Here is a 54,747-nt window from a genome sequence, read left to right on the forward strand (position 1 = left end):
GCGTGTCTCGACTTCGCTCGACACGAACGGGGAGGTTCGAATCCTGAATGCCGGGTGGCCTTTATGGCTTGTTGCGCGGTTCCCATTTGCGCTCGCGATACCAGCGGGTGACGATATATTTCGTGCCCTTGGTCACCGGCAGCGCGGCATGCAGCGTGGCGCCGTTGGGGCTGCCATCCGCATTGAGGTTGTTCCAGACCAGCAGCGTGCCCATGCGCGGCGGAATGGTGACGCCCAGATGCGGGAACTGGGTCTCGCCGCCTTCCTCGACATCGCAGAGATAGACCATCGCCGTCCAGCAGCGCTGGCCACCGCTCACCCGCATCGCCGGCCAGTAGAGCTTGTTGTACGGGAAATAATCGTGGTGGAGATCGTAGCGCTGGGTCTCGTGATAGCGCTGCCCCTGCAGCAGCTCGCCCGTGTCGCCCTCCAGCCCGACCAGCGCGTCGATGCGCTTGGTCACGGCGATGACGAGGGGGTCGTAGATGTCGAGGTTGCAGCTGTTGCTGGTGCGGTAGCTGGCCTTGATGTCCGAGAAGAGCTTGGAGGGTTTGCAGCCGGCGTCGATCTTCGCGACCAGCTCGGCGCATTCCCTGGGCGTCACCAGGCCGTGGCGCAGGAACATCTCGGCGCGCCCGGTCGGAATGCGGCTGATCATCGGGTTGCGCGTCAGGCGGGTGCGGACGCGCTCGCCAATCTCCGCGCGCGCCGGCGAGGGATGTTCCGCATCGTCGAGCCAGGTATCTCTCATGAGCCGCGTCCTGCCATCGGTGCGTGCGGGGAGCAAGGGGGCAGCGGTCCCCACGAACGGGGGATGGGTTTCTCATTTTAGAAAAAGAACCGACCCCTGCCGAAGCGGGAGCCGGCCCAGTTCTTCCTGAAGGCCGATCAGGAATGCGGATCCGGGGAGGCGGCTAGCGCCTCACCAGAAAAAGTCGTGGATCACGTCGACGACATAACCGTCGCGAATGTCGACCAGCAGCGCGTCGTCATAATAGCGGACCCAGCGCAGCGGGCCGTAGGCCGGCGGCAGGCGATAGTCGTAGGGATCGTCGATCCAGTAATCCGAGGCGAACAACACGTTGCTCAGATAGAAGCCGATCGAGAAGCGCGTGTAGCCGCGGTTCCATCCATAGGGCGCATAATAGGCGGGCAGATGGTAGAAGCTGCGGTTCAGCGACCGATAGCGCTGCCAGTCGTAGCGGCTGTTGCCGCGCCAGCTATTGTCCCAGCGGCGGGTATCGGCCCAGCGGTCGCGGTCCTGCAGGCGGCGCTGATAGTTATAACCCTGCTGCTGGCGGCGTTGCCAGTCGCGATCCCGCGCGGCGTCGCGCTCGCGATTGTCCTGCTGCCAGTTGTTGTTGCCGCGATTCCACGTGCCATTGTCGCGTCCGTCGCGTCCGTCGCGTCCGTCGCGTCCGTCGCGTCCGTCCGGGCGATCGCGGCGATCATCGCGGTTCCAGTCGCGCTGGCCCGGCGTGCCATTGGTGCGCGACCAGTTGCGCTGCTCCTGCTGGGGCGGCGGCGGGGCCGGTGTGTTGACGGCCGGCGGTGTGCGGTCGCGATTCCAGTCACGGCCACCCTGCCAGTTCCCGGCGCCGGGGCGCGGCGTGTTGCCGTCGCGCTGCTGGCGCCACTGGGCGGCAGCGGGCGCGGACGATGCCGGAACCGGTGCGTTCTGGACCACGGGGGCACGCTGTTCGCGCGCCGGCGCGGCCTGCTGCGGGGCGGGGGCAGGGGGTGACCAGCTGCGCTGACGTTCGCCGCCACCGCCGGGCTGACCGCCGCGGCCGCCGCCGCCGCGCCATTCGCGCCCGTCCTCGCCCCGGTCGCGACCGGGCTCGGCCAGCGCCGGGGCGGCCAGCGCCAGCATCGTCGAGGCCAGAAGGCCTATCTTCACAAAGCGGGTCATCGTCGAAACATCCTCAAAGACACAGGCGAGTCTTCGCCATTGAGGAATTGTTTACCGGAGGGCGGCTGTCGCGGCGCTGAACATAGCTGACAGCCAGATGACAGAATTGTGTCAGGCCGTGATCAGGTGCCTAGTCCTTGGTCGCCGGGGTCAGGCCGGGAACGTGCCTGGCCGCATCGGCGGGCGCGATACCCGGTGCCGGGGCGGCCGCGACGCGCTCCTCGCCGCGCATGATGCGGCCGGCCTGCTTGATCGCCTCGCGGATGCGCGGATAGGTGCCGCAGCGGCAGATGTTGGTCATCGCCGCGTCGATTTGCTCGTCGGTCGGGTTGCTGGTGCGGCGGAGCAGCACCGCGGCGGTCATGATCATCCCGCTCTGGCAATAGCCGCACTGCGGCACGTTCTGCGCGGCCCAGGCCTGCTGCACCGGATGGCTGCGATCGGGCGAGAGGCCCTCGATCGTGGTGACGAAGCGGCCTTCGATCGCGGCGATCGTCACCTGGCAGGAGCGGATCGCCTTGCCGTCTATGTCGACCGTGCAGGCCCCGCAATCGCCGGTGCCGCAGCCATATTTGGTGCCGGTGAGATTGGAGGCGTCGCGCAGCGCCCAGAGCAGAGGCGTCTGCGGGTCCATCCGATACTGGATCGGGCGATCATTGACGGTGAATTTGGTCATGGCGGCCGGTTATAATCATTTTGCCGTTCGGTTCGAGCGGCCATCGAGCTTGTCGAGATGGCTGTCGAGAATTTCGCGCCTGGCTGTCCTTCTCGACTCCGGTTCTCGACAAGCTCGAACCTCAGCTCGAAGCGAACGGCGAGAGGGCTAATCCCGCCAGCTCTTGTCCTTGCGGTCGATCAGGCGCGTCATCGCGGCGAACTCGGCGAGGCCGCGCATGCCCTCGGGCGCGGCGGTGAGCACGTCGCGCTGGTGCGCCGCCACCACCGCGTCGGGCACGCGCAGCGGCGTGCCGGCCTGCCGCGTCGCGATCTGGATCGCGCAGGCGCGCTCGAGGAAGAAATAGGTCTGGAAGGCTTCGGGCAAGGTCTTGCCCATCACCAGCAGACCGTGATTGCGCAGGATCATGATGCGCTTGTCGCCCAGGTCGGCGATGAGCCGCGCGCCTTCCTCGGGATGGATCGTGACGCCCTCGAAGTCGTGATAGGCGATCTGGCCGGCGAACATGCTCGAATAGAAATCGGTCGCCTGGAAGCCTTCCTCGATCGAGGCGATGGCCATGCCGGCGGTCGTGTGGGTGTGAATAATGCAGTGAACATCCGGAAGAAGCCGGTGGAACAGGCTGTGCTGGACGAAGCCGGCGCGATTGACCGGATAGGGGCTCTCGGCCAGCTTGTTGCCGTCGATGTCGATCTTGACGAGATTGGAGGCCGTCACTTCCTCGTACATCAGCGTGAAGGGATTGATCAGGAAGGCATTGTCCTCCCCCGGCACGCGCAGCGAGATGTGATTGTAGATGAGCTCGTCCCAGCCCAGATGGGCGAAGATGCGATAGCAGGCGGCGAGCTGCTCGCGGGCCTGTCGCTCCGCGGTGGTGATGGCGGCGGGCTTCAGGGCGGTGGCCATGATCCTCTCTCCTTGCGACTTATGGTTGCCCGTTACGGGCTTGCGGCGGATGATGCGCGCGGCTCGCCGAAAAGTCGAGGGTAAGCACCGCGCGGCCTTCTAGAATCGCGCCCGTCTGCTATGGCGGCGGCCGAACCGGACCGGAGGAACGATGATGAGGATGATCGCACTGGCGCCGCTCGGCGCGCTGCTGCTGGCCGGTTGCGCGGCGACGCGCGGACCCGTCACCGGCACCGCGCCCGGCCCGGTCGCCGCCCTGCAGATCATCGCCTTCAACGATTTCCACGGCCATATCGATGCGGACGACCAGACCGTCATCCCGCCGGGCTCGCCCAAGGGCACGGAGAAGGTGAAGGCGGGCGGTGCCGCCAATTTCGCCGCGGCCGTCGCGGCGCTGCGCGCGGAGAATCCAGCGAGCGCGGTGGTGACGGCGGGCGACATGATCGGCGCCTCGCCGCTCAGCTCCGGCCTGTTCCTCGATGAGCCGACGATCCGCATCATGAACCGGATCGGCATCGACTACAGCGCGCTCGGCAATCATGAGTTCGATCGCGGATCGAAGGAGATCCTGCGCATGCAGGCGGGCGGCTGCGCCAAATATACGCTGCGCGAGCCCTGCCAGATCCTTCCGGCCTTTCCGGGCGCCAGCTTCAAGTTCCTTGCCGCCAACACGGTGCGGGAGGACGGCACGACGCTTTTCCCCGCCTATGGCATCAAGACGCTGACTGTGAGCGGAAGGAGCGTGCGCATCGGCTTCGTCGGCATGACACTGAAGGGCACCGGCGACCTCGCCAGCCCGAGCGGCGTTGCCGGGCTGCATTTCGCCGACGAGGCGGAGACGGCCAACAAGCTGGTCCCGGCCCTCCGCGCCGCGGGGGCCGACATCCTCGCCGTGCTCATCCACGAGGGTGGCTCGGTGAAGTTCGACGTGCCCGATCCGGGCGACTGCAAATATCTGACCGGCGACATCAACCCGATCCTGCAGAAGCTCGATCCGGCCTTCGCGCTCGTCATCTCCGGCCACACGCACCAGTCCTATGTCTGCGACTATGGCAAGGTCGACCCGAGCCGGCCCTTCCTGGTGAGCAGCGCCGGCCAATATGGCACGCTGCTGACGCGCATCACGCTCGATTATGATTTCGGCACGAAGCGACTGGTCGGCAAGCATGCCGAAAATCTGGTGGTGACGCAGAGCGCCGACTCGGCGGCGAAGCAGCCGGAGGTGGCCGATCTGGTGAGCCGCTACGATGCCGGCGCGCTCGCCGTGCGGCGGCGCCCGGTGGGCAAGGTCGGCGGCCCGCTGACCAAGACCGAGGAGAAGAGCGGCGAGAGCGTGCTGGGCGATTTCATCGCCGATGCGCAGCTCGCGGCGATGAGCGCGCCGGACAAGGGCGGCGCGCAGTTCGGCATCATGAACCCGGGCGGCGTCCGCGCCGCGATCACGCCCGCTGCGGACGGCACCGTCACATTCGGGGATCTGTACGCCGCCCAGCCGTTCGGCAATATCGTGGTCACGAAGGCATTGACCGGCGCTCAGATCCGCGCCGCGCTGGAGAAGCAGTTCGATCAGGTCGACGACCTGCGGCTGCTCAGCGTCTCGCAGAGCCTCCGTTACAGCTACGACACGACGAAGCCGGCGGGCCAGCGGGTCTTCGACATCACGCTCAACGGCCAGCCGATGACCGACGGGGCGACCTATCATGTCGCGATGAGCAACTTTCTCGCCAATGGCGGCGATGGCTATCCCATGTTCGCGCCCGGCGCGCAGCTGGCGGACGGCCCGTCCGACCTGGAGGCGCTGGAAGCCTATGTCGCCGGCGCGGCCGTCCGGCAGCCGCCGGTGCCGACTCGCATCCGCAATCTGACGCCGGAATGAGCCTCGCCGCGGGACGAAGCGGGCCCTGGCGGCCGTTTTTCCGGCCTTTCCGGTCTTGATCCGGTAACCTCTCGCTGCTATGGGCCTGCCGGTTACGCCGTGACACCTCGTCGCGGCGCATATTGTTTTTGGGTATTTCGCGTTTCGGGCCGGGGATCGGCGGGGCGCATGCCAGCTTAGAATTGGAGACTGACGGGCTTATGCAAATCATCGTGCGCGACAACAACGTCGACCAGGCGCTGCGGGCGCTCAAGAAGAAGCTGCAGCGGGAAGGCGTGTATCGCGAGATGAAGCTTCGTCGTCATTACGAGAAGCCCTCCGAGAAGCGTGCGCGCGAGAAGGCCGCGGCGATCCGCCGTGCGCGCAAGCTGGAGCGCAAGCGCGTCGAGCGCGACAGCGCACGGTAAAAGCATGTCGGTCCGGCGCGTGGCGCCGGCCGGGTCTTTGGTTTTCTGACAGTTTGAGGAAAGCGGCCATGTCCGTGACGGCGGTTCCATTGCGGCCCATCAAGCCCGGATCGGTCCGCCGTTTCTGGCTGGTGATGGTCCTGCTGTTCGCCGTCGCGATCGTGCTGGCCTGGGCCGGCAGCCGCCAGTTTGGTCAGATGCCGAGCGGCCTGCGCTACCAGATGCTCGAAAAAGGCACCGGCGCGAGTCCGACCAAGGAAGATTTCGCGCTCGTTGCCTATAAGGGCATGCTGCCCGACGGTACCGTCTTCGACGAGAATCCCGGCGCGCCGATGGAGCTGGCCTCGATGGTCCCGGGCTTCACCGAAGCTGTGACCAAGCTGCGCAAGGGCGGCAAGATGCGCGCCTGGATCCCCGCCGCGCTCGGCTATGGCGATCATCCGCCCCAGGGCAGCCCGATCCCGCCGAACAGCCCGCTGGTCTTCGAGATCAAGCTGCTCGAGTTCAAGACCCGTGCCGAGGTCATGGAGCAGCAGCGCGCGATGCAGCTCCAGCAGATGATGCAACAGCAACAGCAACAGCAGGGCGGTGGCGCCGCACCGGGCGGACCGGAAGGCGCTCTGCCGCCGGGCATGGAAGGCCCGCCACCGGGCGTGCAATAAGGCCGACGGCCGGGCGCGCTCGCGCCTTCGCTTTCCCTGAAGATCAATTCCGTTGCCCGAGCCTGCTCGGGCCGCCCTGATTCAGTCCGTCATCCCGAGGAGCGAACCAATGGCGACCGACGACGCGATGTCTCCGCTTTTCTATCATGGCACACGGGCCGACCTGAAGCCGGGCGATCTGATCGCCGCCGGCTACGGCTCCAATTACGGGACGCGCAAGGCGGCGAGCTTCGTCTATCTGACCGCGACGCTGGATGCGGCGACCTGGGGCGCCGAGCTGGCGCAGGGCGATGGGCCGGGCAGGATCTATATCGTGGAGCCCACCGGCCCGATCGTCGACGATCCCAATCTGACTGACAAGAAATTCCCCGGCAATCCGACCCGATCCTATCGCTCGCGCGACCCGCTGCGGGTCACCGGCGAGGTCGTGGACTGGCAGGGGCATTCGCCCGAGCAGCTCAAGGCCATGAAGGACCATGTCGAGGCGCTTCGGCTGCAAGGCATCGAGGCCATCGACGAGGAGTGACCAGAGCCTGTCCTGATTCCGCTCCGATCAGGTTGAAACATCGCGGCAGGTTTTTCTCAAACGAGGCAAACTCCGGGAACCGGCAGGCCGCTTACGCCTGCTCCGCCACCCTGCGCTTGGCGCGCTCTTCCAGGATCACCTTGCTCATCGCCAGGATCGGGTCGGCGAGGGCCAGACCCAGGATGCCGAATAGCGCACCGAACATGATCTGCGCGCCGAGCACGAGGGCGGGCGGCATGTCGACCGCGCGTCGCGCGACGGTCGGCGTGATGAAATAGCTCTCCACCGTCTGTACCGTGAAATAGACGCCGATGGCGAAGAAGCCGTGCTGCACGTCCACCGAGAAGCCGACCAGGGTGATCAGCACACCCGACATGATCGCGCCGATATTGGGCAGGAAAGCGAGCAGGAAGGAGAGGACGCCGAGCAGCATCGCCATCGGCACGCCGGTGATCATCAGCAACATGCCGGTGAGGAAGCCCGTTGCCATCATGCCAACGAGGCGCCCGGCCATCAGCCGGCGCAGCGTCCAGCCGACCTTGTCGATCAGGTCGTGCGCCTCGTCGCGCCGCGCGATCGGGACGAGCCAGGCAAGCCCGCGTGAGTAGAGCTGGGCCTCCGTGGCGAGAAAGACCGCCAGCACGAGCATCATGACGAGGCTGGAGACGACGCCCGCGGCCGAACTCAGGATCGCGGTGACGCGGCCAACCGAGCCGAGCAGCTGCTCGCCGGCCTGCCGTAGTTCGGCGATCCCCAGATTGATGCCGTGCGCCTGCGCGAACGCGCTGATGCGTGCGACCTGGCTTTCGATCAGCGGCGGCAGCTGGGCCGCCTGCTGAATGACCTGGGTGCCGGTCAGATAGAAGGTCCAGCCCACGAAAGCGACGACGAACGCGACGATGATCCCGAGGCGATAGCCGCGCGGGATGGGCAGGAAGCGGCCCAGCAGGCGCGTGCCGCCATCCAGCATGACGGCGATGACCACCGAGGCGAGGATGAACAGGATCGGCTCGATGAGAATGACGACCAGCGCCCCGGCGGCCACGACGCTGAGCCAGATGACCGCCCGGCGCAGTTCCTTCCAGAATTCCGAGGTGTGCGCGTCGGCCGGGCCGGGGCGGTCGAGCCGGTCGGTGACCGGGCCCGGCTCCGCTTCCGGCTTGCGCGCAGCGGCCCTGGGCTTTGTGACGGGGGTCGTGCGGCCCGCCGCGATCTTGGCCGTCGCGGCGGCGGAGCGACGTGCGGGCGACTTGGCGCTGCCGGCCGCGCGCTCCGTCACTTGACTGCGGGCTCCGCGACCTTGGTCGGGTGGAGTGACGTGCCGGCGCGACCGGGGCGGAAGCTGGAGAACCAGCTCGCGGGATTGAAGAGCTGGGTCGTGCCGTCGAGCGAGAAGGTGATGAACTCGGCGCGGCCGCCGATCGTCTCCCACGGGATCGGCCCGCCGAGGCCTGCCTGCTCCAGCGGCACGCGGCTGTCGGCGCTGTTGTCGCGATTGTCGCCCATCAGGAAGACGTGGCCCGCTGGAATGCGGACCGGGCCGTACCAGTCGATCTCGCGCGCGCCCATGTCGATGATCGTGTAGGTGCGGCCGTTGGGCAGGGTCTCCTGCTTGACCGGCAGCACGCAGATTTCCCTGCCGTCCGGATCATATTGGATGCCGCCGGGGAACTGGCGCGGATCGCACGGCGAATTGGCATCGACCGGCAGGCGCAGGGGCTTGAGCCACACCTGCTTGACCGGCACGCCGTTCAGGATGACGACGCCGTCGCGCACTTCGAGCAGGTCGCCCGGCAGGCCGATGACGCGCTTGATATAATCCTCGTTGCTGTGGCGAGGGGTCGCGATGACGACGTCGCCGCGCTCGGGCATCTTGCCCCAGACGCGTCCTTCCATGAACGGCAGGGTGATGCCCCAGGCCTCCGGCGGCGTGCGCAGCACGACATTGCGGAAGATCGCGGCGGGATTGGGAATGGTCGGCGAGACGTAGGACCAGCCATAGGCATATTTGGTCACGACCAGCCGGTCACCGACGAGCAGGCCGGGCATCATCGATTCGGAGGGGATGTAGAAGGGCTTGGCGATGAAGCTGTGGAAGCCGAGCACGGCGAGCAGCAGCAGCACGATGCTCTTGATCTCGGACCACAAGTCGCTGCCCTTCGATTTCCTGGCTTTTTCTCGCAGGCTCTCGCCTGGCCTGACCGGTGTCTGATCCGTCACGGAAAACGCGCCTCCAGAATGACGAATGCCTGCGCCCAGGGATGATCGTCGGTCAATGTCACGTGCACAAATAGGCTGGCGCCCGGTGGGGTCAAGGCGTCGAGACGTGCCCTGGCTCCGCCGGCGAGTGCCAAAGTGGGAGCGCCCGACGGCAGATTGACCACGCCGATGTCCTTCATGAACACCCCGGCCTTGAAACCGGTGCCGACCGCCTTGGAGAAAGCCTCCTTGGCGGCGAAGCGCTTGGCCAGCGTCGCGGCCTTGGTGAAGGGGCGGCGATTGGCCTTGGCGCGCTCGATGTCGGTGAACACCCGCCGCTCGAACTTCTCGCCGAAGCGATCCAGGCTGTTCTGGATCCGCTCGATATTGCAGAGATCCGAGCCGAGGCCGATGATCATGACAGAAGAAGACCCTCACCCAACCCTCTCCCGCGAAGGCGGGAGAGGGCTATCATGGCCTTCTCCCGCCTTCGCGGGAGAAGGAGGGCCCCGCCGCGTAGCGGTGGGAGGATGAGGGTCTTCTTCTTTCTCATCCCCGTGCCGCGTCCATCAGCCGGCGTATCTCCGCCACGCTCTCGTGCAGGCCGAGGAAGATCGCCTCGCCGATCAGGAAATGGCCGATGTTGAGCTCGGCGATCTGCGGAATCGCCGCGATCGGGCCGACATTGTCGAAGGTGAGGCCATGGCCGGCATGCGGCTCGATCCCGTTCTTGGCGGCGAGCGCGGCCATGTCCGCGATGCGGCGCAGCTCGCTCGCGCGTTCCTCGCCCTCGACCTCGCAATATTTGCCGGTGTGCAGCTCGACGACCGGCACCTTCAGGCGCAGCGCCGCCTCGATCTGGCGCGGGTCGGCCTCGATGAAGAGCGAGACGCGGCAGCCGGCCTCGCCGAGCTTGTCGACCATCGGCGCGAGATGATTGTGCAGGCCGGCGGCATCCAGGCCGCCCTCGGTGGTGCGCTCCTCGCGCCGCTCGGGGACGAGACAGACCGCGTGCGGCCGGTGGCGCAGCGCGATCGCCAGCATCTCCTGCGTCGCCGCCATCTCGAAATTGAAGGGGATGGTCAGCTCTTCGGAGAGGCGCGCGACATCCGCGTCGCTGATGTGGCGCCGGTCCTCGCGCAGATGGGCGGTGATGCCGTCGGCGCCGGCTTCCTGCGCGATCAGCGCGGCGCGGAACGGGTCGGGATAGGTCGTGCCGCGCGCATTGCGGATGGTCGCGACATGATCGATGTTCACGCCCAGCCGAAGGTGGCGCAGCGACAGGCTCACGCCCGGCTGCCCGGCTTCACGGCCGGGATCGCCGCGAGCTCGGGCGGCAGGGCATCGGCATCATAGACCGGGAAATTGAGGCTCACGAGCGGGAAGAAGGGCACGCCCAGATTGGCTTCGCCCGCCGAGCGATCGACCAGGGCCGCCTCGGCGATCACCTCGCCGCCGGCCTCGCGCACCGCTTCCATCGCCTGGCGCGACGAAAGCCCGGTGGTGACCACGTCCTCGACCATCAGCACTTTCTGGCCCGGCGTCAGGCCGAAGCCGCGGCGGAAGACGAAGGTGCCCTGCGGCCGCTCCAGGAAAATCGCGTCGCAATTGAGCGCGCGGCCCATCTCGTGGCCGATGATGATGCCGCCCATCGCCGGCGAGACGACGACCTCGATCGCCGCGCGAATGTCGCGGGGCAGGGACTGGGCGAGCGCGATGGCGAGTTTCGCCGCCCGCTCGGGGTTCATGAGAACGCGCGCGCACTGCAGATAATTGGCGCTGTGTTTGCCCGACGAGAGCAGAAAATGCCCCGTGAGGAGCGCTTCCGCCGCCCGGAATTCGGCAAGCACGTCTGATTCGGTCATTGGTCCCATGGCCCTTCTCTGTCGACCGGGCGGGATAGCGGCGGATCGGCGGACAATCAACGGCCGCAATTGGTGCAACAGAGTGCTTGAGGCATCGGATATGCCTGCGTATAGGGGCCGGTGATTGAAGAGGGGGGCCGCGTTTTCCGCCTGGGAATCACGTGGCCTGATAGTGAAAGCAGGTCGGACCGCATGAATAGAAGAATCAATGCCTTCATGATGGCGATGGCTTTGGGACTGAGCGCGCTCGCGCCGTCCTCGGCCATGGCGCAGGCCGAAGCGGTCAATGCGGCGGCGCAGGCTGCCCCGGCGGCGCCCGCGGCCGCAAATGAGGCAGGCAATGCGGCCACCGCGGCCAAGCCGGCATGGGATTATGCCAAGCCCGTCGCCACGGTCGGCCAGCCGCAGCCCGGCGAGATGACCTTCCAGGAGCAGTTCACGCCCAACGGCCATTATGCGCTGTGGATGCACGACAATATCCTGCTGTGGGTGTGCATCATCATCTCGGTCTTCGTGCTGGCCCTGCTGCTCTATGTGATGGTGCGTTTCCGGCGGAGCGCCAATCCGGTGCCCTCGCGCACCTCGCACAACACGCTCATCGAGATTCTCTGGACCGTCATCCCGGTCTTCATCCTGATCGGCATCGCGATCCCCTCGATCGATCTGCTCGCCCGCCAGTTCAAGCCCGCCCCCAAGGATGCGCTGACCGTCAAGGTCACCGGTTACCAGTGGTATTGGGGCTATGAATATCCGGACAACGGCATTCCCGAGTTCGTCTCCAACATGCTGCCGCCCGAAAAGGCGCTGGAGCGTGGCGAGCCGCGGCTGCTGGCCGCGGACAATCGCATGGTCCTGCCGGTCGGCGTGCCGATCAAGCTGATCATCACCGGTTCGGACGTCATTCACAGCTTCTCCATCCCCGCTTTCTGGGTGAAGGAAGACGCGGTGCCTGGCCGTCTCAACGAGCGGACCTTCACCATCGAGAAGCCGGGCGTCTATTATGGCGTCTGCTCGGAACTGTGCGGCGCGCGTCACGGCTTCATGCCGATCGCGGTCGAGGCGGTGAGCCCCGACAAGTTCGCGCAGTGGGTCAAGGCCCAGGGCGGCAAGATGCCGGGTGACAAGTCGGCCGAGGCCGCGCCTGCCGCTGCTTCCGTGCCCGCCGCAGCCGAGCCCGCTGCCGCCACCAATGCCGCGACGCCTGCCGCCGCCAATGCCGCCGCGCCGGCAACCAAGTCCTGAGGGTAACGACCATGAGCACAACCACCGCAGATGATTTCCACGGCGCTCACGCCCATGACGATCATCACGACAGCGATCACAAGCCGGGCTTCTTCGCCCGCTGGTTCATGTCGACCAATCACAAGGACATCGGCACCCTCTATCTGATCTTCGCGATCATGGCGGGCGTCATCGGCGGGGCGATCTCCGGCCTGATGCGCGCCGAGCTGGCGAATCCCGGTATCCAGTATCTCCATGGCTGGGCCCAGATGATGGACGGCCCGGACGCGACGATGGACCAGGCCTATCACCTATGGAACGTGCTGATCACCGCGCACGGCCTGATCATGGTGTTCTTCATGGTCATGCCGGCGATCATCGGCGGCTTCGGCAACTGGTTCGTGCCGATCATGATCGGCGCGCCGGACATGGCCTTCCCGCGCATGAACAACATCTCGTTCTGGCTGCTGATCCCCGCCTTCGCGCTCCTGCTCGGCTCGACCTTCGTGCCCGGCGGCAGCGGCAATGGCGCGGGCACCGGCTGGACGGTCTATGCGCCGCTCTCGACGAGCGGCTCGCCAGGTCCGGCGGTCGACATGGCGATCCTCTCGCTCCACCTTGCGGGCGCCAGCTCGATCCTGGGCGCGGTCAACTTCATCACCACCATCTTCAACATGCGCGCGCCGGGCATGACCCTGCACAAGATGCCGCTGTTCGTCTGGTCGGTGCTGGTCACCGCCTTCCTGCTGCTGCTCGCGCTGCCCGTGCTCGCCGCGGCGATCACCATGCTGCTCACCGACCGCAACTTCCACACCGTCTTCTATGATGCGGCCGGCGGCGGCGATCCCGAGCTCTACCAGCACCTCTTCTGGTTCTTCGGTCACCCCGAAGTCTACATCATGATCCTGCCGGGCTTCGGCATCATCAGCCAGATCATCTCGACGTTCAGCCGCAAGCCGGTGTTCGGCTATCTCGGCATGGCCTACGCGATGGTGGCGATCGGCGTGGTCGGCTTCATCGTCTGGGCGCACCACATGTTCACGACCGGGATGACCGTGAACGTGAAGATGTATTTCACCGCCGCGACGATGGTCATCGCCGTGCCCACCGGCGTCAAGATCTTCTCCTGGATCGCGACGATGTGGGGCGGTTCGCTCAGCTTCAAGACGCCGATGGTCTGGGCGCTCGGCTTCATCTTCCTGTTCACCGTCGGCGGCGTGACCGGCGTCGTTCTCGCCAATGGCGGCATCGACGATAATCTTCACGACACTTATTATGTCGTGGCGCACTTCCACTACGTCCTCTCGCTGGGTGCCGTCTTCGCGCTCTTCGCCGGTTTCTATTACTGGTTCCCGAAGATGAGCGGCCGCATGTACAGCGAGTTCCTCGGCCAACTGCATTTCTGGGTGTTCTTCGTCGGCGTGAACATGCTGTTCTTCCCGATGCACTTCCTGGGCATGAGCGGCATGCAGCGCCGCGTTCCGGATTATACGGACGCGCTGGCCTACTGGAACGGCATCGCCTCGTACGGCTATCAGATCATGGGCGTGGGTGTGGTGATCTTCTTCGTGAACATCATCTACGCTTTCGTGGCCGGCAAGAAGGCCGAGGGCAATTACTGGGGCGAAGGCGCGACCACGCTCGAGTGGACGCTGTCGAGCCCGCCGCCCTACCACCAGTTCGAGACCCTGCCGGTCATCGACGACAGCGGTCATCATTGATCGGCGTCGGTCCCTGGTGGACCGGTTGCTCCGCCGGGGCTGAAATGAGAGGGGGCGAGGGCGCGGAAAGCGTTCTCGCCGCCCTGCTGGAAAAAGCGAATTGAACCCAAGGTCTGGTATTTTGGCGACGAATGCATCGATCCTGACGAATGAAACGGCTTCCTCGGTTCCCATGCCGGCGGACTGGCGTGATTTCGTCGCGCTGACCAAGCCGCGGGTGATGACGCTCGTCGTCTTCACGGGCCTGTGCGGTCTGCTCGTCGCGCCGGGTCACCTCTCGCCGATCCTCGCCTTCACCGCGATCCTGTGCATCGCGCTCGGCGCGGGCGCGGCCGGCGCGCTCAACCAATGGTATGAGGCGGATCGCGACGCGCGCATGAAGCGCACCGCCGGCCGTCCGCTGCCCGCCGGCCGCATGGACCGGCAGAGCGCGCTGCATTTCGGCGTTGGGCTTTCCTTCTTCTCGGTGCTGTTGATGGGCTTCGCGACCAACTGGTTCGCGGCCTTCATTCTCGCGGTGTCGATCCTCTTCTATGTGTTCGTCTACACGATCTGGCTCAAGCCGCGCACGGCGCAGAACATCGTCATCGGCGGCGCGGCCGGCGCCTTCCCGCCGTTGATCGGCTGGGCGGCGGTGACGGGCGATGTCGCGGCCTTGCCGGTCGCACTCTTCATGCTGATCTTCTTCTGGACGCCGCCGCATTTCTGGGCGCTGGCCCTGTTCGTGCGCATGGATTATGCCAATGCCGGCATCCCGATGCTGCCGGTGGTGGCCGGGGAGCGCACGACGCGCCGCCAGATCCTCTTCTATACGGTCATCATGGCGGCCGCGGCGCTGGCGCCTGTCCTCCTCCGCCTCACCGGCCTCGTCTATGGCCTCACGGCGCTGATCGCGACCGGCATCTTCGCTGTGCTGGCCGTCCAGGTGTCGCTGAGCCACGAGACAGATCCGGCGCAGATGCGTGCGGAGCGGCGGCTGTTCAAATATTCGGTGCTCTATCTCTTCCTCATTTTCGGCGCGGTGGTCGTCGACCATTGGGTCAAGCTCGCATGACGCCCGAGGAGCAGAAGCTGATCCAGGCCCGCCAGCGCTCGCGCTCGATCGTGATGGCGGTCGTGCTGTTTGCCCTCGTGATGCTGTTCTTCGGCATCACCATCGCCAAGATGTCGCACTGAGATGGCCGCGACGACCCTCTCTCCGCAGCGCGCCAAGCGCCGCACCGCCTTCTTCGCGGCTCTCGCCGCGCTTGCGATGCTCGGCCTCGGCTTCGCCTCGGTGCCGCTCTACCGCCTCTTCTGCCAGGCAACCGGTTACGGCGGCACGACCCAGCGGGTGACCGAGGCGGAGGCCGCCGCCATCGCCAGGGCATCGCAGGGGGAGGGGCGCCAACTCTCGATCCGCTTCGACTCCAATGTCAACGGCGTGCCCTGGGCCTTCTACCCTGAGAAGAAGAGCATGACGGTCGGCGTCGGCGGCAAGTCCATGGCGATCTTCATTGCCAAGAACAACTCGGACAAGCCGATCACGGGCCGGGCGGTGTTCAACGTGACGCCCGACGTCGCAGGCCCCTATTTCACCAAGATCCAGTGCTTCTGTTTCACCGAGCAGACGCTCCAGCCCGGCCAGGAAGTGCGCATGCCCGTGCTCTTCTACGTCGACAAGAAATTCCTGGACGATCCGGACGACAAGGACGTGCAGGAAATCACCTTGAGTTACACCTTCTATCCGGTTGAGAAGCCGGCAGACCAAAGCTAAACAGACGCGCACATCCCAAGCGCACATATACGGGGAAAGACATGTCCGGCGCCAAGAACCACGATTATCATATTCTGCCACCCGCCATCACGCCGTTCATCGGCGCGATGTCCGCGTTGATCATGGCGGTGGGCGCGGTGAGTTGGATGCATCCCGATTCCATGCCCTCGCATGGCGGGGCGATCTTCATCCTCGGTCTGCTCGGTGTGCTCGGCACCATGTTCATGTGGTGGTCGGACGTGATCCGCGAGGCGCATGCCGGTGATCATACCCCGGTCGTGCAGCTTCACCTGCGCTACGGCATGATCCTGTTCATCGCGTCGGAAGTCATGTTCTTCGTCGGCTGGTTCTGGGCCTTCTTCGATTTCTCGCTGTTCCCCAGCGCGCTGCCGCCGATCGATGGGCTGTTCCCGTCGAAGGGCATCGAGGTCATGAATGCGTTCGAGCTGCCTTTGCTCAACACGCTGATCCTGCTCTGCTCGGGCACGACCGTCACCTGGGCGCATCATGCGCTGATCCACGGGGACCGTCAGGGTCTCAAGACCGGCCTGTGGCTGACCATCCTGCTCGGCATCACCTTCACCAGCATCCAGGCCTATGAATATGCCCATGCGCCCTTCGCGTTCGGCACCACGCCTTATGGTTCGTCCTTCTACATGGCGACCGGCTTCCACGGTTTCCACGTGCTGGTCGGCACGATCTTCCTGATCGTCAACCTGATCCGCGCCTACAAGGGCGACTTCACGCCCCGCCAGCATTTCGGCTTCGAGGCCGCGGCCTGGTACTGGCACTTCGTCGACGTCGTCTGGCTGTTCCTGTTCGTTGCCGTCTATGTCTGGGGCGGCTGGGGCGCGCCGGTCCACGGCGGCTGAGCCGCGACGAAAGCCATGACGCAAGATAAAGCCGCGCCGACGACACCCCTCTTCCGCGCGGCTTTGTCGTCGCGATGCCCGCGCTGCGAGAACGCGCCTCTCTATGATGGCTGGGTGCGGCTGGCGCCGCGCTGTCGGGCCTGCGGGCTCGACTATGGCGCGTTCAATGTCGGCGACGGGCCTGCCGCGTTCCTGATCCTCATCGTCGGCGGGCTGGTGACGGCGCTGGCGCTCATCGTCCAGGTGAAGGCAAGTCCGCCCTTCTGGGTGCATATCCTGCTCTGGGGGCCGCTCACCGTCGCTCTGGTCATCGGATGTCTGCGCGTCTCCAAGGCTGCGCTGCTGATCCTCGAATATCGCAACAAGGCGCGCGAAGGGAAGATTGCCGACGGGCCGAAGCCGTGATCCGCAAGCTTCCGATCGTTCCCACGATCGTCGTCGCGCTGGCGATTGCCGCCATGATCGGCCTGGGCATCTGGCAACTCGGCCGCGCGCATCAGAAGGAAGCCGCGCTCGCCATCTGGCGCGCCAACATGACGCGACCGGCGACCGCCTATCCGGCGCAGCGACCGACGGACGAAACCTATCTCTTCCGTCGGCTGTCCGCCAATTGCCTGCGCGTGATCGGCTGGCAGGAAGTCGGTGGGCGGAGCACGGACGGCAAGAGCGGCTGGCGCCACATCGCCACCTGCGCGACAGGTGCGGAGGGGCCGGGTCTGGTCGTGGATGTGGGCGTGAGCACCTTGCCCAACATCAAGATCGCCTGGGCCGGCGGTCCTGTCCGCGGTCTCGCCACGCATGAGCCGGACAACACGCCCTGGATCGCGCGCCTGGCCCGTCATGGTTCGCCGCTCCGCCTGATGATCGTTGCCGAGAGCGCCGCGCCGGGCCTCGCACCCTCCGCGCCGCCCGATCCTGCCTCGGTGCCGAACAATCACCGCTCCTACATGGTGCAGTGGTTCCTCTTCGCGGCGGTTGCGGCGGTGATCTACGGATTGGCTGTGCGCAAGCGGCTGCGGGACCAGGCCGCCAAATAGGGGGCGTGTCGCCCAAGTTGCGATAATCGCAAGTCACCGCTAAGGACCGGCCCGTCATGCAGTATATCAGCACCAGGGGGCGCGCGGGGGCGCTCGATTTCGAGGGCGCGACGCTGGCGGGGCTGGCGAGCGACGGGGGCCTCTACCTGCCCGAGCATTGGCCGACCTTCACCGCGGACGAGTTCGCGGCGATGCGCGGCCTCTCCTATGTCGAGACGGCGGTCCGGGTCATCCTGCCTTTCGTCGGCGAGAGCCTCAGCGAAGACGAGCTGCGCGATCTGTGCACACAGGCCTATGGCCGCTTCGCTCATGCCGCCGTGACGCCATTGCTTCAGCTCGACCACCGGCACTGGTTCCTGGAGCTGTTTCACGGTCCGACCCTGGCCTTCAAGGATGTCGCGCTGCAGCTGCTCGGCCTGCTGTTCGAGAAATTCCTCGCCCGTCGCGACACGCATCTGACCATTGTCGGCGCGACATCGGGCGATACCGGCTCGGCCGCGATCGACGCCGTGGCCGGCCGTGCCAAGATCGACATCTTCATGCTGCACCCCGCCGGCCGCGTGTCGGACGTGCAGCGGCGCCAGATGACGACGGTGCTCGCGCCGAACGTCTACAACATCGCGATTGAGGGCAGCTTCGACGATGCGCAGGCGCTGGTGAAGCGCATGTTCAACGATGCCGATTTCGCGTCGCGCTTCGATCTCTCGGCGGTGAACAGCATCAACTGGGCGCGGCTGGTCAGCCAGGTCGTCTATTATGTCTATGCCGCCGTCCGCCTCGGCGCGCCCGACCGCAAGGTTGCGTTCGCGGTGCCGACCGGCAATTTCGGCGACGTGTTCGCCGGCTATGTCGCGGCGCGGATGGGCCTGCCGATCGAGCGGCTGATCGTCGCCACCAACGTCAACGACATCCTGCACCGCGCGCTGAGGGAAGGCGATTACAGCCAGGGCACGGTCATCCCGACCGCGACGCCGAGCATGGACATTCAGGTCTCCTCCAACTTCGAGCGGCTGCTGTTCGATCTGGGCGGGCGCGACGGGATCGCGCTCGGCGAGCAGATGAAGGGCTTCGAGGCGACCAAGGCGATGCGCCTCACCAACGCCCAGCGCGATGGCGCCGCGAAGCTGTTCACCTCCGCGCGCATTGACGGCGACGCCATGTCGCGCACGATGCGCTGGGCCTATGATGCCGCCGGGCAGGTGATCGATCCGCACAGCGCGGTGGGTCTCGCGGCGGCGCATCAGGTCGAGCTCGACCCCTCCGTCCCCGTGGTGACACTGGCGACGGCGCACCCCGCCAAGTTCCGCGACGCCGTCGAGCGCGCGACCGGCACGCGCCCGACCTTGCCGTCCCGCGCGGGTGACCTCTTCGGTCGCGAGGAGCGCTATGCGACGCTGCCCGCGACGTTCGAGGCGGTGACCAGCTATGTCGCGGAGCGGGCGGTGGCACGCCGTGGCTGAAAATGCCCTCCTTAAGCCCCTCCCTTTCAAGGGAGGGGTAGGGGGTGGGTGTCGCGCAGCGATCTGCGACATCGCCAAGCCCCACCCCAACCCCTCCCCTAAAGGGGAGGGGCTATAAGGGTGCCATGACTCCTCTGCCCCCCACTCTCCCGCTCGGCGTCATGATCGCCGAACCCTGGGCCGACTACGGCCTCGTCGACAGCGGCGCCGGCCGCAAGCTCGAGCGCTACGGTCCCTATCGCTTCATCCGCCCGGAGCCGCAGGCGATGTGGCAGCCGGCACAGGCGGACTGGGACGCGCATGGCAGCTTCATCCCGGCCTCGGACGAGGATGGCGGCGGGCGCTGGCATTTCGACAAGCCGGTGCCGCGCGAGGGCTGGCCGCTGGCCTGGGAGGAGGCGCGCTTTCAGGCCGCCTGCACGCCGTTCCGCCATCTGCAATTCTTTCCGGACATGGCGCCGATCTGGTCCTGGGGCCGCGCGCAATTGAAGGGGCTGGCGGCGCCGCAATTCCTCAACCTGTTCGGCTATACCGGCGTCGGCACGCTCGCTTTCTCGGCGATCGGCGCGCAGGCCGTCCATGTCGATGCCTCGAAGAAATCCGTCGCGCAGGCGCGCGCCAATGCCGCGCTGTCCGGGATGAGCGAGCGGCCGGTCCGCTGGATCGTCGAGGACGCCGCGAAGTTCACCGCGCGCGAGGTGCGGCGCGAGCGGCGCTATGACGGCATCCTGCTCGATCCGCCCAAATATGGCCGCGGTCCCGATGGCGAGATCTGGCGGCTGGAGGAGGATCTGCCCGGCCTCATCGCCGATTGCCGCAAGCTGCTGGACGGCGAGAGCCGTTTCCTGTTTCTCACCGTCTATGCCGTGCGCATGTCGGCACTCGCGATCGGCGAGCTGCTGCGTGCCCATCTCGGCGACTTGCCGGGCAGGATCGAATGCGGCGAACTGGCGGTGCGCGAGGAAGCGCGCGGGCTGCTGCTCCCGACCGCGATATGGGCGCGCTGGTCGCGCGATTGACGCTGAGAGCCCGGCGTATCGTGCCGAGCGCGACGCAAACCCGCGCGACCGACAAGCTGACCACCAGAGGCGCGGCCTGGCTTCGGACCGCCAGCTGATACGTAGTTTCCCCAAGCTCTCAGTGGCGCTCAAATGTGCGAATTGCGTGAGAAGCGGCGCTCGCGAAGAGGGATGAATGCAACGAAGCGCTCGCGGGACTGATCCCCGTCAAGGCCGGCGGAGAGCCTTCGGCCTGGGGCGGATCGCACCAATGAAAGGATCGCCCATGTTCACGATCAATGTCGGCACTGCGGATCGAATTGCCCGGATAGCTCTTGGGGTGATACTCTTGGCATTGGTGTTCGTCGGGCCGAAGACGCCCTGGGGCTGGATCGGCCTGATTCCCCTGCTCACGGGCCTCGTAAGATTTTGCCCTCTGTACACCGTGCTGGGAATCAGCACCTGCAAGCGGGATTGACGCTCCTCCGCTTCGGCCGGGGTCAGTTCCCGTCACGCAGGATGATCGCGGCATCGCGCTTGTTGGCCCTGATTTCCGCTTGGGTCAGCCCGTCCACTTCATGCGGAAACACGAGCCACTCATCGGTCTCGTGGACATAATAGTCCGGCACGAGATCGACCTTGGTCCGCGCCGGCTTGTAATAGACCGTCGCGATCCGGACGGTGTCCGGCATGTTGTGGCGGCACCGCGCGCGCAGCGCGTCGAGGAAGGCGGCGATCGAGCGCCCGCTCTCGAACACGTCGTCGATGACGAGCAGGCGGTCGTCGGGCGCCAGAGTGTCGACCAGATAGCCCAGCGCATAGACGCGCACTTCGGGCTCTTGCCGGTCGATCCCCGAATAGGAGGATGTGCGGATCGCGATGTGATCCGCGACGACGCCATGAAACTCCAGCAACTCCTGCACCGCGATGCCGACGGGTGCGCCGCCGCGCCAGATGCCGACGATATGGGTCGGGCGAAACCCGCCATCGAGGATTTGATTGGCAAGGCGGAAGGAGTCGGTCAGCAACTCGTCGGCGGTCAGATAGCGCTTGTCCACGTCGCCTCCCTCACTCTCGCCCGGCGCGCAGGGCCGCGCCGCCCGCGATCGGTGCAGCGACGCAGAGAAAGAGCGAGCATGCGGCGACCATCTTGAGCGCGCTGCCGCCCCCGAATTGCAGCGCACCCGCGCCGAAGATCAGGATGGGCACCGCGAGCGGCAGCACGAGCAGGCCGGTGAGCGCGCCGCTGCCGCGCAGACCAGCGGTCAGGGCCGCCACCAGGATCGCCAGCGCGGCGAGGCCCGGCGTGCCGAGCGCGAGGCCGATCATCACGGTCTGCAGCGTCTCGGGGGCCAGCTTGAGCAGCGCGCCGGCCGGGAGCGCGGCGACGAGCAGAGGCGGGCCGAAGCTCAGCCAATGCGCGATGCCCTTGGCCAGCACGATGCTTCCCTCGCCGGCGCCGCGCAGCACGAGCTGGTCGATGACGCCGCTTTCGCGATCCGGCTCGATCAGTCGATCGATGGGAAGGAGGCTGGCGAGAAGCGCTGCGATCCATAGCAGTCCGCCGCCGGTTTGCGCAAGCAGGGTCGCATTGGGGCCGACCGCGAAGGGGAAGAGCGCGGCGATCAGCAGCAGGAAGGCGAGCGGCAGCCAGGCGCCCCCGCTGCGGAAGGCGCGGCCGAGATCGCGCAGGATGATCGCGCCGATCATGGCGCCTCCCCGGCGTCTCGTGGCGCTCGCAGTTCGATCGTCAGGTCCTGCGCCCAGGCCAGCGGCAGATGCGATGCGGCAAGGACGATGCCGCCCGCCGCGCGATGCCGGTCGACCAGCGCGCCGAGTGCCGCGGCGGATTCGACGTCGAGGCCGTTGGCGGGCTCGTCGAGCAGCCAGACCGGCGCGGCGGTGACGAGCGTGCGCGCCAGCGCCGCGCGCTTGCGCTGCCCGGTGGAGAGCATGCGGACGGGGATGTCGGCAAGATGCGCGATGCGCAGATCGGCAAGGGCGGCGTCGATCCGCTCGGCCGGGGCCTCGTCGATCCGCGCCCAGAAGGTGAGGGCCTGCCGCACCGTGCGCTCCCGGTCGAGCGCATCGAGCTCGTCGGTGAGCGCCACCGCCCCCTCACAGCGCACCGTCCCCGCATAGGGTCGCAGCAAACCCGCGACGATGCGCAACAGGCTTGATTTGCCGACGCCGTTGGGCCCCGCAATCTGTGCGCTGCCACCCGCCGCCAGCGCGAGATCGAGCCCCGCGAACAGCATCCGCCCACCGCGCACACAGGCGAGGCCCTCGAGGAGGAGCATGGCGTCGCTCATCGCTTGACCGACTCCGCGCCTCTGGCCGAGAAGGGCGCGCTGCCCAAGGAGAGCATGATGCCCCGAATTCCCCAGCTCACCGACGAAGAGCGCACGGTCGCGCTTGGGGCCGTGCCGCTCTGGCGGCTTTCCGACGATGCCACCGGGATCAGTCGGGGCTTCATGTTCAAGGATTTCGTCGAGGCGTTCAGCTTCATGACGCAGGTCGCCCTGCTGGCCGAGCGGGCCGATCATCATCCCGAATGGTCCAACGTCTATGGCCGGGTCGACATCCGCCTGACCACGCATGACGCCAACGGTCTCTCGATGCGCGACATCGCCCTCGCGCAGGAGATCGACGCGCTGCTGGGGTGATCCGCCCGTAAATCCATAGCGTCACCCCAGCGAAAGCTGGGGTCTCCTGGCGCCAGAGATACCAGCTTTCGCTGGCATGACGAGGTGGCGCCATCAAAACACCTTCGTATTGTAGTGGTGCCAGGCCATGATCGCCATCGCGCTGCGGTGCGGACGCCAGGGCTCCGCCAGTTCCCGCGTCAGCTTCTCGCTCGGCCGTTCGGCATGGCCCATGATCCGCCCGATCGCGATCTGGACGGCGAGGTCGCCCGCCGGCCAGATGTCGAGCCGCCCTTCGGCGAAGAGCAGATAGATTTCCGCCGACCAGCGGCCGATGCCCTTGACCTGGACAAGCGCGGCAATCGCCTCCTCGTCATCCGCCGGGAGCGCATGCAGATCGAGCGCGCCCGTCACGACCAGCTCGGCGAGGCTGCGGGCATAGCCCTGCTTCTGGCGCGAGAGGCCGCAGGCGCGCAGCGTGTCGTAATCCTGCGCGATCAGCGCCTCGGGCGCGCAGCCGGCGCCGATCGCCGCCTCCAGCTTGTTCCACACCGATGCGGCGGCCGCGACGCTCACCTGCTGGCCGACGATCGTGCGCAGCAGGGTCTCGTAGCCCGGCTCGCGCTGGCGCGGCTCGGGATAGCCATGGCTGGCGATGGCGCCGGCGATCAACGGCTCGCGCGCGGCGAGCGCATCAAGGGAAGTTCGCAGCGCTGTTTCGTCGAGCATGGGCCGTCCCGGAGGTTGATTTCTCGCAATCGCTTCCTCATAGCGAGCCGATCACCGGTTGGGAGATAAAAATGGCGCAGTTGACGGTCGTGAAGCGGGACGGAACCAGTGAGCAGTTCGACGCGCCCAACGGCTATACGGTCATGGAAGCGATCCGCGACCAGGGCATTGACGAGCTGCTGGCGATCTGCGGCGGCTGCTGTTCCTGCGCGACCTGCCATGTCTTCGTCGACGAGGCCTATTTCGAGAAGCTGCCGCCGATGAAGGGCGACGAGGATGATCTGCTCGACAGCTCGGATCATCGCCAGGCCAACAGCCGTCTCTCCTGCCAGATCCCGATCAGCGGCGATCTCGACGGCATGACCGTCACCATCGCGCCGGAGGATTGAGCCGAGCGGCCTGCTCGGGATTCAGCGTTGATCGGGTGGAAACGCCTATTCCGCCACCCGTCCGTTCGTGTCGAGCGAAGTCGAGACACGGTGGGGGGGCGTATGCGGGGCTCGACGTAGCGCGACACCCACGGGCGGGTTTTCATCCAGCCACCATCATTTTCTAGCGGGCGGGCGTGTCGACCAGCGTCCAGGTCTGGGATTTGCAGCCGATCCGGCCGATGAGGCAGCCCTGCGCGCGCAGGGTTTTCGCATCGACCAATATGATCGTGCCCGAGAATGTCTTGTTGATGTCGGGCACCAGCACCTTGCCGCGCCAGGCGGATTTGCCCTCCGGGACGAAGTTCTGGAAGAGCCGCGCGCCGATCAGCGGATCGGTGCCGCCGCGGCGCGCATCCGCCTGGGCTTTCGCATTGGCCCAGATGACCGTCCCGCACATCGCCGGACTTTCCCGGCCACAGGGCTCGGCGCGGACGTGCACGCTGCGCTGCGGATTGGTCCAGACCGCATTGTGCGGCTGGCCCTGCGCGAGCGCGCCGGTGCCGAGGCAGGCCAGCGCGGCCAGGGTGATCGCGCCGCGCGGTCTCATGGCAGCGGCGAGACCCGCAGCACCGCCATCGGCGCATCGCGCGTGTTGGGGCTGACGGTCCAGACGATCTTCTTCGATCCGTCCGGCTGGGTCTGGGCGCCGTCCTCCTGGTTCTGGCTGACGACGTCCGCCGTCGTGGTGAGCGTGAAGCTGCCGTCAAGCAGCGAGCCGGGGCCTTCGTCGCCACCCATGCCCCCCATGCCGCCCATGCCTCCCATCGAGCTCGACGCCGACTCGTCGTTGGCGAAGCCCGGCGCCTTCACGCGCAGCCGGTCCTTGCCGCGCAGCTCGATCGCCAGGAACGGGAACATGATCTCGCCGTCCGGATTGAACGGGAAGACGAAGGCGTGGTCGAGCCTGCCGCTGATCCGATAGTCGATGGCGAGCTTGCGATTGCCGATATAGCGCACCGAGCGGAAGCCATATTCGCCGCGCAGGGTGGTCGCGAGCTGCTGCAGCTTGGCGGCGTCCTCGTCCGATTCGCCGAAAGTTTCGTCCGCCTTGCCCTTGGTCTTCGCCTTGGGCTTGGCCCGGGCGGCGATCTGGATCATCCGGGGTTCGCCATCGCCCTCGTCCCAGCTCTGCTCGGAATTCCCGTCGCCCGGGTTCGCATTCATATTCTCCTCGTCCACCGGCGCGCTCTCCGACTTGGACTTGAGGAGCTGCACTTCGCCCACATAGGTGAAGGTGAAGCTGCGGTCGGCCTTGATGTCGAGCGTCGAGACGAACTTGGTGGGGACGAGAATGCAACTCGCCAGCAGCAGGGGCGCGGCGAGCAGCACGAGCCATCGGGTCAGTCTTGTCATGCCGCATGTCCCCCACTGGGCAAGGCAGGCGAGCGTCGCGCCTTACCGCGTCATGCAGGCGTATAGCGCGATCGCGGCCGCGTTGGAAACGTTGAGGCTTTCCATGCGCGGCGACATCGGCAGCCGGGCGACCATGTCGCAATGATTGATGCTGTTGAGGCGCAGCCCTTCGCCCTCCGCGCCGAGCACGAGCGCGACGCGATTGGCGCCCTCCAGCGCCGTGCCGAGCGTTTCCTTGGCGTCGCCGTCGAGCGCGATGCGCCAATAGCCGGCCTCGGCGATCTCATCGAGCGCGCGGGCGAGGTTGACCACGCGCACCCAGGGCACGATCTCCAGCGCACCCGCCGCCGCGCGCGCGACGACGCCGGATTCCGGCGGCGCATGCCGGTCCTGCGTGACGATGCCGAGCGCATCGAAGGCGGCCGCCGAGCGCAGGATCGCGCCGACATTGTGCGGATCGGTCACCTGATCGAGCACCAGGATGGGCCGGCGCGCCGCCTCGTCGGGCGCGCCTTCCTCCAGCAGGTCGCCGAGCCAGATGTCGTCAAGCGGCTCGACCTCGGCGACGATGCCCTGGTGCGGCGCGTCGTGCGGCACCAGTCGGCCCATGTCGGCGACATCGGCATAGACGATCGGCAGCACCGGCGGCAGCTCCAGCGCGTTGATCACCTCGCGCGTGCCCCAGATCTTGCGAATCACCCGATTGGGATTGGCGAGCGCGGCGATGACGGCGTGGCGGCCATAAATATGGGGATAGCCACCCTTGGGCTTGCCGGTGCGATGTCCTCTTTTCATGGTGCCGCTTTTCCACAGCGCGGCATTGACAGGCAAGGCCCCATTCGCCAAAGACGCCCCTCCAAATCCGTTATCGGGCTCGGCCCGGCCGGATCAGGCGCCTTGGAAGGGTGGCCGAGTGGTTAATGGCAGCAGACTGTAAATCTGCCCGCGAGAGCGTACGCTGGTTCGAATCCAGCCCCTTCCACCACCGCCTTACCAGCGGAATCAGCCTTTCTCCCCGATAGTCCGGCCCGATTTGAGAGGCCCCGAGGCGGCGTCACGGCGAAGCCTGACGATCGGCGCGGCTCGATCTGGACTTCTGCTTGCCAAAACAGAGCCGTGACTTTGCCTGTTGTCCGTGATTTCGGTTCTGTCGCAAGGAACGACGCGGAAGGAATATAGTCTAAAATGCGTAAATTCCCGTTAGTGTATTTCAAGATATACGTAGTTTAACAGTGCATATAACGAAAGTTATATGAAGGTAGGGCGTAACAAATCGAGACGATGGGCCGGGATTATTGTCATTAATGATTGTTTAAATGCCGACAAGACTCGGTTATTGAAGATGTGTGCTTCACGACTTCTGGCGGTTCGCCATTTTGGTTGTGAGCGCCGTGAAGATGTCTTCATGGAACAACTGGGAGTTGTGGGAATGAACAAGTTTCTTATGACGTGCAGCATCGCTGCCGCCGCGTTCGTGGCGATTTCACCTGCTCAGGCGGCCCTGCCGGCCTGTGATATTTCGGATATCAGCCCCACCCAAAGCCCGTTCACGACGTTCGGCTCGTTCGATTGCGCCGGCTTCGTCGACGGTCAGGCATTTGCCGGCAGCCCGGCTTCGGTCGCGCGTCTGCAGGGTCTGCTCGACGATCTCTATGGCGTCGGCGTGAAGAATGCGGGCTCGATGACCTATATCAAGCTCCCCGGCCTCGCCGGAGCGATGAGCCAGGATTTCAGCGCGGCGCCGTTCAACACGCTGCTCAATGGCATGACGCTGATCGGCCTGCACTACGGTGCCGGTCAGGGCTCGCCCGGCAATGCCGAAAAGGCCGACACCTCGGTTCTGTATCTCTTCGATGCGGGCGTCGATCTCAAGACGATTTACTGGAAGTACGGCGCCAGCTCGGACATCGTGCTGTTCTCGACCCAGCCGGGCGGGTCCGTTCCGGAGCCGGCGACCTGGGCCATGATGATCGGCGGCTTTGCCCTGGCCGGCGCCGCGATGCGCCGTCGCAAGGCGGCCGTCAGCTTCGCCTGAACAGGACCGGTCGATGAGTGACGGTCTCCAGGCCGCGCTCACCATGAAGCACCGCTGCGCCCACGCGGCGGTGCTTCTTTTTGTCGGATGAGGATCAGGCAGGCAGGATGACCAGCCAGCAGGAATTGTGGACCCTCGTGAGCATCGTGCTGGAGGAAAAGGGCGACGAGGCACCAGCCTTCGTCAAAAACAAGATTCAAGGCTTCACGCGCGATCGCAATGTCGAAGGCGCGGCAGTCTGGCGCGCGGTCGCGGCGCGGTTGCAACGGGTGATGGCAGCGCAGGGCGCCGAACCACACCCGATGCCCATCGCCCGATCCGCCTGAGCCCTCATGGCCGGGAAAAATGAGGGCGGCGCAATTCCGAAAGCCCCATGGGTGATTGGCCCATTGGGACAGCGACTGACCCTGGACATGCTTCCACCTGCGGGAAACGCGCACTGGCTGCCGATGCGAAAGGCGGAAGTGGTGGCGGCGGTCAATGGCGGTCTCCTCACGATGGAAGAAGCGCTCGATCGCTACAACATGACGCTTGAGGAACTTGCCGGCTGGCTGCGTGCCGTCGAGCGGTTCGGCCTGAACGGCCTTAGAACCACGCGCTCGCTGCGGTATCGGGCCATCCAGGAAAAAGAGCGCAAATATTAGTTGGCTCGGTGCCCGCGATGATCCTTGCGCCCGGTTGGCGGTTCATGCGCGATTACTTTGGTACACGCACGCTCTGCACCTTCTCAATGAGAACGGTTCTGGTAGCGTCGCCAAGATAGCGCTTTTGATGAGAAAACAGGCTCACACGGCCAACCAATTGCACGGTGAATGTGCCCCAGGGCGGTTCTGGTTTTCTCCAGCCTGCCGCTCGCCGGGTTGCAGCATCCAGCCGTTTACACTCTTCTTTGGTGCATCGGATGGAAGCTCCATTGCCGTCTCGAAATAGCCTCCCCGTCGCGTCATAACATTGTTCAAACCGGCTATTTTCGAAGTTGGTGAACCAAGTGCAAGTCAGATGGCGCCGCTTTCCGAAAGCTTCGTTGTCAACCGTGATCTCATCTTTGCCGATGGAAGTCGCGGATGCCAATGCCAAGATAGCCAGTTGCCACATTCCTCCATCATATCGTTGATTCCCATGCCTGCAATCGGGAGATCTTGTGATGGCGTCGAGCTATTGATTGTCGTCGCGACCGGAATCGGCTTCCAGCTTCGACATACGCGATCTTGGACGGCGCGGGCGTCGTGGATTCGAGAGATAAGCCCCTCCCCTTCAGGGGAGGGGTTTGGGGGTGGGGGCGATGCGTCAGCATCGCTTGCGCAGCAATAGATCTGAGAGGTCCAACCCCACCCCAACCCCTCCCCTGAAGGGGAGGGGCTTATGTCGGCAACTCGTCGGGACCGGACCGGCCGCTTCCAGCGTCGGCACCCACCATCTCGGACGGTTCGAACGGGCTGGAGCGTGCCTTATCAACTCCCGTCATTCCCGCGTACGCGGGAATCCAGAACCCAACCGCACTGTCATGGCGCCCCTCGATTCCGCGTTCGCGGGAATGACGATGTGGGAGCTATCCGCAATGGCGTCGCATCCGGAAGGGCAGGCTGTGGACGAAATCACTGCCAGCCGCCGTTCAGGCGCGGCCTGAATTATCCAGCCGTCCGAGGCCCATCGCACCAGATTGCGTCCGCCCTTCTCGAAGATGCCGACCCCGATCGCATATCTTGTGGCCGGCGTCGCCGCCAATCGCCTGTCAGGGGAGCAATGGCGGAGGCCGATTACTTGCGATGGTCTGGCGGCATTTTTGAAGGCTCCAAATAAACCAATAGCCTATATCTTACAGCATATCGCGACTATTGCGATCCCTCACCTTTCACGACGTGGAGAACTTCATCTCACCCCGGCGCAATCATGAACAATTGTTGGTGGGAACAGGGCTATGATGGTATTAAGTGTTAATCAATTCACCATATGAGCTATGACAAAGATATAAGTTAGGGTTGCAGACGCCGTGCAGACTATCGCGTCCGGAGAAATGCTGGGCAAGCGACCAGCCCTTCTGGCCCTGGCGCTGGCACGCGTCCTCATCGCCAGCGCGGTGCTGCTTCAGGGCCGGCAGGCGGCGATGTCGGGCGCCGCATTCCATACGATCCAGGGCCTCGTCTTCCTCCTGGCGGCGCTCGCCCTGGCGGGTCTCTTCCTCAATCTCCCCCGGACGAGGATCGAGTTTCTGATCCTGCTGCTGGTGGACTGGATATTCGTCGGCTGCATCACTTTGCTGGGCGCGCCGGTGACGGGCCTGCTGCTGCTGTTCTTCGATGAGATCGCGCTTCGTGTCAGCGGCTGGCCATGGACGGCGCCTGTCGCGATCGTGCCCCCGATCGTCGCCCTGGCCGGCCTCTGGTGGGCGGACAGGATGACGCATCTGAGCTGGATCGAGCTTCAGGTCCTGCCTTCGGACGTCATCGTCTGGGCCATCATCATGCTTCTTTATGCGCTGACGTCGCATTTCGCGAGCCGGCGCCGGGCCAGCCTCGAGCGTCTCAGCGACGATATCTGGATTGACCCCATCCTCGCGTCCAATCAGCCCTTTTCCTACGACTTCACCAAATGGATTCAGCAGCTCTCCAGCCTGTTCGGTGGCGAGCGCTGCATCTGCATGCTTGCCCTGTCTCGCAAGAACGGGCTGGCCCGCGTCTTCAGCAACGGGCCGGTTGAGCGCTTCCAGGCCGAATTGACGAAGGGGTTGGGGATACTGCGGGATCTGCCGGGCGGGCTGACCGTGGTCCGCGACCGGGAGCGTGAGCGCGCGGATCGCGCGAATGCCGACGATCCGATCCATCAATTGCACCTCCTGTCGCTGCTGGATCATGGGGTCATCATGGCCAAGCCGTTCGAGCTTGGCCGGCAGAGCGGTGTTCTCATCCTGGCCCATGATCAGCCGAACGACGCGGTTCTGGCGCAGGAGGCCCGGGCCATCGATCAGGCGCTGGACGGCGCCATCCAGCGGATCAACCAGACGATGGAGATGCGCCGCGCTTTCCTGACCGAGGCGCGCGAGGTCGCCCGGCGGGATCTGCACGACGGCGTGCTGCAATCGCTGGCCGCGCTGCGGATGCGGCTGCTCACCATCATCCAGTCCCAGGAGCTCGCGCCCGCCGCCAATGCGGAAATTCGCAACACCGCGGAGATCATCGCGCTGGAGCAGGCGCGTCTGCGCTCTCTCCTCGACGAGAATGTCGATGCCGATCAGCCGGTGAACCTTTTCGAGGCGTTGCGGCTGTGCGTGAAGACCACCGCGCTGCAGTGGGAGATCGACGTCGAGTTCGTCAGCGATGAGACGGCGATCCCGATGCACCGGGAGTCGGCCAACAATGTCGAATATCTGTTGCGCGAAGTGATCGCCAATGCCGCCCGCCATTCGGGATCGAAGGAATTGCGCTGTTCGCTGGCGCTGCGCGATCATAATCTGATCATCAGCCTGATGGACCTGTCGGCGACGCCCGCGCGGCTCTCGGGCGATTTCCACAATGGCCCGCTGTCGTCGCATTCGCTGCGGCAGCGTCTCTCGCTCGTGAATGGCCGGGCCTATTCGGATGGTTTGCAGACCGGCACGCTGCTCGCCATCGCTATCCCGCTGACTTATGATGAGGCAGACCTATGACGCGCAAAAAAGTCATGATCGTGGATGATCATCCCTTCTTCATCCATGGCCTGGAGCGCTATCTGAGCGCCACCGGCAAATATGAGATCCAGTCGGCCCTGTCGGTGGCGGAAGCCATGAGCAGGATCTACGCGTTCGACCCGCATCTCATCATGATGGATGTGTCGATGGCCGATGGCGGCGGCATGGCCATGCTGCGCCAGGTCAAGGAGCGGCTGGTCGTCAAGACCATGTTCCTGACCGTCCAGATCGACCCCGAGGACACGATCGAGGCGTTGCGCCTGGGCATAGACGGGATCGCGCTCAAGGACAGCGATCCCGAGGAGATCGTCCGGGCCATCGACGCGATCCTGGCGGGCCAGCCGGCGATCGATCCGTCGGTCACCGAGCGCGCCTTGCGGCACTCGGTCAGCAATCCCACGCCGAGCCTGCGGCAGGACGACCTTTTGACCGCGCGGGAGTCCGAGATCGTGGATTATGTCTGCACCGGCCTGCGCAACAAGGAGATCGCCGATCGCGTCGGGCTCTCCGAGGGCACGATCAAGGTCCATCTCCACAATGTCTATCGCAAGCTCGGCGTCAATTCGCGCTCCGAGCTGATCATCAAGCAGGGCGGCCTGCAGTTCCGCGATCCGTCCGACTATTGAGGGCGCGGCCTACAGCATGACCCGGGGGAGGGCCGCGATCGCACCGGCCGCGATCGCCACGCCATAGGCGATCTTGCCCTCGCGGATGGCGCGCGCGCGCGTTTCCTTGCTCTGGACCATCCGGATGAGCAGATGCGCGACCGCCAGGACCAGCCCGGCCAGCGCGACGCTGACGAACAGATAGAGCGAATTGCCCAGCGAGAACCAGAGCGCGATAGCGGCATAGAGCTTGGCATCGCCGCCGCCGAACCAGCGCAGCGCGAACAGGATCATCCCCACCGACAGCGCCAGCGCGAAATGCAGGAGATGCGACACCAGCGGTCCCGCGATGACGCCGAGCGCATAGGCGACCGCGAACAGGACGAGAAGCGCGACGGACCAGCCGTTCGCGATCGAACGCGTGCGAAGATCCTGGAAGGCCGCGCCGACCAGCAGCGCGCAGGCGAGGATCTGGCAGGCGATGGCAGCGTGGCTCATGGCCGCTTCGCCGCCGCCAGCAGCCGCTCGTCATAACGCGGCGAGGCCAGCAGCGCCTGGTCGATCAAGCTGCGGGCCAGCGCCGTCCGCCCCGCCCGGCGCGCGCCGTCGGCGGCATCGGCCAGCCGCTGCGCCCAGCGCTCGTCGGTGTCGGACGCCGCCCGTTCCGGCTCGAAGCCGCGCATCCCGTTCACCAGATCGAGCAATTGCCGCGAGGCGGCGTCCTGCGGCGCGCTCGTCACGCCGTCCTGCAGCGTCTCCGCCGCGCCAGTGAGATCGCCCATCCCGATCAGCGCGCGCGCCCGATCGTTGCGCAGCATCGAGGGATCCCCGCCCGCCGCCAGCGCCTGCGCGAAGGCGAACCGGCTGGCGTCCCGCTCGCTCTTCTCCCCGAGCAATGTGCCCAGAGCGCGCCACACCCGCCAGTCCGGCGCGCATCCTTCGGCCACCGCGCCCAGCCGGTCGATCGCGCTGTCGTCATGGGCCCGTTCCATCAGGGCGAGGGCCCGGATGCGCTTGACGCCACAGCGCAGCGCGCCCTCCGCTGCGACGCCCTCGATCAGCCGCTCGGCATCCGTCGCGGACCCTCGCGCCAGCGCCAGTTCGCCTCTCGCGAGCATGAGCGCGTCGTCCTGCGCGCCGGGATGCTGCGCATCGCGGATGAGGAGCAGCGTCGACGCCTCCTCGAGCCGTCCGGCGGCGATGGCGGTGCGGATAGCCTCGGCGTCGGGCTGGTGAGCGCTGGGCGCCGCCTGCGCCGCCACCGGACCCGCCGTCATGAGCTGCAGCAATGCCGGCAGGATCAGGAGGCGCATTGCGAGGAGGATGTGCGCGCTGCCGCGTAGAAAGTATAGGATGCCAGCCTGGCCTGCGCGCAGGCCTGCCTCGCCATCGTGATCGACAGCGCATTGGCGATCCGTCCGCGTGCGTGGCCGAGCGCGGCCCGGAACGCGGCCTGGCCGGTCAGCGCCTCGCGCGCTTCGGGCGCGACGGTCTCGCCCTTGTCCCACTGCGCGAGATAGTCGCGCTGCATGATCTCGGCCAGCACCTCGGCCGGCTTGCGCGCGGCGATGCGCACCTCGTAGATGCTGACGCGCTTGAGCACGGGCGCCGGTCCATAGGCGGGGACGGGGGCCTGCGCCCTGTCCAGCGTGAAGCGGACCGGCTGTTGCGGCGCCGCGGACGCGGCGGCTTGCGGTGCCCTGGTCGTCAGCATTGCGCCGAGCGTGCCGACCGCAAGGCGCGCCTCGGTCAGGACGGGCTTGTCGCCCGCTGGCGGCAGCGCCAGCGAAAGATCGGCGGCCTTGTCATGATCGACCGGGGAGCTGGCTTCCTGGCGCAGATGATAGCCGACCGGCCCTTCGTCCTGACCCGCTGGCATGTCCGCAGCCAGCTCGGCATCGCCCGCGCGATCCGTGGTGCTGGCGAAGCGGTCGAGATTGCGACGATAGGACGCATCCGTCGGCGCGAAGGCGATGGCCCGCTCGAAATAGCGCCGCGCCAGATCATCGCGGCCGATCGAGGCATAGGCGATGCCCAGCCCGTTGCTCGCCGCGGCCGAGTTTTCATCGAACCGCATGGCCTCGCGAAACTGGGCGATCGCCAGACCGTAATTCTCGCTCGCGAGGAACCTGCGGCCCTGTCTGATCAGGGCGTCCGCGCCCGAGAGCGCGGTCGCTTCGGGCACGCCGACGGGCCGGATCGCCACGCTCGCGTGTCGCCCCGCACAACCGGCGAGCAAGGATGCCATCAGCGCGCAGCAGCCGATCGAGCGATATGTCCGGTTCATCAATGTGTCCCCCGCATCAATGGCAACATCACGCGAACCACGCGCAGCGCCGCAGGCAGCATCAGCACGCCGATCATCGTCGGCAGCATGCAGGCGACGAGCGGGATGGAGAGCAGCACGGGCAGCTTGTGGGCCTTTTCCTCGGCGCGCATGCGCCGCTTCTCGCGCATCTCGCTGGCATAGATGCGCAGCGTCTGGCCGATGCTGGTGCCGAGCTTGTCGGACTGGATGAGCAACGTCGTGAACGCCCGGATCTCGTCCACCTGCGCGCGCAGGGCCATGCTGCGCAGCGCCTGCTCCCGGCTCGCGCCCGCGCGCAATTCCAGCGTCGCCGTCGAGAGGATCTCGGCAAGGAGCGGATGCGAGCGCAGGATTTCCCGGCCGACCCGGTCGAAGGCGGCTTCGAGGCCGAGGCCCGCCTCGACGCAGACCAGCATCAGGTCGAGGCAATCGGGGAAGCCGTTGACGATCTCGTTGCGCCGCCGCTCGGCCCGGCCGTTGAGCCAGATGTTGGGCAGATACATGCCGATCAGCGCGAGCCCGACCGAGATCAGATAGATTTTGAACAGGGACGGCCGCTCGGGGGCGAGCAGCACGGTCGCGAGATACAGGCTCGGGACGCCGAAGAGCAAAACGAGCCGGGCGAGCGTGAAGATCCGCACGGCCACCGGGGAGCGGAAGCCGGCCATGGCCAGCTTCGCCTTGAGCGTGTTGTTCTTCTCGTCGGTGAGCTGGATGCCGGCCCGCTCGATTGCCGCGGTCAGCTTGGCCCAGCCTTGCTGCCGTTCCTGCTCGCGCAGATATTTGCTGTCCGTCTCGGCCGACAGCGGCGATCCCGATGGCTCGACTTCCAGCCGCCGGCGGACGGCGGACCGGCCGGAGACAATGCGCGCGAACAGCAGGACGCCGGCGACGACCGCGATGAAGACGATCATCAGGACGGTCATGCGCAGGGCAGCGGAGGATATGAGGACGTCGACCATGTCAGACCTTCAGATCGACCATGCGGCGGATGATGAAGACGCCCAGCAGATAGAGGCCGATGAGCAGGCTGAACCCCATGATGAAGGCCGGATCGTTGGAATATTCGAGGTAGAAGGCCGGATTGGTCGCGAAGACGAGGGCGAAGGTGCCGATCGGCAGCGCCGTCAGCACCTTGGCCGACATGCGCCCCTCGGAGCTCAGCGCGCGCACCTTCATGTACATGGAGGCGCGCTCGCGGATGACCTGCGAGAGATTCTCCAGAATCTCGGCGAGATTGCCGCCGGTCTCATTCTGCACGGAGAGGGAGACCACGAACATGCGCATATCCTCCAGGTCCCAGCGATCCGCCATGTCCTGGAGGGAGTCCCGCAGGTCGGCGCCATAGGCGACCTCGTCTGTGACCAGGCCGAACTCGCTGCCGATCGGGTCTTCCATTTCGGTGGCCAGCAGGTTGAGCGCGGAGGCGATGGGATGTCCCGCCCGCAGGCCGCGCACGAAAATGTCCAGCGCGACGGGAAACTGCTCCTGCATCTTGGCGCGGCGCTTCTGGGCGACCTGCGCCAGGAACAGCATCGGCAACACGATGCCGATGCAGATGGCCAGAACCAGCGCCAGCTGGATCGTCCCGAGCGTCAGTCCGAAGCCGAAGAGCCCGGCGCTGATCACGATCAGACAGAAGACGGTCGCCGCCGCGGCGGCCATTGCGGCCAGTCCCTGCTTCGCGGTCAGCCCGATCTTGCTCGCGCGAATGGTCTTCTCGAACGAGCCGAGCAGGCGCCCGGCCAGACCGGGCAGCTTGCCGAGGCCGTCCGCCGAATCCTTGCGGATCTGGGTGATGATCTCGCGGCGGTCGTTGCCCTGCTCGATCATGCGCAGGCGCTTGTTGATCGCGCGGCTCGAGCTGCCGCTGGCGCGCCATTGGCCGAGCACCATCTCGCTGATCAGGAACACGGTGCCGAAGATGAGGACCAGGACGAGCGTCCGGATGACGGTGTCGCTCATCTCAGCTGATCCTCAGGTCGGGCCGGAAGATGTCGGCCGGCAGGCTGACTCCGTGCTCGTGCAATTGCTCCAGGAAGCGCGGCCGGATGCCGGTCGCCTCGAAATAGCCGTCGATCCGGTTGGTCTCGTCGCGGCCGCGAATGCGGTAACGGAAGATTTCCTGCATGGTGACGACGTCGCTTTCCATGCCGGTGACTTCCGACACGCTGGTCACCCGGCGCGATCCGTCGGAGAGGCGCGCGACCTGGACGACGACGTTGATCGCCGAAGCGATCTGCGCGCGCGCGGAGCGGGCGGGCATGTCGATGCCGCTCATGCCGATCATCTGCTCCAGGCGCGCCAGCGCGTCGCGGGCGGTGTTGGCATGGACGGTGGTCATCGATCCGTCGTGGCCCGTATTCATCGCCTGCAGCATGTCGAAGGCCTCGCCGGCGCGCACCTCGCCCACGATGATGCGGTCGGGTCGCATGCGCAGCGCGTTCTTCACCAAGTCGCGTTGGCTGATCTCGCCGCGGCCCTCGATGTTGGGCGGGCGGGTCTCCATGCGCGCGACATGGATCTGTTGCAGCTGCAACTCGGCCGAATCCTCGATCGTGACGATCCGCTCGGACTGGTCGATGGCCGCCGACATCGCGTTGAGCAAAGTCGTCTTGCCGGCGCCCGTGCCGCCGGAGATCAGCACGTTCCGGCGCGCCACCACGACGGCGGAGAGCACATCGGCAACGGCCTGCGGAATGCTGCCATATTCCACAAGCTTGCCCATGTGGATCGGCTTCTTGGAGAATTTGCGGATCGAGAGCAGCGGCCCGTCGATCGCGAGCGGCGGGATCACGGCGTTGACGCGCGAGCCGTCGGCGAGGCGGGCGTCGACATAGGGCGACTGTTCGTCGACCCGGCGGCCGACCGCGCTCACGATCTTCTGGATGATGCGCAGCAGGTGGCGGTCGTCCTTGAACCGGCTGTCGACGCGCTCCAGCCGGCCCTGGCGCTCGACGAAGATCACGTCATGCCCGTTGACCAGGATGTCGTTGATTGTCTCGTCCTGCAGCAGCGGCTCGAGCGGGCCCAATCCCAGCAGCTCGTCGAGAATGTCGGAGACCAGCGCCCGGCGCTCGGTCTGGTTCAGCGCATGCTTCTGCAGGGCGAGCTGCTCGTGCACGATCTCGCCGACCTCGACCTCGATCTGCGGCCGGGTCATCGTTTCGAGCGCCTGCAGGTTGATGAGCTCGATCAGGCGCCGGTGCAGCTCGATCTTGAGGTCGAGATATTCCGGCGCCGAGCGGCCGCGCGGCCCGGCATCCCGGTCGCGGGCGCCCAGGCTTTCGGTGTCGGCATGGGTATCGCGCTTGATCTGCCACATCTTAGCGCACAGCCCGGTCGGTCAGTTGGGCGATCGTCTGGGCGATCCGGGCATAGTCGCGCGCGACCTTCGATCGCTTGCCGAGCTCGGCGACGAGAATGCCCTGATTGTTGGCGGCGCTCAGCAGCGGATAGTCGTTGTGGACGGAGAGCGTGACCGGATGGCCCAGCGCTTTCGCCGCGTCGTCGAGGCCGATGGTCTTGAACAGCCGCTGCTCGACACGGTTGACGAGGATCTGGATCTTGGCCGGGTCGACGCCCTGGCTGCGCAGCAGTTGCAGCTGGCGCCGGCCCTGCCGCAGGCTGGCGATGCTGAGCGTGACGACCAGCACGATGATGTCCGCCTCGGCGACGACCGCCAGCGTCCAGTTCGCCCAGTTGGCCGGTAGATCCGCGACGACATAGTCGAACTCGCCCCGCGCCGTGCGCAGGATTCGGCGGATCTGCGTCTCGTCGACCGTTTCGATCGGCTGGATGTCGGGCGGTGCCGCGACGAAACGAACCCCGCCGGCCACGTCCGAGGAGACCGTGCGTAGGAAGTCCCCGTCGATGCGCGCGCCGCCCGCCAGCAATTCGCTGAGGGAAGGCTCGTTGGGCGCGCCCAGATAGGTGGCGGCATTGCCGAACTGCACGTCCAGGTCGAACAGGCATGCCGAGCCGTTGCCGCCTTCCGCGCCGAGCGAGGTCGCGAGATTGACCGCGACATTGGTCGCGCCGACGCCGCCTGTGCTTTTCACCACGGCGATCAGCCGGCCGTTGCGGCGCTCGCCCGCCACCGGCTTTGGCGCCAGGCTTCCCAGGATTTCGCCCACGCTCTCGGCCAGCTGGCGGATCGAGAGCGGCAGGTCGACCACGTCGTTGACGCCCTGCCGCAGCAGCGTGCGCACCAGCGCGACGTCGGCGTCGCGGGCCAGCGCGATGATCGGCAGGTCGGGATTGTCGGCGCGCAGGTCCGTCAGGCGCGCCAGCGAGCGCGGTGTCCGCGCATCGACCTCGACGCACAGGATCGAGGCGGACTGCACGATGCCGCGCGCGACCGGCTCCGTCAGCTCGGCCGGATTGACGGTGACGGCGAGGCCGGAGGCGCCGGGATCGCCTTCCTCGAGCTGCGCGATTTCGGCTTCGCTGAGGACGATCTCGATCTTGTACTGACTGAGGTCCAGGATCTCGTCCTCCGATATGCCAAGCTTGTGATCGAAAAGTCCCACGATAATCGTCCGTCAGTTCAAGTCGGTGCCGGCGCCGTCTTCCAGGCTGAGGGTCGCGCTGAAACTCGGCAGAGTGATCGACGCGCCGAACAGCAGGAGCGTGATCGGCTGAAACACCACGTTTCGCAGATTGACGGTAACAAGTGGTGAAACGTCCGGCCCGTTCGGGTCGCCGGCATAGCCGAGCCCCGAATAGCCGTAGTCCACCGTGACGTTCGCCGCCTTGATGTCCGGTTCGAGCTGCGCCATGCGCGCCACGAGCCGGTTGAACGCGTCCCCGTTGCGCGTCATGCCGAACGGGCAGCTGCCGCCGCTCTTGCACGCGCAGGTCGCCGAATCGCAGCTCACCCCCGGGAAGGCGCTCTCGGGGACCGGGTCGCCCTGTGGGACGCCGTTCGCCGCATAGCTGTAGGTGGCGAGGTCGCTGGGCACGAGATCGGTCGCCACCGCGAAGCGCACGCCCATCTGGGTGGCTTTCTCCGCCTCGTTCCAGGTCCACATCAGCCGGCCGACGTCGATCGCGCCGAAGATGAACAGCAGCAGCAGCGGCAGCACCATCGCGAACTCGGCCGCCGAGGCGCCCGCGCGATCCCGCCAGAAGGCCCGCAGCGCCCCCCTCATATGCCCATCACCGGCGACTGGGCCGAGGCCACGAGGTTGAGATCGTTCGCGAAGATCAGCGATCCGAACAGCGCGGTATAGGGCACGGTCGCGCTGACCGTCACGCGCGGCGCGTCCCCCGCATTGGCGGCATAGATCCCGCTCTCGCCGGAGACGCATGAGACCGCGAGCGTGACCTGCGCGTCGGTCCAGCCGGCGATCCTCGGCGTCGTGCCGCTCGGTGACCCGGTGCGCGTGACCGCCCTGATCGCGCTCGCCGCCGCGCTGTCGGTCACCGCCGCGCAGCTATATTTGCCGAACGACTGGCGCCCGGCGAAGCGCGCCCCGTCGCGCACCGCCTTGATCAGGACATGCTCGTTCCAGAAATAATTGCCGGCCTCGAACGCGCCGAACATGATGATGATCAGCAGCGGCGTCACCAGCGCCATCTCCGCCGCCGCGGTGCCGCGCCGGTCGCGCAGGAAGGAGGCGAGCAGGCGCGTCATTTGACCAGATACGGCACGTCGCGGCGCACCACCTGGCCGGCCGTGCCCGCGCTGGTGCTCGTGCCGGCCTCGGCGATCACTTCGACATACATTTCGTCCTTGGACGTGCCGCTCTTGTAGGTGACGGAGCGGCCCAACGAAGGCTCGGTGAGGAAGACGTCGATCCACTTCTGCACGGGCAGGTTGGTGGAATTGCCGTTGACGCTGTTGGCGGTGCAGTTCACGACCGCGACCGAGAGCCGGCGCCGGTCCGGGTGGGAGCCGCCCGGCGCCATGCCCGGCGTTACGCATTTGGGCGCGCCGTAGGCATATAACGTGTCGACCGGGCGGCCCGCCGGGTCCAGCACTTTCTGGCCGTTCAGCACCGTGCCGGCATTGTCCATTTCCCACTTGTAGACTTCGTAGCGCGAGGCATTGGCCGCCAGATGCGTGCCCGCCATCCAGCCGCTATGGTTGAGACCCTTGTAGTTGACCCGGAAATAGGCGTCGATATCCCACACGCCGTCGCCGATCCGGCTGCCGCCGGTCTGGCCACTGCAGGTGGTGTCGAAGGCGTGGCAGAGATCGCGCGGATAGCCCATCGCAAGCGGATCCTGTGCGCCGGTGGTCGGCAGGGCGGTGGTGGTCGTCACCGGCGTCGCTGTCTTGCCGTTCTTGCCACCGAGATAATAGCCATAGCCCGTGGCGGCTTCCTGCCAGCCCTTGTTCTGGACGATACAAGCCTGGTTGCCGGTGGTCTTGTTGTCCTTCACCAGATCCTTGGTGCTGTTGGTCGAGGGCGGGCAGGTGCCGCCGCTGGGGCAGGAGCTGGAATCGCCCACGTCGAAGCGCGTGTTGAGCGCATCGATCACGGTCTGGCCCATATTGCCCGGATTGGTGCTGACGCCGGTTCCGGGCGAGCAGTCATAGGGCAGCGACACCCAGCCGATCGCTTTCGCCAGATCGGGCGTGCCGTTGCCGCTGCCGGTCTTGAGGAAGCCGAAATTGCCGGGCGCCCAGCCGCCGCTGACCAGCTTGAGGCCCTTCCTGAGATAATTGCCCACCGTGAAGGCGGGGTCGGTCGCCTCCGCCGGATTGCAGATCATCAGCGGCGGCACCTTGCAGATCGCCGATCCCAGCCCCGCCATCGCGATCGCGTCGAGCGATCCGGAGCTGATCGCCCCGACGATCGGCGTCAGCGCATAATGGACTTCCCGGCCATCGACGGTGACCTTGACGAACCGCGCCGTCGCATCCGCCGTCGTCGCCGTCGTACCTTGATCGGTGTAGAACTCGACCTTCGCCATCGCGACCGAGGGCTTCGTCCCCGCATCATAGGCCAGCAGCGTCGAGTTGGTGACGAGCGCGCTCGCCGCCGCCGTCGCGCGCGCGATGGCGCCGCTCTTGCCATCGAGCTGCGTCGCCGCCGCCAGCGCGGCCTGATCCGCCGCATTCTGCAGCTCCGAGTGGAGGCCGGCCATGCGCGCATAGTCGAAGGCGATGCCGCCCACGCCGATCAGCGCGACCAGGCAGAGCGCCACGGTCGGCGCCACCGCGCCGTCGGTCGATCCATGCAGGGCTCGCAGTCGGGTCGTCAGCGCCATCGCATCCTCCCTGTTACCGCCCGGAACCGCCCGAGTTCGATGCGCCGCCGGAAATGCCGTCGGTCGTGCGGATGCCCTTGGGCGGCTTCACTCTGTCGGTGCGATAGCGCTCGACGGCGGCCGCACCCTTCTGGCCCGAATAAGCCGGCTCGGCCCCGTTGGCGGCCGGATCGGGGTCGATCGTCTGCGCCGCCAGATTGGTGCGCACGCTGTCGCCGAAGCCCGCGTCCATCGGCGTGCAGGCGCCCAGGCACAAGGGCAGGCTCAGGGCGAGGGCAAGCGCGCCGACCTTAATATTCATAGCCATCACGCTTCTCCTTGGCCTTCTTGCTGTCGCTCGCCGGCGCAGTCGCGCCTTCGGGCGCGGGCAGCACCGGCACCGCCCCGTCGGTCCGCCCCATCAGGAACAGGTCGCCTTCCCGCGCATCCTTGACCCGATCGGTCGGCAGCGAGATCTGCGCGGGCTTCACCGGCTTCACCAGATGCGGGATGACGACGATCACCAGCTCGGTCTCGCCGCGCTGGAAGCCCGTCGAGCGGAACAGCGTGCCCAGAATGGGCAGCGATCCCAGGATCGGCAATTGCCGCACCGTCGTGCCGAAATCCTTCTGCATCAGGCCGGCGATGGCGAAGGCCTCGCCGTCGTGCAGCTCCAGCACCGTGCTTGCCCGCCGCGTGCGCAGGCCGGGGATGGAGAGGCCGTTGATCTGCACCGAGGAACTCTGGTCGATCGCGCTGACTTCCGGCTCGACCGCCAGGCTGATCACCTTGTCGGCCAGCACCGTCGGTGTGAAGGCCAGGCTGACGCCGAACGGCTTGAACTCGACCGTCACCTGTGCGGCGCCGCCACTGCTATTGCCGTTCTGCACCACCGGAATCGGGAATTCGCCGCCCGCCAGGAAGGAGGCGGTCTCGCCCGAGAGGGCGATCAGCGTCGGCTGAGCCAGCGTCTTGACCAGCCCCTTGCTCTCGAGAGCATCCAGCGTGCCTTCGATGCCGACACCGCCGATATTGAAGAGCTGGCGGAACACGCCGAACGTGTCGGTCACCGCAGTGCGCTGCATGACGCCCACGCCGGTATCCTTGTCCGGCACGAGCTGGGCGCCATTGCCGAACACGCCGTCGAACCGGCCGCTCTGGCTGTTCAGGAAGGCGCCGATGCCCAGCTTCTTGGCGGTGTCGCGCTGCACTTCGGAGAAGCGCACTTCCAGCATCACCTGCTGGCTCGCGCCCAGCGACACCATGTTGACCACCTTGTCGCCCGAATAGGTCTTGGCGAGCTGGACGGCCCGGTCGATCGCGGGCGCGCTGGAGGCGACACCGGTGAGGACGATCGCGTCGTTGGAGATGCTCGCGCCGATCTTCTCGCCCGGCAGCAGCTCGCCGATCTGGCGACGCAGCGAGACGATGTCCGGCCCGACCGCGACATCGACAACCGCCATCACATGGTCCGCCTTGTCGAACACGGTGAGGCTGGTCGTGCCGATCTTCTTGCCGAGCACATAGATGCTCTTGGTGGTGATCGGCATGACGTCGGCCACCTCGGCATTGCCCACCATCACCCGGCCGACCGGCTGGTCGACCGTCAGCATCTGGCTCTTGTTCAGCGGCACGTCGAGCTGGCCGGCGCTGACGCCGGAGGCGGCATCCTGCCATGACGGCGGGGGGGCCGCCATGGCAGAGCCGGGAAGCCCCGTGAGGAGGACGGCACAGACCATGCTGACCAACGTGGGAAACGCTTGCATGTCCTTAATTGCCGCCGTCACGGGACACCTCGACCTTGGAAATGGAAAGACCCTTGCCCACGATCACGGCCGGGCCGCTCGGCCGCGCCGGCGCGGCCGCACGCGGTGCGGCAGGCGCCCGGTGATAGGCCGGCGCCGCCGCCGCAGCGGGGGCAGGAGTGTAGTAGGGATAGCCGCCCGATCCGAGATCGGCGACCGTCACGGTCCGCGTCTCGGCCGGCTTGCGGTCCGCGACATTGCGCAGGGAGAGAGAAAGCTGGCCGATCTGGCCGGCCAGCGCGATCTTCTGCGCCTGAATGGGGTCGACTTCCAGGGTCACCGTCTTGCTGACCTGCGGGTCCTTGCTGGCGTCGTTGGCATTCTGGTCGGTCGCGATGACGCGCACATTCTCGACGATCGTGTCGGTGATCTGCTCGGCGGCGCTGGCGCCACTGGCCGGCGGCTGCCGCGTCAGCAACACGTCGACGCTGTCGCCCGGCGCGACGAACCCGCCAACGCCCGAGGCTTCGTTGACCCGGATCGCGACGGCGCGCTTGTCGCGCGACAGCGTCGCGGAAATGACGGCGCGGCCACCGGGGCCGGAGATCATCGGGCGCAGCACCGGCACGCCCGCCTCGATGGGGCGCAGCGTGACGCGTGGCCCGGCGGGATCGGAGAGCAGCGCGCGAATATCGTTGAAGGAGCCCTCGGGGACCGACGAAGACGGCCATTGCACGACCTTGAGCTTGTCGGCGGTGATCTGGTCGCCATAGTTCAGCGGAACGCGCGCGGCGACGATGGTCGCTAGATTTAAATCCTCGGCAATCTTTTCGTTGTGTCTCGCAACACCCGTAAAATAACTATTTGCAAGATATACGGCAAAGACGCCCATCAGGAGCGCAATGAGAAGAATTACAAAGTTACGTTGATTCGACAACGTACGCGCTCCCGAAGAAACCGAAGAGACTGCCACGCCGATCGCTGTTGGCTCGGACCGTGGCAGCCTTCGAGGTCAGATCGAACTTACTGAACTTCGTGGGCGGTGATGAAAGTACCCGCGGCCGTCAGTGCGTCGCTAATGCCACTGCCAAGTGCGCCAGCGCCGACAACGATGGCGGTGCCAATGACGCCGAGGATCAGCGCATACTCGGCAGCGGCAGCGCCTGTCTGGTCGTACAGAAAGGTCTTGATGAATGTCTTCATGATTAAGTTCCCATGCAACAAATTGAGCTTGAACCCATTTCATGCTCATTTCTCGCCCACCTGAGAAATTTATTACGAAAGCTCTGCAACCCACGTTTCAGTCCGGGTTTTTCAACCCTTTCGCAGCCCTCCTCAGGGAACGCATTGAAAAGAAACCATTATCGCCTGTTAGTCAATTTTTAACTTTCTGAGTATTTTCAATAGCTTGTGAAAACGGTTCGTTAACCATGTAAAATGATATTTCTAAGTAAAAACACGTACCGCTATAATACCTTAAGTCAGGTTTTAACCAAATTTGATAAATAATTCGTTATATAACCTTCGTTTATTCATCCGCGCGGAAATGCGTCATCAATCTGAATTTTCGGGCATTTTTCCGACATGGCGGAATTCGCGCCGTGCGCGCTGCGGCCCCGGCGAAAATGGTTCCCGGCAATGAGTTCAGCCGTGCGAATCGGCGGCCGAGTCGAGCAAATCGGGGAGCCTCATGCGCTTTCGGCCAAATCCTGTGTCATTCAGGCACATTAACCCCTTCAAGAGACGTTAACGGTCTTTCGTTAGGTCTTGGCCGGTCCGCAGCGCGAGAGTATCGTCATGGTCGAGATGGCAGCATTCCGTAACGGCAGCTTCGCGCGGGTCATGCGCTTGCGGTCCCTCCGCGCGATTGTCGCCGTGGAGCGCCATGTCGGCCTGATCGCCGCCGCCTGGGCGCTGGTCCTCGGCGTCGTCGTCATCCGGCGGCTGGAAGTTCTCGCCGTCGCGCCCTCCTGGTCCAGTCTCGCCGCGCATCTCGCCCTCATCGTCTCGCCGGCGCTCGGTCTCGTGCTGGCCGCCCGTTTCTTCCCGCGCCATGCCCTCGTCGCGCTGCCCGAGATCGTGCTGGCCCGCATCGGCCGGTGGCGCCGGGTCGATCCGCTGACCGCGCAGAGCCATCCCAGCTTCGGGGCGAGCGGCCTGATGGCGGGTCTCGCCATCGGCCTTTTGATCAACGTCGCGATGCGCACCGGCGAGTTCATGATTGGAGTCCCCGCGATCGCCAGCGTCGGGCCGGGCTGGGCGCGCATGCTGTTCTTTTCGCTCGCGGCCGATTGCGTGCTGTTCAATCTTCTCTATGCGGCGGCGTTCGTGCTGGCGGTGCGTCACGTGCCCTGGTTCCCGCGCGTCCTGCTGCTGATCTGGACGATGGACGTCGCCTCGCAGCTCGTCATCGCACAGCTGCTCGGCGATCAGGCGCTGCCGGCCCCCGTCGCGCGCGGGCTAGTATTGGTACTGACGGGCAATATCCAGAAGACCATGCTCAGCATGGCGCTGTGGCTGCCTTACCTGCTGCTGTCGGAGCGGGTGAACGTCACCTATCGCCGCCGCGTCCGCCGTTAGCGGGCCTGTCCCGTTATCTGGTGGAGGAGGGCGAGCACGTGGGATTTGCTCGCCCTCCGGAGCGCGTCGTGGGAACGCGCCCGTTTTGGTTCTGGTGGTGGGTCAGACCTGGATGTCGCGCCGGGTCAGTTCGTCGCGGATGGCCGCTTCCGCCGGCGTCGGATGGTCCTGGTCGGCCGCATTGAACCACAGTTCGACCAGATCGGTGTCGGACAGCAGCGCGAATGCCGCATCGTTCCCCGTCGTCAGATATGCCCGCCCATCCTTCACACGGATGTTGTCGGCGATCTTACCCCCCCTGACAATCCCCCAACCGATATATCCGCTAGGGTGTAGGTTCAGTCCAAAATGAGAAAATGCGCCGGCGAGTTGGGGAAGTCGTTGTTCTAAGCGGCGTGGATAATTCCAGCTAGCGCCCGGTCTCTTTGATGAGGCAGATCTGGTCGTTGGAAGGCGGGGTTCGGGCGGGAAAGGGCCATGAGGCCATCTCCCTCTACAGGAGCAGAGCGCAGCGCTGCCCGTCCCTTGCGCAGTGGCGAAATCGGGGCTGTCCTACTTGACTGGGTTAAAGCAAGAAGACTCGGGGCATGCGATCCCCGGGGCTCTTTCTCATCATGAACAAAGCAGCACGCAGGCAAGCGCTTGGCCTGTATCGTTGCTGATAGTGTGACCAAAGATGGGTTGCCAGGAATGACGGTTCGAATGTGCGGGGGTGTAAGATCAGTGTTAATTTCGGGATAACTCATGAGCGCGAGATCGCGTTAGCGATGACGCTCTAAACCTTTGTCATGGGGATGCGGAACGGCTCGTGGGGGCGAGGAGCGGATCGTGTCAGAGAAGATTGACGGAGAGGTGAAACGATCGGTGCCGCAACCGGAAGACGTGACGATCACGGGGGCGGATTGGGAAGCGGCGCGGCGTTTCTGGTACAGCACCGACTGCCTGCTCTATGGCAGCCTGCCCTATCAAGCCCTGCGCGTGCGCGAGGTTCTGGACAGAAACCCGGACCAGGACAAGCTGACATGCGCCTTCGCCTCCTATCGCGCATCGGTGGAGCGAGCGGCCCTGTTGCAGGGCGCCCGTCTGGCGCTGCGGGCCGCCGCCAAGGTGGCCGAGCGATCCATCGCCCGGCGGGATGCCCGCCTGCCGTACCGAGCGAGCGCGAGCGACATCGAAACCGCCATCCTCGCGTTGCTGCCGGAAGAGGCGGAAGAGGCCGGCATGGAACAGTGGCTCGCCAATCTTGAAGAGGAGGCGGACCGGACCGAGCATTCGTCAACCGTGCGCTTTGCCTGAGCGGCCGCGCCCAAGCCAGCCTTGCCCATTCACTCTATGGAGCGTGCCTTCACCGGCGCGAACGATGTGGAATCATGATTGAAGCCCGGTCAGCGAGCAGCGAGCATCCCAATGATCCCGATGTCGCGCACATGGTCCGCGCCTTCGCCCGCCCGGCGACGCGAGGCGACCTGTTCCGGCTCGTCCTCGACATGCAGGCCGTCGTGGAATCGCTCGTGCAGTTCGAAACGGCCTTCCTGCGCCGGGATTCCGACAGCATCCGGGCGGCCTCGATGAGCGCGGAGCGCGCGCTCGGCATGCAGCTCCAGCGGATCGAGGAAGCGCTGGAGGAATGGAAGAACTCCGTCCCCTGACGGATCGCCAGGGAGGCACAGCGAGACCGGTCAGCTTCGCGACAGCGTGTCGTTGATCTGCGCGGACAGCGACTGGATCGAGAAGGGCTTGGTGAGCAGCGGAATGCCTTCGCCCCGGGCAGAGATGCTGGCCTCGCTGAAACCCGTCATCAGCACTGCGGGCATGCGCGGCCAGCGACGTCCGATCTCATGCACCAGATCGAGGCCGTTGAGCTTGCCGGGCATGATCATGTCGGAAAGCACCAGCGCGAAGTTCGCGCCTTGCTCCAGCCGGACGAGCGCTTCGTCGCCCGATGCCGCGCGCTCTTGCTCATAGCCGATCTCATCGAGCATCCCGCCGACCATTTCGGCGACCGTGTCGTTATCCTCGACCAGGAGAATGCGCCGCTTGCTCGCCGCCTCGACGACCGGCTGTTCCGGTTGCGAGCGGATCGGCGACAAGGTCGAGCGGGGAAGCAGCAAGGTGATGCGCGTCCCTTGGCCGGGCACGCTTTCGACCTGGATGTCGCCGCCGGACGCGCGCACAAACCCATAGACCTGGCTGAGGCCGAGCCCGGTGCCGTGCCCGGCGCCTTTGGTCGTGAAGAAGGGTTCGAAGATCCGATCGAGCACGTCCGGCGGGATGCCCGTGCCGGTATCGCTGATCGCGATGCGCACCTGATCGGGCGCGCCGCCATCGCCCGGCAGGTTCTCGGCGGAGATTGTCACGAGGCCGCCCTGCGGCATCGCGTCGCGCGCGTTGATGACGACGTTGAGCAGGGCGACCTCGAGCTCGGACGGATCGATCTCGACCGGCCACAGATTGGACGCGATGCTGGTCTTGAGCGAGATGCCGTTGGTGGTCAGGCGATCGAGCAGGGTGTCCATGCCGCGGATGCGGTCACCCAGATCGACCACTTCCGCCTTGAGCGGCGAGCGGCGCGAGAAAGCGAGCAATTGCTGGGTCAGCTTGGCGCCGCGATCGACGGCATGGCGAATGCCGGCCTTCAGCCGATCGAGCCTGGCCGGGTCGTCGGTGCGATCCATGAGGTCGAGGCTCCCGGAGGCGACCATCAGCAGATTGTTGAAGTCATGCGCCACACCGCCGGTGAGCTGGCCGAGCGCTTCCATTTTCTGCGACTGGCGCAGTGCCTCCTCGGCCTGCTGGCGGCTGGCCGTCTCTTCCTGCAACCTGGCATGCGCCTCGTGCAGCGACGCATATGACGCACCGAGCGTGGCGATCAGCAAGGAGGCCATGAGCACGATCGCGGCGAGGCCGGCATAGCGCGTTGCACGGCGCTGCCAGCTATCGAGCGTCGCACGCAGATAGACCGTGCCCAGCCGTGTCCCACCCTGGACGACCGCCGCCGTCACGGTGAGGTCGCGCGCGGTCATTGCCGGTTCGGCAAGGCGTCCGTGATCCGGAAGCCGGGTCGGCACCACGTTGTAGCCGGCGACGAAACGGCCCGTGGCGTCATAGGCGCCGACTGCGATGATCTGCGGATCGGCACGCAGCGCCTCGAGATATTCACGCAGCGTGGCTTCGTCGCCGAACGCCAGCGGCGCGGCGATGCCGCTCGCCAGGATCTGCGCCTGCACGCTCGCCTGGCGCAGCTTCTCGGTCCGGCCGATGCGATCGACCTGGAGCGTGAACACCACGCCGGCCAGCAGCAACAGCAGCGCGATGATGGCAGCCGCAAGCGGCGTCGCCATCAGCTGCTTGATCCAGGCCTTGAGCGAAGCCGGCCTGACCGGCGAACCGACACGCATCTTCATTTCCGTTCCACCGATATGGCGAGCCCGAGCAATTTCGAGCTTATCACCAGACCATTGCTACGCGCAGCGCCTTCATCAATCTGGAAGCGCACGCGCCCGGCCTGCATGACGAACTGGATCATCGATCCCTGCACGCCGCTTTTCTGATCGCTGACGGTGAGCACCGGCTGCCCGGCAACCGCCGCGAAGGGCGCGTAACCCGCCGACGAGGATCGGCCGGCGAAGAGCATCTGGCAGCCCGCTGCATTGCCGCTGTCGCCCAGGCGCCGCACATTCACCGAGCGGCCGGAAATGCGCTGCCCGCGGACGACCTCGTCGAGCGTCGCGCCGAACGGATCCTCGCCGACAACACAGATGGTGAAGGGCTTGCCTGCACCGGCACCATTGTCCGGCCACTCCACAAATGGCGCGAACTTGAACAGAAAGCTCGCCTTGACGGCCTGTTCAAGCGGTGCCGCGCGCGCGTGAGCCGTCCACAAGCCGACAAACATTGCGCATAGCATGAGCACGGCAAGGCGCGGGCCCCTCATCAGCGATGAGAGTCCTACAAGGTCCACTTGAGAGCCACGAACACGCTCCGCCCGACCGGTTTGGCGTCGGCAAGCGGAAGTTCCTGATGTCTGTCGTGGAGAAGATTGAAACCCGACACGGAGAGCTCCGCGCGTTCGACGAACTGCCAGCCGAGCCGCGCGCCAAGTTCGACATAGCTGGGCGAGAAGGGGTCGGGCAGGGCGCTCACATAGCGAAGGTCCGCATCGAAATTGATCTGGGGACCCAGATCCATCGACGAGCGCAGCGAGGCGCGATGCGTGGGGTCGTTGCCGACCTGCGTGGTGCTGATGAGCGGCACCGAACCATCCTTGAAATGGAATCGCGAGATCAGCAGGCTATAGCCCGGTTTCACCCGCCACCAGTCGGTCAGGCGGATATCGGCCCAGGAATCGAAGCCGTAGGTATGGCCCCGGATGCCATTGCCCCAGTAGAAAGGGAGGGTGGTCACCGGCGTCGGCTCGACAGTGCGCAGATCATCATAAGCATTGTAGAATCCGGAAACGGACAGCGATACCTGCGGTGTCAGATCGAGACGGGTGCCGCCCTCGAACGCGGTGAGCTTCTCCGCCCGGAAGTCCGTCATGCCGGTAATGCCGAGCGTGCCGTTGGGAAAGAATTCGCGAACATCCCGATCGAACGGTGTCGGCGACCGGACCGCCCGCGAGACCGCCGCCCAGAGCAGCGCGGAGTCGTTCGGCTTCCAGGCCAGGCGCACGCTGGGGAGCAGTTCGCTCGCCTCATAGGGGCCATATTCCAGCTTGAGACCCGCAATGGCGGTGAGCCTTGGCGTGATCGCGACGCTGTCCTGCACGAACAGATTGGCGAGGAATTGCCTGGCCCCGCTCGGCACGAACAGGAGATTGGGGACGCCGAAAATCCGGTAGCGATTGAAGCGTGCGCCGCCGCCCCAGACGATGCTGTGGACGGTGCCCAGCGCAAAGCTGTGCTGCAGGTCGAAATCGACCGTGTCGACGCTGGCCCGGCCGCTGCCATTGCCGATCTGGCGGGCGGCATGATCGAAATAAGTCTGGACCTGCAGCCTGTTGCCGGACGCCGAAGTCCGGTCCCAGCGGGCGACAAGGTCGAAGCCCTCGGTTTCCTCGTCGGCCGACGCCGGCCCCTGTCCGCGGGAGCCGTGATAGGCGTCGCCCTGCACCATCAGCGTATCGTTGGCGCCGGGGCTCCAGTCGACGCGGAAGCCGCCCTGGGTCCGGCGCGAACCGTCCCTGGCGCCGTCGCCGCTCTCGAAATTCTGGTGTCGTTTGACGAACAGCCGGTAGTTGAGCGTGTCGCCCGCGCTGCCGCCATAGCGCAGCCCCGCGTCATAGGTGCGATTGCCGACCACGCCGGTGGCATAGAGACCCTGGCTGGCGCCGGCATTGCGCGTGATCACGTTGATCACGCCGTTGACGGCGTTGGCGCCCCAGAGCGTCGCACCCGGTCCGCTGACCACCTCGATGCGGTCGACATCTTCGGGCAGCACATCCTGCTGATCCCAGTAAACACCCGAATAGAGCGGCGTATAGACGCTGCGCCCGTCGATCATCACCAGCAGCTTGTTGGAGAAGCTCTGTGCGCCTTCGCGGCCGCTGAGGCCCCGCGCCGTGATCACGACGTCGTTGGGCGAACCGCGCGCGATCTGCAGGTTGGGCGCCAGCCGCAGCATGCCGGGAAGCGTGATGTTGCCGGACCGAACGATGTCGTCATGGGTGATGACGAAAATGGCGGCGGGGGCATCTCCAAGGGTGCCGGCGCTCTTTGTGACGGAGGTGACATCCAGATCGGACAATGCCGAGATCGGCATGTCCCGCAATTCCTCGATGCTCTGCGCCGCCGCTGGGGCGGGCACACCGCAGACGCATAGACCTGCCGCAAGCCAGCCGGACGTGCGCACGGCGGCCCGACACTCAGATGGCATATTTACCGCTCCCCCTCGTCCGGGCTATTCAAACGTTTCTGAAGGCAAAAGGTTCCCAAAACGAGTATTTTTGAAGATCAATCGCTCGGCACGAACGGATGATCGCGTCTCCGCCCGTCGTCAGGTCTGGGAGAAGAGCGCTGCTTCCTGCGCGAGCGCCTCGTGGATCGCGGCGGCGCGGTCGCTGGAAGGGACACGGCCGACGCGCTCGCAGGCCAGTGCGGCAAAGCCCGACATCTGCGCCACCGCGAAGCTGATGCCATAGAGATTGCGCTGGAGCGGTACGCCGGGGATCGCGCGCGGATAACCGGACGCGATGGCGGTCCGCTGGGCGTCGATCGTCTCGATGCGATAGCGCTCGCGCGGGCACTCCCAATCCGGAGCGACGCCCAGCACCTGCGGCAGCGCGCCGGGATAGCAAGGCAGGTCATTGGCCTCGCGCGCCGCGACGATGAGGATGCCGGCGGCGACCGCCTCGTCTGCGACGCGCGCGAAGATGTCGCGATGTGTGGCGTTGATCGATCCGAGACTCAGATTGACGATCTCGGCTTCCTGCGCGACCGCCCAGCGGATCGCCGTCACCAGCGCGGCGGCGCTGGTCTTGAGCCCGTCGCGAAAGACGCGGACCGGCAGACAGGTTGCATCGGGCGCCTTCTCCTGGATCGCGGCCGTGACGGCGGTGCCGTGGCCGAGCCGGTCGAGCGTCGCATCCGCACCCGCCTCGATCGTGCCGTCGGCGAGGATCGTGACGCCGGCGTCGATCCGGCTGGCGTCGATATGCGGATGATCGGGATGGACGCCGCTGTCGACCACGGCGACGCGCACGCCCCGCCCGGTGCTTGCGGGAAAGGGGCGCGCCATTGGCGGTCGCCCGCTGTCAGGCACTGGCCCCGACCGGTGCCCGGCGCATCGTCGCGCGCCCCTGATCCAGTGTGATCACGCTGTCGGCGACCTGCGCCATGGCCGGCTTGTGGGTGATGACGATGATCGTCGCGTCGGGCAGCACCTCGCGCAGGCCATGCGCCACCAGCGTCTCGGTGTCGCTGTCGAGCGCCGAGGTCGGCTCGTCCAGGATGAGCACGCTCGGCTTGCGCAGCAGCGCGCGGGCCAGCGCAACGCGCTGCCGCTCGCCGACCGAGAGTGCCAGCCCGCGCTCGCCGGCCCGCGTCGCGAGCCCCTCCGGCAGCCGCGCGATCAGCTCACCCAGGCCCGCCGCCCGCGCCGCCTCGTCGATGGCGCGCGCGTCCGCGCCGGGCATGGCGAAGGCGATGTTGGCGGCGATGCTGTCGTTGAACAGATAGGGCGACTGGTCGACCAGAATGACCTCGCGCCGCAGATCCGCGAGGCGGATGTCGCGCAGGTCCTCGCCATCGATCAGGATGCGGCCCGCGGTCGGATCGAGATAGCGGACGAGCAGATCCGCCATGGTCGACTTGCCGACGCCGCTCGGCCCCAGGATCGCGCAGAAGCTGCCCGGCGCGATGGCGAGATCGACATCGACCAGCACCGGCTTGCGATCATAGCGCATCGACACGCTTTCGAAGACGATGCCCTGGCGCACCGGGCCGATCGGCATCGCATTCGGCCGCTCGGCGACTTCCGCCGGCGTGTCGAACAATTCGAAGATGCGCGCGAGCGAGACGCGGGCCGAGGCGAGGCCGGAGCTCAGCCCCATCAGCGCCTGCAGCGGCGCGAACAGGCGCATGTGATAGGCCATGAAGGCGACGAGCGTGCCGATCGTCATGCGCCCGTCGATGATCTGCCAGCCGCCATAGAGGATGACCGCGGAGGTCGAGACGGTGAGCAGGGTGCCGGGCAGAGCGCCGGCCATGAAGGAGGCGAGCTGCATGCGCAGCATCGAGGAAATGAAGGCACCGTTGCGCGCCCGGAAGCGCTCCACCTCATGCTGCTCGGCGCCGAGCGAGACGACGACGCGCATGCCCATGACGGTGTCGACGAGCAGGCTGCCGAGATCGGCACCGCGCTGGCGCATCTCGCGGGTCAGGGCCACAAGTTTGCGCTGATAATGGAGGAAGACGCCGACACAGGCCGGGATCAGCACGGTGCCGACCAGGAACAGCCGCCAGTTCAGCCACAGCATCAGCAGCACGGACCCGGCGAGGAACAGGATGTTGCTCAGCACCGAGAGCAGGGTGTCCGCCGTCGCGCGCTGGACGTCGCTGACATCGCTGTTCATCCGCGACATGAGATCGCCGAGGCGGAAGCCGCCGTAGAAGCGCGGCGAGAGCGACTGGAGATGGCGCAGCAGGGCGACGCGGATGTCGAATAGCATCGCCGCCGACAGGGCGATGTAGCGATAGCTCGCCAACATGTTCAGCGCGAAGCCGGCGATGGTGACGGCGATCAGCAACCCGGCAATCTCGATCAGCGCGCCCATGTCCCGCTTGAGCAGCGCGTTGTCGATCATCAACTTGGAGATATAGGGCTGGGCGAGGTTGAGGCCGGTCGAGGCGAGGCTGACGAGCAGGACGAAGAAGAGCGGCCGCAGATAGGGCCGCAGATACGGCAGCAGGCGCCCATAGGTGCGCCAGTCGGCAACGGGTGGTGGCGTGACATGAGGCAGAGGGGCGGGCGGCGGCGAGCTCAGATCACGGTCTCCCGTTCGACGAGGCGGAAATCCTGCAATTGATAACGTGGTTCGGGCAGGGTGGCGAGCCGGGCGGTGCACCAGTCGAACCCGTCCGCCAGGCTGGCCATCTGCGCGTCCCACCAGGGGCCGGTGCCGCCGCTGCGATAGAAATCCGCGCAGAGTCGCAGGTGGCGCCGCATCGTCGCGATGAGCATCGATTCATAATGCGTGCGAAGCGCGGCCGGATCGCCGCCGTCGCGCCATGCGGTGATGACGGCCGCCGCCAGCACGGCCTCACGCAGGGCCTGCGCCGTGCCGTCGCCGCAGATCGGATCAAAGGCGATCGCGGCGGTGCCGCAGGCCAGCCAGTCCTCGCCCTGCAGGCTGGTCAGGATGCGCGGGCAGACCTCAAACTGGGCGGAGGCAATGTTGACCTGATCGAGCCGGGCCGCGACGTGGCGGCTTAGCGCCACCAGCCGCTCGATCGACGCGCCGATGCCGAGCAGCCAGGCGGCATCGCCCTCGCCGGCAGGGATCAGGAACAGCCAGCCTTCGCGCACGGCCTCGATCCAGCAGGCCGACCGGTCCTCGGGAAAGCGCAGTGTCACGGCCGCAGTGCCCGCCGTTCGCGCGCCGAAGCGCCTGAGCGTGCCGGCGGGGAAGGGGGCAGCGGTGTGGAGCGTCATGTCGGCTCGGGCGATGGCCGCCGATGGCAGGGCGAGCGCGGCATCGAGATCGGCCTCCGACACGACGACGGCGCCGTGCGGCAATGATAGCGCCTCCGCGCCGCCCCAGGCGACGATGCGGCGGTCGATGCGCGGCTTGTCAGCGAACAGATCAGGCAGCGCAAGCACGTCGCGCAGCAGCGCCAGGGCGGGATCGCTCAGCATGACC

Annotated in this window: 63 protein-coding genes and 1 tRNA gene (1 of these 64 only partly in view); 26 read left to right on the forward strand and 38 right to left on the reverse strand. The window is 66.0% G+C overall.

Going from position 1 to position 54,747, the window contains the following annotated elements; all coding sequences use genetic code 11:
- Positions 1–61: 61 nt before the first annotated feature.
- The 4 genes from KK488_RS09720 to KK488_RS09735 all read right to left on the reverse strand — a co-directional run bounded on the left by KK488_RS09720 (position 62) and on the right by KK488_RS09735 (position 3,494).
- Positions 62–751, reverse strand: coding sequence for a prolyl hydroxylase family protein (locus KK488_RS09720; protein ID WP_214622999.1), 690 nt, complete (start codon positions 749–751; stop codon positions 62–64).
- Between the two features lie 171 nt (positions 752–922).
- Positions 923–1,912: an RcnB family protein gene (locus tag KK488_RS09725; protein WP_250890238.1), complete on the reverse strand. Its 990-nt coding sequence runs from the start codon at positions 1,910–1,912 to the stop codon at positions 923–925.
- A 130-nt stretch (positions 1,913–2,042) separates the two neighbouring features.
- Positions 2,043–2,588, reverse strand: a complete 546-nt coding sequence (locus tag KK488_RS09730; RefSeq protein WP_214623002.1) for a (2Fe-2S)-binding protein — start codon at positions 2,586–2,588, stop codon at positions 2,043–2,045.
- A gap of 147 nt (positions 2,589–2,735) precedes the next feature.
- Positions 2,736–3,494 (reverse strand): class II aldolase/adducin family protein, encoded by a 759-nt coding sequence (locus KK488_RS09735; protein ID WP_214623004.1) that lies wholly within the window; start codon positions 3,492–3,494, stop codon positions 2,736–2,738.
- A gap of 151 nt (positions 3,495–3,645) precedes the next feature.
- Here KK488_RS09735 and KK488_RS09740 point away from each other — a divergent pair, with 151 nt between their 5' ends.
- From KK488_RS09740 to arr, 4 genes are all read left to right on the forward strand, one after another.
- Positions 3,646–5,370: a bifunctional metallophosphatase/5'-nucleotidase gene (locus KK488_RS09740; protein WP_250890239.1), complete on the forward strand. Its 1,725-nt coding sequence runs from the start codon at positions 3,646–3,648 to the stop codon at positions 5,368–5,370.
- Between the two features lie 200 nt (positions 5,371–5,570).
- Positions 5,571–5,777, forward strand: a complete 207-nt coding sequence (rpsU, locus tag KK488_RS09745; RefSeq protein WP_214623007.1) for a 30S ribosomal protein S21 — start codon at positions 5,571–5,573, stop codon at positions 5,775–5,777.
- 68 nt (positions 5,778–5,845) lie between these two features.
- Positions 5,846–6,439, forward strand: a complete 594-nt coding sequence (locus tag KK488_RS09750; protein WP_214623009.1) for an FKBP-type peptidyl-prolyl cis-trans isomerase — start codon at positions 5,846–5,848, stop codon at positions 6,437–6,439.
- 109 nt (positions 6,440–6,548) lie between these two features.
- Positions 6,549–6,965, forward strand: a complete 417-nt coding sequence (arr, locus tag KK488_RS09755) for an NAD(+)--rifampin ADP-ribosyltransferase (RefSeq protein WP_214623011.1) — start codon at positions 6,549–6,551, stop codon at positions 6,963–6,965.
- 91 nt (positions 6,966–7,056) lie between these two features.
- Here the strand turns inward: arr and KK488_RS09760 are convergent, their stop codons facing one another.
- The 5 genes from KK488_RS09760 to pyrE all read right to left on the reverse strand — a co-directional run bounded on the left by KK488_RS09760 (position 7,057) and on the right by pyrE (position 11,029).
- The gene (locus tag KK488_RS09760; RefSeq protein ID WP_349356870.1) at positions 7,057–8,244 is read right to left on the reverse strand and encodes an AI-2E family transporter; all 1,188 of its coding nucleotides are present in this window, start codon (positions 8,242–8,244) and stop codon (positions 7,057–7,059) included.
- Positions 8,241–9,149: a signal peptidase I gene (gene lepB / locus KK488_RS09765; RefSeq protein WP_250890269.1), complete on the reverse strand. Its 909-nt coding sequence runs from the start codon at positions 9,147–9,149 to the stop codon at positions 8,241–8,243. Before lepB ends, KK488_RS09760 begins: the two co-directional genes overlap by 4 nt.
- Before the next feature lie 32 nt (positions 9,150–9,181).
- A complete protein-coding gene (gene acpS, locus KK488_RS09770) occupies positions 9,182–9,583 on the reverse strand; it encodes a holo-ACP synthase (RefSeq protein ID WP_214623016.1) in 402 nt (133 codons plus the stop codon).
- Between the two features lie 130 nt (positions 9,584–9,713).
- Complete coding sequence (locus KK488_RS09775; protein ID WP_250890270.1) at positions 9,714–10,442, reverse strand: pyridoxine 5'-phosphate synthase; 729 nt, start codon at positions 10,440–10,442, stop codon at positions 9,714–9,716.
- An 8-nt stretch (positions 10,443–10,450) separates the two neighbouring features.
- Positions 10,451–11,029, reverse strand: a complete 579-nt coding sequence (gene pyrE, locus KK488_RS09780) for an orotate phosphoribosyltransferase (RefSeq protein ID WP_214623021.1) — start codon at positions 11,027–11,029, stop codon at positions 10,451–10,453.
- A 192-nt stretch (positions 11,030–11,221) separates the two neighbouring features.
- Here pyrE and coxB point away from each other — a divergent pair, with 192 nt between their 5' ends.
- From coxB to KK488_RS09830, 11 genes are all read left to right on the forward strand, one after another.
- On the forward strand, positions 11,222–12,271 hold the full coding sequence (gene coxB, locus KK488_RS09785; RefSeq protein ID WP_214623024.1) for a cytochrome c oxidase subunit II: 1,050 nt from the start codon (positions 11,222–11,224) through the stop codon (positions 12,269–12,271).
- Between the two features lie 11 nt (positions 12,272–12,282).
- Positions 12,283–13,971 (forward strand): cytochrome c oxidase subunit I, encoded by a 1,689-nt coding sequence (ctaD, locus tag KK488_RS09790; RefSeq protein WP_214623026.1) that lies wholly within the window; start codon positions 12,283–12,285, stop codon positions 13,969–13,971.
- Positions 13,972–14,143: 172 nt separating this feature from the next.
- A complete protein-coding gene (locus KK488_RS09795) occupies positions 14,144–15,025 on the forward strand; it encodes a heme o synthase (protein WP_250890240.1) in 882 nt (293 codons plus the stop codon).
- Complete coding sequence (locus KK488_RS21580) at positions 15,022–15,147, forward strand: cytochrome c oxidase system small membrane protein (protein ID WP_284732161.1); 126 nt, start codon at positions 15,022–15,024, stop codon at positions 15,145–15,147. The genes KK488_RS09795 and KK488_RS21580 overlap by 4 nt, the downstream gene beginning before the upstream one ends.
- A gap of 1 nt (position 15,148) precedes the next feature.
- Complete coding sequence (locus KK488_RS09800; RefSeq protein ID WP_214623028.1) at positions 15,149–15,727, forward strand: cytochrome c oxidase assembly protein; 579 nt, start codon at positions 15,149–15,151, stop codon at positions 15,725–15,727.
- 41 nt (positions 15,728–15,768) lie between these two features.
- Positions 15,769–16,599: a cytochrome c oxidase subunit 3 gene (locus tag KK488_RS09805; protein ID WP_214623030.1), complete on the forward strand. Its 831-nt coding sequence runs from the start codon at positions 15,769–15,771 to the stop codon at positions 16,597–16,599.
- A 15-nt stretch (positions 16,600–16,614) separates the two neighbouring features.
- Positions 16,615–17,004, forward strand: coding sequence for a DUF983 domain-containing protein (locus KK488_RS09810; RefSeq protein WP_214623032.1), 390 nt, complete (start codon positions 16,615–16,617; stop codon positions 17,002–17,004).
- The gene (locus KK488_RS09815; RefSeq protein ID WP_349356871.1) at positions 17,001–17,636 is read left to right on the forward strand and encodes an SURF1 family protein; all 636 of its coding nucleotides are present in this window, start codon (positions 17,001–17,003) and stop codon (positions 17,634–17,636) included. Before KK488_RS09810 ends, KK488_RS09815 begins: the two co-directional genes overlap by 4 nt.
- 56 nt (positions 17,637–17,692) lie before the next feature.
- On the forward strand, positions 17,693–19,096 hold the full coding sequence (gene thrC / locus KK488_RS09820; RefSeq protein ID WP_214623036.1) for a threonine synthase: 1,404 nt from the start codon (positions 17,693–17,695) through the stop codon (positions 19,094–19,096).
- Positions 19,097–19,221: 125 nt separating this feature from the next.
- A complete protein-coding gene (locus KK488_RS09825) occupies positions 19,222–20,115 on the forward strand; it encodes an RsmD family RNA methyltransferase (protein ID WP_214623037.1) in 894 nt (297 codons plus the stop codon).
- 265 nt (positions 20,116–20,380) lie between these two features.
- On the forward strand, positions 20,381–20,572 hold the full coding sequence (locus KK488_RS09830; protein ID WP_214623038.1) for a YgaP family membrane protein: 192 nt from the start codon (positions 20,381–20,383) through the stop codon (positions 20,570–20,572).
- Positions 20,573–20,594: 22 nt separating this feature from the next.
- Here the strand turns inward: KK488_RS09830 and KK488_RS09835 are convergent, their stop codons facing one another.
- Genes KK488_RS09835 through ccmA form a run of 3 tightly spaced genes read right to left on the reverse strand, consistent with a single transcriptional unit; the run spans position 20,595 to position 22,406 of the window.
- Positions 20,595–21,152: a phosphoribosyltransferase gene (locus tag KK488_RS09835; protein ID WP_214623039.1), complete on the reverse strand. Its 558-nt coding sequence runs from the start codon at positions 21,150–21,152 to the stop codon at positions 20,595–20,597.
- Between the two features lie 10 nt (positions 21,153–21,162).
- Positions 21,163–21,804 carry a heme exporter protein CcmB gene (locus KK488_RS09840; RefSeq protein WP_214623040.1) on the reverse strand — a complete coding sequence of 214 codons (642 nt, stop codon included), beginning with the start codon at positions 21,802–21,804 and terminating at the stop codon, positions 21,163–21,165.
- A complete protein-coding gene (gene ccmA / locus KK488_RS09845; protein ID WP_214623041.1) occupies positions 21,801–22,406 on the reverse strand; it encodes a heme ABC exporter ATP-binding protein CcmA in 606 nt (201 codons plus the stop codon). The genes KK488_RS09840 and ccmA overlap by 4 nt, the downstream gene beginning before the upstream one ends.
- 57 nt (positions 22,407–22,463) lie before the next feature.
- On the opposite strand from ccmA, the gene KK488_RS09850 reads away from it, so the two are divergent.
- Positions 22,464–22,760, forward strand: a complete 297-nt coding sequence (locus KK488_RS09850) for a 4a-hydroxytetrahydrobiopterin dehydratase (RefSeq protein ID WP_214623477.1) — start codon at positions 22,464–22,466, stop codon at positions 22,758–22,760.
- 93 nt (positions 22,761–22,853) lie between these two features.
- On the opposite strand, the gene KK488_RS09855 is transcribed toward KK488_RS09850, so the two are convergent.
- Positions 22,854–23,468 (reverse strand): DNA-3-methyladenine glycosylase family protein, encoded by a 615-nt coding sequence (locus KK488_RS09855; RefSeq protein WP_214623042.1) that lies wholly within the window; start codon positions 23,466–23,468, stop codon positions 22,854–22,856.
- A gap of 71 nt (positions 23,469–23,539) precedes the next feature.
- On the opposite strand from KK488_RS09855, the gene KK488_RS09860 reads away from it, so the two are divergent.
- Positions 23,540–23,857 (forward strand): 2Fe-2S iron-sulfur cluster-binding protein, encoded by a 318-nt coding sequence (locus KK488_RS09860; protein WP_214623044.1) that lies wholly within the window; start codon positions 23,540–23,542, stop codon positions 23,855–23,857.
- A 163-nt stretch (positions 23,858–24,020) separates the two neighbouring features.
- On the opposite strand, the gene KK488_RS09865 is transcribed toward KK488_RS09860, so the two are convergent.
- The 3 genes from KK488_RS09865 to rlmB are packed head-to-tail and all read right to left on the reverse strand — an operon-like array spanning position 24,021 to position 26,047.
- Complete coding sequence (locus tag KK488_RS09865; RefSeq protein WP_214623046.1) at positions 24,021–24,446, reverse strand: DUF2147 domain-containing protein; 426 nt, start codon at positions 24,444–24,446, stop codon at positions 24,021–24,023.
- A complete protein-coding gene (locus tag KK488_RS09870) occupies positions 24,443–25,252 on the reverse strand; it encodes a hypothetical protein (RefSeq protein WP_214623048.1) in 810 nt (269 codons plus the stop codon). Before KK488_RS09870 ends, KK488_RS09865 begins: the two co-directional genes overlap by 4 nt.
- 42 nt (positions 25,253–25,294) lie before the next feature.
- A complete protein-coding gene (gene rlmB, locus KK488_RS09875) occupies positions 25,295–26,047 on the reverse strand; it encodes a 23S rRNA (guanosine(2251)-2'-O)-methyltransferase RlmB (RefSeq protein ID WP_214623049.1) in 753 nt (250 codons plus the stop codon).
- A gap of 104 nt (positions 26,048–26,151) precedes the next feature.
- Here rlmB and KK488_RS09880 point away from each other — a divergent pair.
- The 4 genes from KK488_RS09880 to sciP all read left to right on the forward strand — a co-directional run bounded on the left by KK488_RS09880 (position 26,152) and on the right by sciP (position 27,931).
- Positions 26,152–26,237 (forward strand) — tRNA-Tyr (locus KK488_RS09880).
- A gap of 267 nt (positions 26,238–26,504) precedes the next feature.
- The gene (locus KK488_RS21325; protein WP_250890241.1) at positions 26,505–27,287 is read left to right on the forward strand and encodes a PEPxxWA-CTERM sorting domain-containing protein; all 783 of its coding nucleotides are present in this window, start codon (positions 26,505–26,507) and stop codon (positions 27,285–27,287) included.
- A gap of 107 nt (positions 27,288–27,394) precedes the next feature.
- A complete protein-coding gene (locus KK488_RS09890; RefSeq protein WP_214623051.1) occupies positions 27,395–27,613 on the forward strand; it encodes a DUF6961 family protein in 219 nt (72 codons plus the stop codon).
- A 6-nt stretch (positions 27,614–27,619) separates the two neighbouring features.
- Positions 27,620–27,931 (forward strand): CtrA inhibitor SciP, encoded by a 312-nt coding sequence (gene sciP, locus KK488_RS09895; RefSeq protein ID WP_214623053.1) that lies wholly within the window; start codon positions 27,620–27,622, stop codon positions 27,929–27,931.
- A 52-nt stretch (positions 27,932–27,983) separates the two neighbouring features.
- On the opposite strand, the gene KK488_RS09900 is transcribed toward sciP, so the two are convergent.
- Positions 27,984–28,382: a hypothetical protein gene (locus KK488_RS09900; protein WP_214623055.1), complete on the reverse strand. Its 399-nt coding sequence runs from the start codon at positions 28,380–28,382 to the stop codon at positions 27,984–27,986.
- Between the two features lie 895 nt (positions 28,383–29,277).
- On the opposite strand from KK488_RS09900, the gene KK488_RS21665 reads away from it, so the two are divergent.
- Complete coding sequence (locus tag KK488_RS21665; protein ID WP_214623057.1) at positions 29,278–30,930, forward strand: sensor histidine kinase; 1,653 nt, start codon at positions 29,278–29,280, stop codon at positions 30,928–30,930.
- Positions 30,927–31,577: a response regulator gene (locus tag KK488_RS09910; RefSeq protein ID WP_214623059.1), complete on the forward strand. Its 651-nt coding sequence runs from the start codon at positions 30,927–30,929 to the stop codon at positions 31,575–31,577. The genes KK488_RS21665 and KK488_RS09910 overlap by 4 nt, the downstream gene beginning before the upstream one ends.
- Positions 31,578–31,586: 9 nt before the next feature.
- Here the strand turns inward: KK488_RS09910 and KK488_RS09915 are convergent, their stop codons facing one another.
- The 14 genes from KK488_RS09915 to KK488_RS09980 all read right to left on the reverse strand — a co-directional run bounded on the left by KK488_RS09915 (position 31,587) and on the right by KK488_RS09980 (position 44,012).
- On the reverse strand, positions 31,587–32,054 hold the full coding sequence (locus KK488_RS09915) for an A24 family peptidase (protein WP_214623060.1): 468 nt from the start codon (positions 32,052–32,054) through the stop codon (positions 31,587–31,589).
- A complete protein-coding gene (locus tag KK488_RS09920) occupies positions 32,051–32,869 on the reverse strand; it encodes a hypothetical protein (protein WP_214623062.1) in 819 nt (272 codons plus the stop codon). Before KK488_RS09920 ends, KK488_RS09915 begins: the two co-directional genes overlap by 4 nt.
- Entirely contained in the window at positions 32,857–33,843 is a 987-nt protein-coding gene (locus KK488_RS09925) for a tetratricopeptide repeat protein (RefSeq protein WP_214623064.1), read from the reverse strand. Before KK488_RS09925 ends, KK488_RS09920 begins: the two co-directional genes overlap by 13 nt.
- On the reverse strand, positions 33,843–34,826 hold the full coding sequence (locus KK488_RS09930) for a type II secretion system F family protein (RefSeq protein WP_214623066.1): 984 nt from the start codon (positions 34,824–34,826) through the stop codon (positions 33,843–33,845). The genes KK488_RS09925 and KK488_RS09930 overlap by 1 nt, the downstream gene beginning before the upstream one ends.
- 1 nt (position 34,827) lies before the next feature.
- Positions 34,828–35,829, reverse strand: a complete 1,002-nt coding sequence (locus tag KK488_RS09935; protein WP_214623068.1) for a type II secretion system F family protein — start codon at positions 35,827–35,829, stop codon at positions 34,828–34,830.
- A gap of 1 nt (position 35,830) precedes the next feature.
- Positions 35,831–37,189 (reverse strand): TadA family conjugal transfer-associated ATPase, encoded by a 1,359-nt coding sequence (locus KK488_RS09940; protein ID WP_214623071.1) that lies wholly within the window; start codon positions 37,187–37,189, stop codon positions 35,831–35,833.
- Position 37,190: 1 nt separating this feature from the next.
- Positions 37,191–38,396 carry a CpaE/TadZ family protein gene (locus KK488_RS21670; RefSeq protein ID WP_214623073.1) on the reverse strand — a complete coding sequence of 402 codons (1,206 nt, stop codon included), beginning with the start codon at positions 38,394–38,396 and terminating at the stop codon, positions 37,191–37,193.
- Between the two features lie 12 nt (positions 38,397–38,408).
- The gene (locus tag KK488_RS09950) at positions 38,409–39,017 is read right to left on the reverse strand and encodes a TadE/TadG family type IV pilus assembly protein (RefSeq protein WP_214623075.1); all 609 of its coding nucleotides are present in this window, start codon (positions 39,015–39,017) and stop codon (positions 38,409–38,411) included.
- A complete protein-coding gene (locus tag KK488_RS09955; RefSeq protein ID WP_214623077.1) occupies positions 39,014–39,502 on the reverse strand; it encodes a TadE/TadG family type IV pilus assembly protein in 489 nt (162 codons plus the stop codon). Before KK488_RS09955 ends, KK488_RS09950 begins: the two co-directional genes overlap by 4 nt.
- Complete coding sequence (locus tag KK488_RS09960) at positions 39,499–41,085, reverse strand: TadE/TadG family type IV pilus assembly protein (protein WP_214623079.1); 1,587 nt, start codon at positions 41,083–41,085, stop codon at positions 39,499–39,501. The genes KK488_RS09955 and KK488_RS09960 overlap by 4 nt, the downstream gene beginning before the upstream one ends.
- A 13-nt stretch (positions 41,086–41,098) precedes the next feature.
- A complete protein-coding gene (locus KK488_RS09965; RefSeq protein WP_250890242.1) occupies positions 41,099–41,392 on the reverse strand; it encodes a hypothetical protein in 294 nt (97 codons plus the stop codon).
- Positions 41,376–42,761 (reverse strand): type II and III secretion system protein family protein, encoded by a 1,386-nt coding sequence (locus tag KK488_RS09970; RefSeq protein ID WP_250890243.1) that lies wholly within the window; start codon positions 42,759–42,761, stop codon positions 41,376–41,378. The genes KK488_RS09965 and KK488_RS09970 overlap by 17 nt, the downstream gene beginning before the upstream one ends.
- A gap of 73 nt (positions 42,762–42,834) precedes the next feature.
- Positions 42,835–43,782, reverse strand: coding sequence for a Flp pilus assembly protein CpaB (gene cpaB, locus KK488_RS09975; protein WP_349356872.1), 948 nt, complete (start codon positions 43,780–43,782; stop codon positions 42,835–42,837).
- Positions 43,783–43,832: 50 nt separating this feature from the next.
- Positions 43,833–44,012, reverse strand: coding sequence for a Flp family type IVb pilin (locus KK488_RS09980; RefSeq protein WP_214623083.1), 180 nt, complete (start codon positions 44,010–44,012; stop codon positions 43,833–43,835).
- 639 nt (positions 44,013–44,651) lie between these two features.
- On the opposite strand from KK488_RS09980, the gene KK488_RS09985 reads away from it, so the two are divergent.
- Entirely contained in the window at positions 44,652–45,389 is a 738-nt protein-coding gene (locus KK488_RS09985; RefSeq protein WP_214623085.1) for a DUF2569 domain-containing protein, read from the forward strand.
- A gap of 102 nt (positions 45,390–45,491) precedes the next feature.
- Here the strand turns inward: KK488_RS09985 and KK488_RS09990 are convergent, their stop codons facing one another.
- Positions 45,492–45,659 carry a hypothetical protein gene (locus tag KK488_RS09990; protein WP_214623533.1) on the reverse strand — a complete coding sequence of 56 codons (168 nt, stop codon included), beginning with the start codon at positions 45,657–45,659 and terminating at the stop codon, positions 45,492–45,494.
- A 582-nt stretch (positions 45,660–46,241) separates the two neighbouring features.
- On the opposite strand from KK488_RS09990, the gene KK488_RS09995 reads away from it, so the two are divergent.
- Positions 46,242–46,685, forward strand: coding sequence for a hypothetical protein (locus KK488_RS09995; RefSeq protein ID WP_214623086.1), 444 nt, complete (start codon positions 46,242–46,244; stop codon positions 46,683–46,685).
- 74 nt (positions 46,686–46,759) lie between these two features.
- Positions 46,760–47,038 carry a hypothetical protein gene (locus KK488_RS10000; protein WP_214623089.1) on the forward strand — a complete coding sequence of 93 codons (279 nt, stop codon included), beginning with the start codon at positions 46,760–46,762 and terminating at the stop codon, positions 47,036–47,038.
- A 30-nt stretch (positions 47,039–47,068) separates the two neighbouring features.
- On the opposite strand, the gene KK488_RS10005 is transcribed toward KK488_RS10000, so the two are convergent.
- The 6 genes from KK488_RS10005 to KK488_RS10030 form a co-directional block, all read right to left on the reverse strand.
- On the reverse strand, positions 47,069–48,793 hold the full coding sequence (locus KK488_RS10005; protein ID WP_250890244.1) for an ATP-binding protein: 1,725 nt from the start codon (positions 48,791–48,793) through the stop codon (positions 47,069–47,071).
- Positions 48,790–49,272, reverse strand: a complete 483-nt coding sequence (locus tag KK488_RS10010; protein ID WP_250890245.1) for a TOL_0243 family YfiR-like periplasmic protein — start codon at positions 49,270–49,272, stop codon at positions 48,790–48,792. Before KK488_RS10010 ends, KK488_RS10005 begins: the two co-directional genes overlap by 4 nt.
- A 65-nt stretch (positions 49,273–49,337) precedes the next feature.
- Positions 49,338–51,263: a TOL_0244 family TonB-dependent receptor gene (locus KK488_RS10015; protein WP_214623092.1), complete on the reverse strand. Its 1,926-nt coding sequence runs from the start codon at positions 51,261–51,263 to the stop codon at positions 49,338–49,340.
- Positions 51,264–51,383: 120 nt separating this feature from the next.
- Positions 51,384–52,124, reverse strand: coding sequence for a subtilisin-like serine protease QhpE (qhpE, locus tag KK488_RS10020; RefSeq protein WP_214623094.1), 741 nt, complete (start codon positions 52,122–52,124; stop codon positions 51,384–51,386).
- Between the two features lie 16 nt (positions 52,125–52,140).
- Positions 52,141–53,847, reverse strand: a complete 1,707-nt coding sequence (locus tag KK488_RS10025) for an ABC transporter ATP-binding protein (RefSeq protein ID WP_214623487.1) — start codon at positions 53,845–53,847, stop codon at positions 52,141–52,143.
- Positions 53,848–53,867: 20 nt separating this feature from the next.
- Positions 53,868–54,747, reverse strand: the 3' portion of a protein-coding gene (locus KK488_RS10030) for an FAD-dependent monooxygenase family protein (protein ID WP_214623096.1). 113 nt of this gene lie beyond the right edge of the window; 880 of the gene's 993 nt are visible here — the last part of the coding sequence; the start codon falls outside the window, past its right edge; the stop codon is at positions 53,868–53,870.

Origin of the sequence: Sphingobium nicotianae (assembly GCF_018603885.1) — a bacterium.
Classification (GTDB): domain Bacteria; phylum Pseudomonadota; class Alphaproteobacteria; order Sphingomonadales; family Sphingomonadaceae; genus Sphingobium; species Sphingobium nicotianae.

Coding starts and splice junctions, on each gene's coding strand:
- KK488_RS09720 (WP_214622999.1), bottom strand. CDS start 751: ATGAGAGATACCTGGCTCGACGATGCGGAACATCCCTCGCCGGCGCGC.
- KK488_RS09725 (WP_250890238.1), bottom strand. CDS start 1,912: ATGACCCGCTTTGTGAAGATAGGCCTTCTGGCCTCGACGATGCTGGCG.
- KK488_RS09730 (WP_214623002.1), bottom strand. CDS start 2,588: ATGACCAAATTCACCGTCAATGATCGCCCGATCCAGTATCGGATGGAC.
- KK488_RS09735 (WP_214623004.1), bottom strand. CDS start 3,494: ATGGCCACCGCCCTGAAGCCCGCCGCCATCACCACCGCGGAGCGACAG.
- KK488_RS09740 (WP_250890239.1), top strand. CDS start 3,646: ATGATGAGGATGATCGCACTGGCGCCGCTCGGCGCGCTGCTGCTGGCC.
- rpsU (WP_214623007.1), top strand. CDS start 5,571: ATGCAAATCATCGTGCGCGACAACAACGTCGACCAGGCGCTGCGGGCG.
- KK488_RS09750 (WP_214623009.1), top strand. CDS start 5,846: ATGTCCGTGACGGCGGTTCCATTGCGGCCCATCAAGCCCGGATCGGTC.
- arr (WP_214623011.1), top strand. CDS start 6,549: ATGGCGACCGACGACGCGATGTCTCCGCTTTTCTATCATGGCACACGG.
- acpS (WP_214623016.1), bottom strand. CDS start 9,583: ATGATCATCGGCCTCGGCTCGGATCTCTGCAATATCGAGCGGATCCAG.
- pyrE (WP_214623021.1), bottom strand. CDS start 11,029: ATGACCGAATCAGACGTGCTTGCCGAATTCCGGGCGGCGGAAGCGCTC.
- coxB (WP_214623024.1), top strand. CDS start 11,222: ATGAATAGAAGAATCAATGCCTTCATGATGGCGATGGCTTTGGGACTG.
- ctaD (WP_214623026.1), top strand. CDS start 12,283: ATGAGCACAACCACCGCAGATGATTTCCACGGCGCTCACGCCCATGAC.
- KK488_RS09795 (WP_250890240.1), top strand. CDS start 14,144: ATGCCGGCGGACTGGCGTGATTTCGTCGCGCTGACCAAGCCGCGGGTG.
- KK488_RS21580 (WP_284732161.1), top strand. CDS start 15,022: ATGACGCCCGAGGAGCAGAAGCTGATCCAGGCCCGCCAGCGCTCGCGC.
- KK488_RS09800 (WP_214623028.1), top strand. CDS start 15,149: ATGGCCGCGACGACCCTCTCTCCGCAGCGCGCCAAGCGCCGCACCGCC.
- KK488_RS09805 (WP_214623030.1), top strand. CDS start 15,769: ATGTCCGGCGCCAAGAACCACGATTATCATATTCTGCCACCCGCCATC.
- KK488_RS09810 (WP_214623032.1), top strand. CDS start 16,615: ATGACGCAAGATAAAGCCGCGCCGACGACACCCCTCTTCCGCGCGGCT.
- thrC (WP_214623036.1), top strand. CDS start 17,693: ATGCAGTATATCAGCACCAGGGGGCGCGCGGGGGCGCTCGATTTCGAG.
- KK488_RS09825 (WP_214623037.1), top strand. CDS start 19,222: ATGACTCCTCTGCCCCCCACTCTCCCGCTCGGCGTCATGATCGCCGAA.
- KK488_RS09830 (WP_214623038.1), top strand. CDS start 20,381: ATGTTCACGATCAATGTCGGCACTGCGGATCGAATTGCCCGGATAGCT.
- KK488_RS09840 (WP_214623040.1), bottom strand. CDS start 21,804: ATGATCGGCGCGATCATCCTGCGCGATCTCGGCCGCGCCTTCCGCAGC.
- ccmA (WP_214623041.1), bottom strand. CDS start 22,406: ATGAGCGACGCCATGCTCCTCCTCGAGGGCCTCGCCTGTGTGCGCGGT.
- KK488_RS09850 (WP_214623477.1), top strand. CDS start 22,464: ATGCCCCGAATTCCCCAGCTCACCGACGAAGAGCGCACGGTCGCGCTT.
- KK488_RS09855 (WP_214623042.1), bottom strand. CDS start 23,468: ATGCTCGACGAAACAGCGCTGCGAACTTCCCTTGATGCGCTCGCCGCG.
- KK488_RS09860 (WP_214623044.1), top strand. CDS start 23,540: ATGGCGCAGTTGACGGTCGTGAAGCGGGACGGAACCAGTGAGCAGTTC.
- KK488_RS09865 (WP_214623046.1), bottom strand. CDS start 24,446: ATGAGACCGCGCGGCGCGATCACCCTGGCCGCGCTGGCCTGCCTCGGC.
- KK488_RS09870 (WP_214623048.1), bottom strand. CDS start 25,252: ATGACAAGACTGACCCGATGGCTCGTGCTGCTCGCCGCGCCCCTGCTG.
- rlmB (WP_214623049.1), bottom strand. CDS start 26,047: ATGAAAAGAGGACATCGCACCGGCAAGCCCAAGGGTGGCTATCCCCAT.
- KK488_RS21325 (WP_250890241.1), top strand. CDS start 26,505: ATGAAGGTAGGGCGTAACAAATCGAGACGATGGGCCGGGATTATTGTC.
- KK488_RS09890 (WP_214623051.1), top strand. CDS start 27,395: ATGACCAGCCAGCAGGAATTGTGGACCCTCGTGAGCATCGTGCTGGAG.
- sciP (WP_214623053.1), top strand. CDS start 27,620: ATGGCCGGGAAAAATGAGGGCGGCGCAATTCCGAAAGCCCCATGGGTG.
- KK488_RS09900 (WP_214623055.1), bottom strand. CDS start 28,382: ATGTGGCAACTGGCTATCTTGGCATTGGCATCCGCGACTTCCATCGGC.
- KK488_RS09910 (WP_214623059.1), top strand. CDS start 30,927: ATGACGCGCAAAAAAGTCATGATCGTGGATGATCATCCCTTCTTCATC.
- KK488_RS09915 (WP_214623060.1), bottom strand. CDS start 32,054: ATGAGCCACGCTGCCATCGCCTGCCAGATCCTCGCCTGCGCGCTGCTG.
- KK488_RS09920 (WP_214623062.1), bottom strand. CDS start 32,869: ATGCGCCTCCTGATCCTGCCGGCATTGCTGCAGCTCATGACGGCGGGT.
- KK488_RS09925 (WP_214623064.1), bottom strand. CDS start 33,843: ATGAACCGGACATATCGCTCGATCGGCTGCTGCGCGCTGATGGCATCC.
- KK488_RS09930 (WP_214623066.1), bottom strand. CDS start 34,826: ATGGTCGACGTCCTCATATCCTCCGCTGCCCTGCGCATGACCGTCCTG.
- KK488_RS09935 (WP_214623068.1), bottom strand. CDS start 35,829: ATGAGCGACACCGTCATCCGGACGCTCGTCCTGGTCCTCATCTTCGGC.
- KK488_RS09940 (WP_214623071.1), bottom strand. CDS start 37,189: ATGTGGCAGATCAAGCGCGATACCCATGCCGACACCGAAAGCCTGGGC.
- KK488_RS09950 (WP_214623075.1), bottom strand. CDS start 39,017: ATGAGGGGGGCGCTGCGGGCCTTCTGGCGGGATCGCGCGGGCGCCTCG.
- KK488_RS09955 (WP_214623077.1), bottom strand. CDS start 39,502: ATGACGCGCCTGCTCGCCTCCTTCCTGCGCGACCGGCGCGGCACCGCG.
- KK488_RS09960 (WP_214623079.1), bottom strand. CDS start 41,085: ATGGCGCTGACGACCCGACTGCGAGCCCTGCATGGATCGACCGACGGC.
- KK488_RS09965 (WP_250890242.1), bottom strand. CDS start 41,392: ATGGCTATGAATATTAAGGTCGGCGCGCTTGCCCTCGCCCTGAGCCTG.
- KK488_RS09970 (WP_250890243.1), bottom strand. CDS start 42,761: ATGGCGGCCCCCCCGCCGTCATGGCAGGATGCCGCCTCCGGCGTCAGC.
- KK488_RS09980 (WP_214623083.1), bottom strand. CDS start 44,012: ATGAAGACATTCATCAAGACCTTTCTGTACGACCAGACAGGCGCTGCC.
- KK488_RS09985 (WP_214623085.1), top strand. CDS start 44,652: ATGCGCTTGCGGTCCCTCCGCGCGATTGTCGCCGTGGAGCGCCATGTC.
- KK488_RS10000 (WP_214623089.1), top strand. CDS start 46,760: ATGATTGAAGCCCGGTCAGCGAGCAGCGAGCATCCCAATGATCCCGAT.
- KK488_RS10005 (WP_250890244.1), bottom strand. CDS start 48,793: ATGAAGATGCGTGTCGGTTCGCCGGTCAGGCCGGCTTCGCTCAAGGCC.
- KK488_RS10015 (WP_214623092.1), bottom strand. CDS start 51,263: ATGCCATCTGAGTGTCGGGCCGCCGTGCGCACGTCCGGCTGGCTTGCG.
- qhpE (WP_214623094.1), bottom strand. CDS start 52,124: ATGGCGCGCCCCTTTCCCGCAAGCACCGGGCGGGGCGTGCGCGTCGCC.